This is a genomic window from Acinetobacter sp. YH12098, assembly GCF_013419235.1.
Taxonomy (GTDB): Bacteria; Pseudomonadota; Gammaproteobacteria; order Pseudomonadales; family Moraxellaceae; genus Acinetobacter; species Acinetobacter amyesii.
In genome coordinates, this window is record NZ_VPAO01000015.1 from 1 (window position 1) to 57,671 (window position 57,671).

50 protein-coding genes and 1 other RNA gene (1 of these 51 running past the window's edge) are annotated in these 57,671 nt (G+C 40.9%); 20 read left to right on the forward strand and 31 right to left on the reverse strand.

Annotated features, from left to right (window positions below; all coding sequences use genetic code 11):
• Nucleotides 1–110: 110 nt before the first annotated feature.
• From FTU38_RS06300 to ssrA, 4 genes are all read right to left on the reverse strand, one after another.
• On the reverse strand, nt 111–698 hold the full coding sequence (locus FTU38_RS06300) for an inovirus-type Gp2 protein (RefSeq protein WP_180110793.1): 588 nt from the start codon (nt 696–698) through the stop codon (nt 111–113).
• Nucleotides 699–1,357: 659 nt separating this feature from the next.
• A complete protein-coding gene (locus FTU38_RS06305; RefSeq protein WP_180108948.1) occupies nt 1,358–3,799 on the reverse strand; it encodes a hypothetical protein in 2,442 nt (813 codons plus the stop codon).
• Nucleotides 3,800–4,186: 387 nt separating this feature from the next.
• Nucleotides 4,187–5,323 carry a tyrosine-type recombinase/integrase gene (locus tag FTU38_RS06310; protein WP_180010037.1) on the reverse strand — a complete coding sequence of 379 codons (1,137 nt, stop codon included), beginning with the start codon at nt 5,321–5,323 and terminating at the stop codon, nt 4,187–4,189.
• A 184-nt stretch (nt 5,324–5,507) separates the two neighbouring features.
• Nucleotides 5,508–5,867: a transfer-messenger RNA gene (gene ssrA, locus FTU38_RS06315) on the reverse strand.
• Nucleotides 5,868–5,995: 128 nt separating this feature from the next.
• Between ssrA and glpK the strand changes: the two genes are divergently transcribed.
• Entirely contained in the window at nt 5,996–7,480 is a 1,485-nt protein-coding gene (gene glpK, locus FTU38_RS06320; RefSeq protein ID WP_180010036.1) for a glycerol kinase GlpK, read from the forward strand.
• A gap of 67 nt (nt 7,481–7,547) precedes the next feature.
• Here glpK and FTU38_RS06325 read toward each other — a convergent pair whose 3' ends face one another.
• From FTU38_RS06325 to FTU38_RS06335, 3 genes are all read right to left on the reverse strand, one after another.
• Nucleotides 7,548–9,074 carry a DHA2 family efflux MFS transporter permease subunit gene (locus FTU38_RS06325; protein WP_180110794.1) on the reverse strand — a complete coding sequence of 509 codons (1,527 nt, stop codon included), beginning with the start codon at nt 9,072–9,074 and terminating at the stop codon, nt 7,548–7,550.
• A gap of 6 nt (nt 9,075–9,080) precedes the next feature.
• A complete protein-coding gene (locus FTU38_RS06330; RefSeq protein ID WP_180110795.1) occupies nt 9,081–10,232 on the reverse strand; it encodes an efflux RND transporter periplasmic adaptor subunit in 1,152 nt (383 codons plus the stop codon).
• Nucleotides 10,233–10,494: 262 nt separating this feature from the next.
• Complete coding sequence (locus FTU38_RS06335; RefSeq protein ID WP_180110796.1) at nt 10,495–10,992, reverse strand: thioesterase family protein; 498 nt, start codon at nt 10,990–10,992, stop codon at nt 10,495–10,497.
• 107 nt (nt 10,993–11,099) lie between these two features.
• On the opposite strand from FTU38_RS06335, the gene hemB reads away from it, so the two are divergent.
• Nucleotides 11,100–12,113 (forward strand): porphobilinogen synthase, encoded by a 1,014-nt coding sequence (gene hemB, locus FTU38_RS06340; RefSeq protein ID WP_180110797.1) that lies wholly within the window; start codon nt 11,100–11,102, stop codon nt 12,111–12,113.
• Nucleotides 12,114–12,248: 135 nt separating this feature from the next.
• Nucleotides 12,249–13,373, forward strand: coding sequence for a glycine oxidase ThiO (gene thiO, locus FTU38_RS06345; RefSeq protein ID WP_180110798.1), 1,125 nt, complete (start codon nt 12,249–12,251; stop codon nt 13,371–13,373).
• 21 nt (nt 13,374–13,394) lie between these two features.
• Here the strand turns inward: thiO and FTU38_RS06350 are convergent, their stop codons facing one another.
• The 3 genes from FTU38_RS06350 to FTU38_RS06360 all read right to left on the reverse strand — a co-directional run bounded on the left by FTU38_RS06350 (nt 13,395) and on the right by FTU38_RS06360 (nt 16,186).
• On the reverse strand, nt 13,395–14,330 hold the full coding sequence (locus FTU38_RS06350) for a TIGR01777 family oxidoreductase (RefSeq protein WP_180024017.1): 936 nt from the start codon (nt 14,328–14,330) through the stop codon (nt 13,395–13,397).
• Between the two features lie 66 nt (nt 14,331–14,396).
• Nucleotides 14,397–14,846 (reverse strand): ABZJ_00895 family protein, encoded by a 450-nt coding sequence (locus FTU38_RS06355; protein WP_078193094.1) that lies wholly within the window; start codon nt 14,844–14,846, stop codon nt 14,397–14,399.
• Between the two features lie 395 nt (nt 14,847–15,241).
• Nucleotides 15,242–16,186, reverse strand: a complete 945-nt coding sequence (locus tag FTU38_RS06360) for a GGDEF domain-containing protein (RefSeq protein WP_180110799.1) — start codon at nt 16,184–16,186, stop codon at nt 15,242–15,244.
• A gap of 169 nt (nt 16,187–16,355) precedes the next feature.
• Between FTU38_RS06360 and FTU38_RS06365 the strand changes: the two genes are divergently transcribed.
• From FTU38_RS06365 to FTU38_RS06375, 3 genes are all read left to right on the forward strand, one after another.
• A complete protein-coding gene (locus FTU38_RS06365) occupies nt 16,356–16,733 on the forward strand; it encodes a VOC family protein (protein WP_180004259.1) in 378 nt (125 codons plus the stop codon).
• A 133-nt stretch (nt 16,734–16,866) separates the two neighbouring features.
• Nucleotides 16,867–18,120, forward strand: coding sequence for an exonuclease SbcCD subunit D C-terminal domain-containing protein (locus tag FTU38_RS06370; protein ID WP_168379059.1), 1,254 nt, complete (start codon nt 16,867–16,869; stop codon nt 18,118–18,120).
• Nucleotides 18,121–18,129: 9 nt separating this feature from the next.
• Complete coding sequence (locus tag FTU38_RS06375; protein ID WP_180110800.1) at nt 18,130–21,723, forward strand: AAA family ATPase; 3,594 nt, start codon at nt 18,130–18,132, stop codon at nt 21,721–21,723.
• Between the two features lie 48 nt (nt 21,724–21,771).
• Here the strand turns inward: FTU38_RS06375 and FTU38_RS06380 are convergent, their stop codons facing one another.
• Complete coding sequence (locus FTU38_RS06380; protein WP_168379061.1) at nt 21,772–22,572, reverse strand: thioesterase family protein; 801 nt, start codon at nt 22,570–22,572, stop codon at nt 21,772–21,774.
• 194 nt (nt 22,573–22,766) lie between these two features.
• Nucleotides 22,767–23,453 carry a YggS family pyridoxal phosphate-dependent enzyme gene (locus FTU38_RS06385; RefSeq protein ID WP_168379062.1) on the reverse strand — a complete coding sequence of 229 codons (687 nt, stop codon included), beginning with the start codon at nt 23,451–23,453 and terminating at the stop codon, nt 22,767–22,769.
• 125 nt (nt 23,454–23,578) lie between these two features.
• On the opposite strand from FTU38_RS06385, the gene FTU38_RS06390 reads away from it, so the two are divergent.
• A complete protein-coding gene (locus tag FTU38_RS06390) occupies nt 23,579–24,616 on the forward strand; it encodes a type IV pilus twitching motility protein PilT (RefSeq protein ID WP_078190026.1) in 1,038 nt (345 codons plus the stop codon).
• 27 nt (nt 24,617–24,643) lie between these two features.
• Nucleotides 24,644–25,765: a PilT/PilU family type 4a pilus ATPase gene (locus tag FTU38_RS06395; RefSeq protein ID WP_078193100.1), complete on the forward strand. Its 1,122-nt coding sequence runs from the start codon at nt 24,644–24,646 to the stop codon at nt 25,763–25,765.
• Between the two features lie 78 nt (nt 25,766–25,843).
• Here FTU38_RS06395 and fur read toward each other — a convergent pair whose 3' ends face one another.
• The gene (gene fur / locus FTU38_RS06400) at nt 25,844–26,281 is read right to left on the reverse strand and encodes a ferric iron uptake transcriptional regulator (protein ID WP_078193101.1); all 438 of its coding nucleotides are present in this window, start codon (nt 26,279–26,281) and stop codon (nt 25,844–25,846) included.
• A 112-nt stretch (nt 26,282–26,393) separates the two neighbouring features.
• Here fur and FTU38_RS06405 point away from each other — a divergent pair, with 112 nt between their 5' ends.
• Entirely contained in the window at nt 26,394–26,792 is a 399-nt protein-coding gene (locus tag FTU38_RS06405) for an outer membrane protein assembly factor BamE (RefSeq protein WP_078193102.1), read from the forward strand.
• Between the two features lie 43 nt (nt 26,793–26,835).
• On the opposite strand, the gene FTU38_RS06410 is transcribed toward FTU38_RS06405, so the two are convergent.
• The 9 genes from FTU38_RS06410 to FTU38_RS06450 form a co-directional block, all read right to left on the reverse strand.
• Nucleotides 26,836–27,162 (reverse strand): RnfH family protein, encoded by a 327-nt coding sequence (locus FTU38_RS06410; RefSeq protein WP_111885267.1) that lies wholly within the window; start codon nt 27,160–27,162, stop codon nt 26,836–26,838.
• A complete protein-coding gene (locus FTU38_RS06415) occupies nt 27,162–28,244 on the reverse strand; it encodes a hypothetical protein (protein ID WP_180110801.1) in 1,083 nt (360 codons plus the stop codon). Before FTU38_RS06415 ends, FTU38_RS06410 begins: the two co-directional genes overlap by 1 nt.
• A gap of 142 nt (nt 28,245–28,386) precedes the next feature.
• The gene (locus tag FTU38_RS06420) at nt 28,387–28,842 is read right to left on the reverse strand and encodes a bacteriohemerythrin (protein ID WP_180110802.1); all 456 of its coding nucleotides are present in this window, start codon (nt 28,840–28,842) and stop codon (nt 28,387–28,389) included.
• Nucleotides 28,843–29,105: 263 nt separating this feature from the next.
• A complete protein-coding gene (locus FTU38_RS06425; RefSeq protein ID WP_180110803.1) occupies nt 29,106–29,954 on the reverse strand; it encodes a class II glutamine amidotransferase in 849 nt (282 codons plus the stop codon).
• A gap of 209 nt (nt 29,955–30,163) precedes the next feature.
• On the reverse strand, nt 30,164–31,072 hold the full coding sequence (argB, locus tag FTU38_RS06430) for an acetylglutamate kinase (RefSeq protein ID WP_078190033.1): 909 nt from the start codon (nt 31,070–31,072) through the stop codon (nt 30,164–30,166).
• 10 nt (nt 31,073–31,082) lie between these two features.
• Entirely contained in the window at nt 31,083–32,507 is a 1,425-nt protein-coding gene (locus FTU38_RS06435; protein ID WP_180110804.1) for a phosphomannomutase/phosphoglucomutase, read from the reverse strand.
• Between the two features lie 592 nt (nt 32,508–33,099).
• The gene (gene dut, locus FTU38_RS06440) at nt 33,100–33,552 is read right to left on the reverse strand and encodes a dUTP diphosphatase (RefSeq protein ID WP_180110805.1); all 453 of its coding nucleotides are present in this window, start codon (nt 33,550–33,552) and stop codon (nt 33,100–33,102) included.
• A 64-nt stretch (nt 33,553–33,616) separates the two neighbouring features.
• Nucleotides 33,617–35,656: a UvrD-helicase domain-containing protein gene (locus FTU38_RS06445; RefSeq protein ID WP_180110806.1), complete on the reverse strand. Its 2,040-nt coding sequence runs from the start codon at nt 35,654–35,656 to the stop codon at nt 33,617–33,619.
• A gap of 137 nt (nt 35,657–35,793) precedes the next feature.
• Complete coding sequence (locus FTU38_RS06450) at nt 35,794–36,426, reverse strand: OmpA family protein (protein ID WP_180110807.1); 633 nt, start codon at nt 36,424–36,426, stop codon at nt 35,794–35,796.
• A 247-nt stretch (nt 36,427–36,673) separates the two neighbouring features.
• On the opposite strand from FTU38_RS06450, the gene FTU38_RS06455 reads away from it, so the two are divergent.
• From FTU38_RS06455 to FTU38_RS06480, 6 genes are all read left to right on the forward strand, one after another.
• Complete coding sequence (locus FTU38_RS06455; protein ID WP_180110808.1) at nt 36,674–37,597, forward strand: acyltransferase; 924 nt, start codon at nt 36,674–36,676, stop codon at nt 37,595–37,597.
• A gap of 15 nt (nt 37,598–37,612) precedes the next feature.
• The gene (locus FTU38_RS06460; protein WP_373683471.1) at nt 37,613–38,677 is read left to right on the forward strand and encodes a preprotein translocase subunit SecA; all 1,065 of its coding nucleotides are present in this window, start codon (nt 37,613–37,615) and stop codon (nt 38,675–38,677) included.
• Between the two features lie 125 nt (nt 38,678–38,802).
• Complete coding sequence (gene minC / locus FTU38_RS06465; protein ID WP_078193110.1) at nt 38,803–39,522, forward strand: septum site-determining protein MinC; 720 nt, start codon at nt 38,803–38,805, stop codon at nt 39,520–39,522.
• Between the two features lie 65 nt (nt 39,523–39,587).
• A complete protein-coding gene (gene minD / locus FTU38_RS06470) occupies nt 39,588–40,400 on the forward strand; it encodes a septum site-determining protein MinD (RefSeq protein WP_067670152.1) in 813 nt (270 codons plus the stop codon).
• Nucleotides 40,401–40,402: 2 nt separating this feature from the next.
• Entirely contained in the window at nt 40,403–40,675 is a 273-nt protein-coding gene (minE, locus tag FTU38_RS06475) for a cell division topological specificity factor MinE (RefSeq protein WP_078190039.1), read from the forward strand.
• A 287-nt stretch (nt 40,676–40,962) separates the two neighbouring features.
• A complete protein-coding gene (locus FTU38_RS06480; protein WP_067766167.1) occupies nt 40,963–41,250 on the forward strand; it encodes a PA4642 family protein in 288 nt (95 codons plus the stop codon).
• Between the two features lie 80 nt (nt 41,251–41,330).
• On the opposite strand, the gene FTU38_RS06485 is transcribed toward FTU38_RS06480, so the two are convergent.
• Entirely contained in the window at nt 41,331–42,233 is a 903-nt protein-coding gene (locus FTU38_RS06485; protein ID WP_180110809.1) for an AEC family transporter, read from the reverse strand.
• A gap of 104 nt (nt 42,234–42,337) precedes the next feature.
• Between FTU38_RS06485 and FTU38_RS06490 the strand changes: the two genes are divergently transcribed.
• Entirely contained in the window at nt 42,338–43,234 is an 897-nt protein-coding gene (locus FTU38_RS06490) for a LysR family transcriptional regulator (RefSeq protein WP_180110825.1), read from the forward strand.
• A 43-nt stretch (nt 43,235–43,277) separates the two neighbouring features.
• Here FTU38_RS06490 and FTU38_RS06495 read toward each other — a convergent pair whose 3' ends face one another.
• Nucleotides 43,278–46,391, reverse strand: coding sequence for a DNA translocase FtsK 4TM domain-containing protein (locus FTU38_RS06495; protein ID WP_180073193.1), 3,114 nt, complete (start codon nt 46,389–46,391; stop codon nt 43,278–43,280).
• 253 nt (nt 46,392–46,644) lie between these two features.
• Here FTU38_RS06495 and trxB point away from each other — a divergent pair, with 253 nt between their 5' ends.
• The 3 genes from trxB (at nt 46,645) to FTU38_RS06510 (ending at nt 49,279) form a co-directional block, all read left to right on the forward strand.
• Complete coding sequence (gene trxB / locus FTU38_RS06500; RefSeq protein WP_180024006.1) at nt 46,645–47,598, forward strand: thioredoxin-disulfide reductase; 954 nt, start codon at nt 46,645–46,647, stop codon at nt 47,596–47,598.
• A gap of 110 nt (nt 47,599–47,708) precedes the next feature.
• Nucleotides 47,709–48,467, forward strand: a complete 759-nt coding sequence (aat, locus tag FTU38_RS06505; protein WP_180110810.1) for a leucyl/phenylalanyl-tRNA--protein transferase — start codon at nt 47,709–47,711, stop codon at nt 48,465–48,467.
• The gene (locus FTU38_RS06510) at nt 48,464–49,279 is read left to right on the forward strand and encodes an arginyltransferase (protein ID WP_078190044.1); all 816 of its coding nucleotides are present in this window, start codon (nt 48,464–48,466) and stop codon (nt 49,277–49,279) included. The genes aat and FTU38_RS06510 overlap by 4 nt, the downstream gene beginning before the upstream one ends.
• Nucleotides 49,280–49,364: 85 nt before the next feature.
• Here FTU38_RS06510 and rimI read toward each other — a convergent pair whose 3' ends face one another.
• The 7 genes from rimI to FTU38_RS06545 all read right to left on the reverse strand — a co-directional run bounded on the left by rimI (nt 49,365) and on the right by FTU38_RS06545 (nt 57,231).
• On the reverse strand, nt 49,365–49,823 hold the full coding sequence (rimI, locus tag FTU38_RS06515; RefSeq protein ID WP_180008207.1) for a ribosomal protein S18-alanine N-acetyltransferase: 459 nt from the start codon (nt 49,821–49,823) through the stop codon (nt 49,365–49,367).
• A 117-nt stretch (nt 49,824–49,940) separates the two neighbouring features.
• Entirely contained in the window at nt 49,941–50,822 is an 882-nt protein-coding gene (locus FTU38_RS06520) for a metal-dependent hydrolase (RefSeq protein WP_180063871.1), read from the reverse strand.
• A 218-nt stretch (nt 50,823–51,040) separates the two neighbouring features.
• Nucleotides 51,041–52,231: an elongation factor Tu gene (tuf, locus tag FTU38_RS06525; protein WP_180002848.1), complete on the reverse strand. Its 1,191-nt coding sequence runs from the start codon at nt 52,229–52,231 to the stop codon at nt 51,041–51,043.
• Nucleotides 52,232–52,324: 93 nt separating this feature from the next.
• Nucleotides 52,325–54,460, reverse strand: coding sequence for an elongation factor G (fusA, locus tag FTU38_RS06530; RefSeq protein WP_180004228.1), 2,136 nt, complete (start codon nt 54,458–54,460; stop codon nt 52,325–52,327).
• A gap of 131 nt (nt 54,461–54,591) precedes the next feature.
• Entirely contained in the window at nt 54,592–55,062 is a 471-nt protein-coding gene (rpsG, locus tag FTU38_RS06535) for a 30S ribosomal protein S7 (RefSeq protein WP_005011815.1), read from the reverse strand.
• 178 nt (nt 55,063–55,240) lie between these two features.
• Nucleotides 55,241–55,615: a 30S ribosomal protein S12 gene (rpsL, locus tag FTU38_RS06540; RefSeq protein ID WP_000246374.1), complete on the reverse strand. Its 375-nt coding sequence runs from the start codon at nt 55,613–55,615 to the stop codon at nt 55,241–55,243.
• A gap of 155 nt (nt 55,616–55,770) precedes the next feature.
• Nucleotides 55,771–57,231, reverse strand: coding sequence for an EcsC family protein (locus FTU38_RS06545; RefSeq protein WP_180110811.1), 1,461 nt, complete (start codon nt 57,229–57,231; stop codon nt 55,771–55,773).
• A 273-nt stretch (nt 57,232–57,504) separates the two neighbouring features.
• Between FTU38_RS06545 and FTU38_RS06550 the strand changes: the two genes are divergently transcribed.
• On the forward strand, nt 57,505–57,671 hold the 5' end (the start) of the coding sequence (locus FTU38_RS06550) for a beta-ketoacyl synthase N-terminal-like domain-containing protein (RefSeq protein ID WP_180105703.1). It continues 1,063 nt past the right edge of the window; only the first 167 of its 1,230 coding nucleotides appear in the window; it begins with the start codon at nt 57,505–57,507; its stop codon lies beyond the right edge, outside the window.

The following is a 57,671-nucleotide window of genomic DNA, read 5'->3' on the forward strand; positions in this document are numbered from 1 at the left end:
ATCGTTTGAAGGATAAAAAAAGAATTGGGATTCAGCCCCAGGTTGAAACTTAATACGAGATCAAAGGGGTCAATTTTACTTTGCCATTTGAAAGGTAAAAGGGGTCAATTTTAGAATGCCGTTGACATACGCAAAGAACCGTTATATATCAGCAACAGATGACAATGATACCCTCTGCTTTTGCCACCCTGCTCTAGACGATAGACATACCCGACCTGATCCTTAAAAATAGTATCCTTATCCTGAATGCGGCTGACCAACTTCTTAATATCACGATTGAACTGACTTATACTCGATTGAGCCAAAGCTCTGTATGACAGATCAACTCGTACCAATAGCAGCTTACGATGACGCTGCAACAGCTCATTAAAATAATTTTTTAAACTTCCTTGGTTATCTCGAATCTGATCAATGAATCCATCCAAGAAGCTTTCCTGCTTTTCAGCCAACTCCCGCTGAAAGCATTGAAATACGCTCTTACTTTCAAAGATCTCCTGATCCTCACAAGAAATATTTTCAGGGAGCAGATTGAAATAGGCTTGTACTAAAGGGCTGTATTTACAGTCTGGATTGTGAACAGCTATTGCTTTTCTTTTAAGTGCATCAAAGTCCGACTGGAAATCATTCCAATGGTATTTTCTTCTAGATGCCATAAGCATGAAGTTTTCAATATCAAGTAAGGTTTGTGCTTCGTTCACGAATGTATTTCCTATGTTTGGTGAAAGACATAGGAATCACTGCTCAGTATTTTTTACACATGAACGTAAGCATTGAACTCAATAAAAAAACCTTCATCATTTGGAGTGATGAAGGTTGATTAATAAGATTAAGTATTTAATAAATATAAAATATATATCCTAGCAATTTTAAAAAGGCCCGAGGCAACATCAGAGTTCATGCCTTAAAATTTCTGCTTCTATAGCAAACATTGAAATCCCAACAATTCTTCCTATTTTTATGGAAAGGGATGAAGCGGAAGTTAGGTTCTAATGAAAAGCAATCCTATATAATCCATTATTTGAATTTAGATACTCGTATTGGTTTCATCTGCCGCTTACGTTCTACCTTTACTACTCTCCTTGATCGTTCACTTATATCCGATTTCGCAATAGGTTTTCTTTCATCTTCCTCTCTGGATGTTTTAATAGGCTCACGTACTGATTCAACAACATCACTTAAAATACTCTCATCTACTTTAGAAATATTTTCGCTAAATTCTTCACTATTTTGTTTTAAAGGACCAGAGATAACTCTTTGAATCTCGTTGAAGTCACCTATTGCAGAGCTAGAGTTTACATATCCCTCAGCAACTCTCTTGGAGCTGTCATTATTTTCTACAACCGACGATGCCTGTTTATTAGCCCTTACTCGAGTCTCTCGTCCTTTTTTGTGAAGACTTAACTTCGCTTTTACTTTTTGTTTTTCGCCCCAGAATCAAACTGTCTTTTCTCGGCATAAGTGACAAATCTAGTTCAGCAATTAAAATATGTGGAGCATAGGCATAAAATTTAGCAATGGTCTCAATCATGTATTGCTTGTTTCTTTTTTGATTTGGGTAAATTTCCAAATACTCATCATTCAGTTCACCCGTTAGTTGTATTACTTTCACAGACTTTGCCACAAGGCATACATCACTGAAATCATCAAAAGGATTTACCAGATCATCATTCTTTTTCTGTTTTGAGATGTAGGTCTGAATTTGCTCAGTTTTTTTGACTACATAGTTACTCCAATACTCTGAAATGTCATTTATCAAATCAGCTGAATTCACTTTTAGATTCGTGTCATTTTTGAAAAATAACGTGGCATCAATATAATGTTCATTGCGATATGGCACATAAAGACCAACATGGCCAAGAAGCTTTACTCCTTGAGTATGGCGACGCTTCAAATTATCAACATAATCCCGAAACATTGAATCAAAAACTTTCGCCTTATCCTCGCTTCCTTGTACAAAACCTCCCTCAAATATGAACCTTAATACAATGACATCTTCTTTAAAAACAAGCTCAAGATAATTTTGGATTGATTCTTCTCGCTTTTTAGCCTTTTTAAACTCTACATTTTCTTTTTTTATTAAGTCTTTAAGTACAGATTTCTGATAATTTTTTAGCTCATTTTCCACAGTGGGAAGCGCATCAATTCTTATCACTTCTGGAAAACTTCCATTCATCTCCTTCAAAAAATGATGTACCCGATAGCCAATATTTTTAAATTCAAAACTTTGACTTAAGCTAAACCCCCTCAATAAGTGATTTGCCTTCAAAAAACAGTTCATCATAGTAATAAGGATAAACTGCTGAAAGACTACATTTAGTTTCGAAAACGCTGGTCTAGCATAAAAAGCCTTTCTCTGTTTATCTGAATAGAACAACTCTATTCGTCTTTGATACATTATGCGCGTTAACAACTTCTCAACTCGGATAAAATCATCCAAAAGACTCGTGTAAGCTTTAGGAACCGTTGCTTGTTGATGATATAAAAATTCAATCAAATTAAGTTGATTTATAGCATTAGGTTCTAAGTCATTAATATTGAAATATTTATCAAAATTGGAAACAATTTTTTCATCTATCAAATCATCTAGAAACACCCTAGCCGTATTAAGTTGATCTAATAAGGATTTACGAGTCTTAGGGGGCTTAGGTTGTATGTATATTTTTTCTTGAAAACATCTGAAATCATTAAAAAATACAGAGTATAAATCTACTTGCTCTTTCAGTAGCTCATCACTATCTACATTTAAAAAAAAACTACTGGATAAAAAGTATTTCAGAAACTTATCTCGAAAATTAATTTTCTGTTTTTGGTCAACCAAGTCTCCAACGAAGTGATCTGATGGATAAGTTTTATTGATCATTTTCTCACAATTAGTCACTCTTATTTTTTCAATGCTTCGAGTACCAATATAGCTATGAATCCTTTTAGAATAGTGCTCCACCAACCTCTCTTGAGATTCATAATTTTTAAGTTTGTAAATGACTAAGAATGTTATAGCTACAAAATCGAGACTCAAGACATGTGCATGATTAACAACCAACAATACACCATCATCTTGTGCAAACTCACTATCCATATATCGGCCAAAATCACCTAGAAATTTAGCTGAAAAAATAGATTGATAGTTATGAATCCCATCCTCTAATTGAATGGGCAAACGAACATCAAATACACAAATTCCAAATTTTACTTTCTGTTTTAACAATTGATCGTAACTAGTAAGTAAATTCTCATAAATTCTATTTTGCTCTGCAATTTTTCTATGAAGCCAATCGGACTTTTTAAACTCGTCATTTTCTGTAGTTGAGGCTGACTCTAGAAAAGCACTGTAGCGATCTAAAAAATCAAAAAAAGTTCCAGCATCAAATTTTTCTACGCTCCACATCTTTGAGTCAAAGAAATCTAAATCTTGCAACCCTGCTGGACTTTGTAAAAATTTTTTATAGTTATAAATTCGTGAATCCCAATAATAATGCTTAGCAAAATTTTGAAAGGCATTTGCCATGTCATCAGAAGTATTTAACGCTAGCACTTTATAAAAATTAATAATCTTGATCTTCAGGTCATCATTACCCTGCGCATCTTCATAATCTTTTCGCGTATACGCCGAACGGTCTTCGATTCGTCTAAGAACATGATGTATCTGCTCTAACGCGACAACGGTTTCATTATAAATAGGTTGCTCAGTATATTTTTCACCACCTAAAATTTTTGGTCTCTTATTGGGGAATTTTGCTTTTAGATACGAAAAACACCCATCATAAAATGCATCGGTGTCATCAAGCCATTGCAACTTCATTTTCATCCCCTCAATATTGTCTAGATAATTTTTATTTAAAATTTATTGTTTTATATCTTCTTACTATCTAAAAGGCAATAAAATAAGGTATTTTAGATTTTTAGATACATTTCTATCCCTTAAAAACTTACTTCTTATATAGTTAATATTTTAGTCTTAAATTCTATTTTTTTAACTATTATTTCTTAAAAATTGGATTAGTGCTCGAGTTTAATTCTGTGATGAAAATCTATAAAAATACCCTTTCTACAAGCACTAGCCATATTCAGAAATTAAGTCTAGATATCATTCCCTCAATCAGAAGATAGAAATTTGGCAAAAAAAAGACGTGCTAAGCACGTCTTTTAAGTTTTATTTCCTCACTAAATTATTTTTCAAATCCCATAATTATTTCAACCACTCCTTTACCTTCTCCCCATACCATTCCATGATCTTTACACGCTCATCCCAGTACTGTGCTCGGTTATAAGCAGCACGAATACGGTTCTGTGGTACATGTGCAAGCTGACGTTCAATGGCATCAGAATTAAACAAATTTGACTCATTTAGCACAGTACTAAACAAAGATCTAAACCCATGTGTTGTCATTCTACCTACATAACCAGAACGCTTGATTACGGCCAAAATTGATTCACTGCGCATAGATTCTTTGTTATTTAATCTATGTGGGAATAATAAGTCTTGGTTGTGTGTCAAACGTAGCGCCTGAAGCTCATCAATCATCATATCTGTTAAAGGTACACGATGGGGTAAACCGTTCTTCATACGCTCAGCTGGGATATCCCACTTACGATCCTCTACATCAAACTCATCCCAACGAGCTTGCAGTAACTCACTTACTCGAACACCTGTAAGCATGATCAAAATAATTGCATGATGCGTTTGAGCATCAGCAGGATAGGCTTTAATCCGTCTAAGAAATTCAGGCATTTCACTTTCAGGTAATGACGCTAAATTCTTCACTTTTTTATTCTTAAGCGCATAAACCAAATCACTAGCTGGATTGTCATATCGATAACCGTGGGCTATGGCATATTTCATCACCATACCGCATCGAGATAGCGTACGTTTAGCTACTTCAGTCGAACCTCTAGCTTCAATTTTTTTAATAACCTGCAAAATCTCAGGTGCCTGAATTTGGTTGATTCGTTTATTTGCGAGAGCAATGTAAAGCTCATCTAAAGATGCGCGCACATTACTGATATGCTTTGCTGACCAAGTTTCTCTTTGATTCTCAAACCAATCTTCTGCCACCTCTTTAAAAAATGGCTTGATGTCTTCGTATAAGACTGATTTGGAATGCTTGTATTTCAGCTCAAGGGCAAGCTCTCTTGCTTTCTTTAAACTCATGTCTGGATATAGACCAAGTGATTCTGACTTACGCTCACCATGAACGGTATAGCGTACATTCCAGTATTTTTGCCCTGCAGGTGTCACCAATAATGACAAACCATTTTCATCTGAAAGACGATAACGCTTATCTTGGGGCTGTGCTTTTCTGCATTCAGTATCCGTGAGTTTCATCTGTATATACCCTTTATCTAGACTAAAAATAATTGGGTAAATTTTCCCAATTATTACCCGCAGAAGGCAAAAATTGGGTCACACAGCTTAGGACAGGATCGGACAATACAGCCAATAAAAAAGCCCTTAAACATTGAATTTAAGGGCTTTTTTACATTCAGTCGAACATCTCTGAATTGAATTTTGGTGGAGATGGCGGGAGTTGAACCCGCGTCCGCCAGCACTACGCTCGAGAATACTACATGCTTAGATATCGTCTATTGATTTAGCTCTTTGTGACCCGACGAACAGGGTACAAATCGCGATCCTTTAAGATTTAGTATAAGACCCCAAGGCTTGATCTTATACGGACTTGTGTGCGTTCGCTTCAGTCGGGACCCCTAACCACAAGTATTCAGGGATGCGGACAAGCTGCCCTTAGGCAGCTAGAGCGTAAGTTTCGTCGTTTGCGACTAAAATATGCAAATTTGATTTACGAGAGAAAATGCGCTCTCGACATGCATCTATGAGTTTCATCACCAGCGTCGAAGCCAGAAACATCCCCAAAGTAGCGTCATCATAGCATAACTGCAAAAAATTGCGATGCAATTTCGAAACAATTACACATTGATCTGCGCTTAATTACATAATTGCGTTAATATTTTATTTTTCAAGACCACAAAAGAAAAATATATGAGCTATTTATTGGCACTCGATCAAGGAACGACTTCAAGTCGTGCGATCATTTTTAACGAACATGGACAAGTTCAAGCTACAGCTCAACGGGAAACCCACATTCAAACCCCACATTCGGGTTGGGTGGAGCAAGATGCTCAGGAAATTTGGAGTACCCAAATTGCCGTCGTACAGCAAGCGCTCGCTTCTGCCCGTATCCTCGCCAAAGACATTAAAGCCATTGGCCTGACCAATCAGCGTGAAACCACTGTGGTTTGGGATAAACGCACAGGTCAACCGCTCGCTCCTGCAATTGTCTGGCAAGACCGCCGTGCAACCGAGTGGTGTGGGCAACTAACTCAACAAAACCTCAATGACCTCATTCACAAAAAGACCGGTTTACGTATCGACCCCTATTTTAGTGCTGGGAAATTGGTCTGGTTATTAGAACACACCCAAGGTCTACGTGAACTCGCAGAGCAAGGTCATGTGGCTTTCGGCACGATTGACAGTTGGTTGGTGTGGAACCTGACACAAGGTGCAGAGCATGTGATTGAAGCAAGCAATGCCTCACGAACCATGCTAATGAACTTGCAGCAACAAGCTTGGGATGAAGAACTCTTAGAATTATTTGATATTCCCCTTTCGGTCCTTCCTAAAATCATCAGTTCAGATGAATATATTGCAGATACCGCTACAGGTTTACTTGGCGCAAACATTCCCATTACCGGCATTTTAGGTGATCAGCAATCTGCGCTATTTGGACAGTCATGCTTTGAAGCAGGAACAGCAAAAAACACCTATGGTACAGGCTGTTTCATGCTCTTTAATACCGGCACCGAAGTTCAATATAGCCATAATAAATTACTCTCAACACTTGCATGGCAAGCTCAAGGTCAAACCCATTATGCACTTGAAGGTAGTGTGTTTATGGCTGGCGCAATCGTGCAATGGCTAAGAGACGGTTTAGGGATTATTCAAAAAAGCAGTGATGTTGAAAAACTCGCGTGCCAAGTGGAGCATACCGATGGCGTGGTTTTGGTTCCAGCCTTTACTGGACTAGGTGCTCCGCATTGGGACAGTGATGCCCGCGCCCTCCTATGTGGAATGTCACGTGGTACAAATAAATCCCACATTGCTCGAGCCGCCCTAGAGGCCATTGCCTTTCAAGTGTCGGATGTATTGACCGCCATGCAGTCAGATCTGTCTAGTCCACTTAAAGAACTCCGAGTCGATGGCGGTGCCAGTAGCAATGATATGCTGATGCAATTTCAGGCCGATATTTTAAATGTGCCTGTACTGCGTCCTAAACTTTTAGAATCAACAGCATGGGGCGCTGCCGCAATGGCTGGACTCAAAGCGGGTGTGTTTTCAAATCTTGATGAAATTGCCGCATCATGGCAATTAGAACGTGCTTTTGAACCAAAAATGAATGCTGATCAACGTGAATTTCATTTGGCTCAGTGGCAGTCTGCACTCAAACGGGCGCGCTCGGACCTTTAATTTTTTCCAATCAACGCCGTACGCAAAAAAACCGCTCGAATGAGCGGTTTTTTATACTTGATGATATTTAGTGTGCATGACCACCACCCACACCTGCTTTAGGTCGTGGACAGAGCCAAATGATCAGTGCAGCGAATATAAAGACACCTGCCAAGACTAAGAACACATGATTGGCTGAAAGCGTTAAGGCTTCTTTATCCACCAAACTGGAGATGTAACCCAAAGCAGCTTCTGAACTCATTCCATGATTCACCAAGGTATTTTGTGCCTCAGTAACATGTAAATTACTGACCATTTCACTGCGTGCGACTTTGGTGTGATCATCCCAAATGGTTACTGCAATCGACGCTCCAATTGCCCCTGCCATGGTTCTTAAGAAGTTCATCAATCCTGCTGCAGATGCCATGTCTTGTGGCAGTACCGATGCCAAGGCCATATTGGACAAAGGAATAAAGAAAAATGGAACGGCAAAACCTTGTAATATTTGCGGTAAAGCCAAAGCCATAAAGTCTGCATCCGTGGTCCAAAAGGCGCGCATAAGAGTTACACCGCCCAAGATACTTAAACCAAAACTCGCTAAAGCACGTTGATCGTATTTGGTTGCAAGCTTTGCAACTATTGGCGACATGGTCAAACTACCGACGCCCATCGTTGCAGTGAGATAACCTGCCCACGTTGCGGTATAGCCCAAGTTGATTTGTAACCACTGCGGAATCAGGACAATACTGCCAAAGAAGGCACCAAAACCAAAGGCCAAAGCCAAGACCGAAATGGTAAAACTTCGGTACTTAAACAGCAGTATATTCACCACAGGATGCCGCTCAGTCAGCTCCCAAATCGTGAAAATAATCAACCCGACAAATGCCGTCAGTGCCAGCACCACGATAAATGGATGATTAAACCAATCTCGCTCATGACCCAAGTCCAACATCAATTGCAAGGCACCGATCCACAACACCAACAGCAGTAAGCCACCGCGGTCTATTTTCAATTTCTGCGTTGGAGTTTCAGCCGTTTTCAGTAAGCGCATCGCTGCGATAGCACAACCGATCCCGACAGGAATATTGATAAAGAAAATCCAATGCCAAGATAAATTATCACTGATCGTACCACCCAAAATTGGACCTAAAATGGGACCAACGACGGTAGTCATTGCCCACATCCCCATGGCTTGGGATTGCTTTTCAGGAGGGAAAATGCGCATTAACAACGTTTGGCTCAGTGGCATAATCGGGCCACCAAACAAACCTTGCCCAATTCGGCAAAACACCAACATTTCCAAACTGGTCGATAAACCACACAGTATTGAAAATACCGTAAAGCCAAACAAGCTGATCACAAAAACTCGTACAGAACCAAAGCGCCCAGCGAGCCAACCAGTTAATGGCACACAAATCGCTTCTGCCACGGCATAGGAAGTAATGACCCATGTCCCTTGGGATGCCGATACTGCAAGGCTACCGGTAATATGCGGCACAGATACATTGGCAATGGTCATGTCGAGCACAACCATAAAGTTCGCCAATGCCAAGACCAAGGCAGCGATAATCAGACGACCACCTTTCAGGTCAGTCATTTGCATTTGCTGATTCATAGGCAATTACTTCGATTTCAAGTCAATCGTCGCTTCCATAGACAGCCCCACACGTAGTGGGTGTTCTGCCAACTCTTTTGGATCCAAACGAATCCTCACAGGTAAACGCTGAACCACTTTAATCCAGTTTCCTGTGGCATTTTGTGCTGGAATCAAGGCAAATGCTGAACCTGTGCCACCAGAAAAACCAGTGACTATGCCATTAAATTTAACTTTGTCACCATACAGATCAGATGTCAGTTCAACTTTTTGACCCGCTTGCACCCCTGCCAATTGGCTTTCTTTAAAGTTGGCATCGACATATAACTGAGAGACAGGCACCACCATCATTAATGACGTTCCCGGTGCAATGCGTTGCCCAACTTGAATATTGCGACGTGTCACTACACCATCAAAGGGTGCTTTAATTTGTGTACGTTCTAAGTCCAACTGAGCTTGTTGTAGACGTGCTTGTGTAATTAAAACATCTGGGGTTGAATTTTCATTGCTGTCTTGAATTAATGCATCATTTGCAGCTTTATTACTTTGTGCCGCTTTTTGACTAGATTTGGCTTGAGCGAGTCCTGCTTGTGCCACATCAAAACTGGCTTTAGCGGTATTCACAGCACTCTGCGCTGTGCTTAATTCTTCTTTAGAAATCGCACCTGAAGCAGCCAATTGTTGACGACGTTGTAATTCATCTTGTGCTTTATTCAGATCGGCTTGTGCCTTGGCGACTTGTGCGCTTGCACTATGAATTGCATCATCACTGACAAAGATTTGTGAGTTTAAAGAACTACTATTCGCCGCAGTTTGTTTGTATTGGCGTTTTGCTTTAAGTAATTCTGCCTGTGCCTGAGCTAAGGCAATTTCAGCATCGCGAGCATCAATGCGAACAAGCACATCGCCTTTTTTCACTTGCTGCGTATCACTCACCAAAACCTCTGCCACTTGCCCCGTGACCATCGAGGTAATCGACGCTGTTTCTGCACCGACATAGGCATTATCGGTACTGACGGAATGATTTAGAAATATTGACCAAATCAAATACATCACCAAAGCAATCACGATCAATACAGCCACTATACCAAGGCCTTTTTTTCTGCGTGCTTTTAATTCCTGATCGGTGGGCTGCTCTGTAGATGGGGTTTCTGGCAGGTTACTAACGGTATCTGTCATAGATTTGTCCTAAATCTAGCAGACTTGGTCATGGCATCATGAGCTTTGCAAAGCATGTCAACTTTGCTGTCAGATAATGGTGTCGTGAGAAAGTCTATCTTCTTCAATTTTCCGGCATTTTAAAGCTAAAAAATCATATTCTGAGAATAGAAAATGTAACTCGTCAGTCTTTTTTTCGTCGGCAACAGGATAAAATCATGCCCTGCTGCCAATACTGGACTTTATTTTTTCATCATTTTGAATGTGTTAACTTAAAAATGGCTTAATAGGCATACGATGCAATCGCTGTTGCAATCGCTTTACCTTCATCATTGACCATGGTCATACGCATAGTGCAACCCTTACGGCCTAAACGTAAGGTTTCAGCTCGTGCAAGGAAATACTGTCCACGTCCTGGCGCCAAATAATCCACACGCATATCGACGGTCGCTAAGCGAGATACCTTTTTACTCGTTTCTACTAGATCTTCAGCTGTGGCCTTTTTATACAATTCTGCCATCGCAGAGATACCACCGATACTGTCGAGTAGGGTTGCCGCGACACCACCATGTAAAATTTGGAATGCGACATTTCCAATTAGATTACTGGCCATGTCGACACGTGCTTCGATCTGACCATCAATCACCGTCATTTTCATGGCATTGTGTACAAAAAATGGGGAGCTGTTAAATGCTTGAGCAATGTTATTTAATAAAGTATCGATTTCAATCTTCGAGTTTAGGTCAATATTACCGGTCCAACTCTTATTTACATCTGTCATAGCCTACTCGAATCGCTGTCATTGAATAAAAAAATAATACGGGGTGCGCCAAACCCTCATTATGCGTCTACAATAGTCAAAGTTTAATACTGATCAATGAGATTGTTATGACCTATACGTTCAATCGTCCAGCTTTTCCTGCCACCCGCATGCGTCGCATTCGTAAAAATGACCAGCTTCGTGCCATGGTGCGTGAAACTCAACTGACGACTGATCATCTCATTTATCCAGTATTTGTGTTGCCAGGCCAGAAACAAACTCAAGACATTCCAAGCATGCCAAACGTACAACGTTTATCTGCTGACTTGTTACTAAAAAAGGCAGAACGTTTACTCGAATTGGGTGTTTCAAAATTAGCATTATTCCCTGTTACCCCACAGGAAGATAAAAGCTTAACGGCTGAAGCAGCTTGGCGTGAAGATGGCTTAGTCCAAAGCACCATCCGATTATTAAAAAAAGAACTGCCTGAAATGGTCTTAATCAGTGATGGTGCGCTCGACCCATATACCACACATGGTCAGGATGGCATTATCGATGACACAGGCTATGTGTTAAATGATGAAACTGTTGAATGCTTAATTAAACAAGCACTCAGCCATGCAGAAGCAGGTGTAGATGTGGTTGCACCAAGTGACATGATGGATGGTCGTATCGGCGCAATCCGCCAAGCGCTTGAAGCCAATGGCCATATCTATACCAATATCATGGCCTATTCTGCAAAATATGCGTCTAGCTTTTACGGTCCATTCCGTGATGCGGTAGGTTCTTCAAGCAACCTCAAAGGTGGCAATAAATACAATTACCAAATGGACATCGGTAACCGTGCAGAAGCTCTACATGAAATCGCACTCGATATTCAAGAAGGCGCCGACATGGTGATTGTAAAACCAGGTATGCCGTATTTAGACATCGTCCGTGAAGTTAAAGATAACTTCGGTGTTCCAACCTTTGTCTATCAAGTAAGTGGTGAATACGCCATGTTGGCAGGCGCAATTCAAAACGGTTGGTTGTCTGATAGCGTGATTATCGAGTCGCTTATGAGCTGCCGCCGTGCAGGTGCAGATGGGATCTGGACTTACTTTGCTGAAGATGCAGCACTCATGTTGAAAGACATGAAATAACCTGCAAAGCCTTCCTGAAATGGTGACGTTCAGGAAGGCTTTTTATATCTGTAAAAGTCAAAAACAGTCATGGAAGAAAAACTTCGGCATAGCTGAAGTTTAGATCAAACTTATACATTCATCGGTTAAAAGAACATGAATATTGCCATTATTGGGGCGGGTGTAAGTGGTTTACTCACCGCATTGGAATTGGTTGAACGTGGTTGTACGGTGACGATTTTCGACCAACAACGCACAGGTTCCGCTGCATCATGGGCCGGTGGTGGCATCCTCTCCCCGATGTATCCGTGGCGATATCCCAATGAAGTCAATGCGCTCGCACGTTATGGCAAGCAGAGCTACCAAAAATGGAATGAAAAATTAAAACCTATGACTGGGATTGATTTTGAAATTCATGAAACTGGCATGTTGATTTTTGATGAAGATGATTTTGAAATTGGCTTAGATTATGCCCGTTTGCACCAAGACCCAATGCAACACGCTGATTATTTACAATCCGATCAAATTGAGCAGATTAATCCTCACATTTCAGCACGCTTTGCACATGGCATTTATTTTTCGCAATTAGCCAACATCCGTAATCCACGACTTTTGCAGTCATTAACGGCTTATTTACAGCAGCATCCTAAAGTTCAGATTTATGAACATTGCCCGATCCGCCAATTAAACCGTTCGGACAATCGTATCCAGTCCATCACCACCGCAGATGGTACGCAACATACAGCAGATCAATTCGTTATTGCCACGGGCGCTTGGTCAGCCGCATGGAGTGAACAACTAGACATTGAGATACCCGTACAACCCGTGCAGGGACAAATGCTTCTCTTTAAAACTCCGCAGAACTGGTTGCCGACCATGTGCATGAATAAAGTTATGTACTTAATTCCACGCCAAGACGGTCATGTGGTTTGCGGCTCAAGTATGCGCCAATGTGGCTTTGATACTCAGACCACAGATGCAACCTTGCGGCATATTCAAGAATCCTGCTTTGACATGGTACCAGAGCTTGCCAACTTTCCGATTGTGAAGTCTTGGGCTGGCCTGCGTCCATCTTCCCCTGAAGGGATTCCGTATATTGGGCAGATGCCAAATTTCGACAATCTTTGGGCAAATTTTGGGCATTTTAGAAATGGTTTATGCATGGGACCAGCTTCAGCTCAGCTATTGGCTGAACTGATGACTGGGGAAACGCCTTCATTCAATGCAGACCACTATAGTCCGAGTCGCCTGTTTCAAGATGCATTGTTAAGCGTCGAATAATGGTCAATCCGTCAAATTCAACTAAGCCAATAAATCCTGCAAGGCTTCTTTTAACGTCGGAAATTTAAACTCAAAGCCTTGCTGTAATAATGCGGCTGGCTGAACCAATTGACCATTTAAAATTAATTGCGATTGCTCACCCAATAAAATTTTAAAGATAGTTGCAGGCACATTGAGCCACGGCTTTTTGGCTAATTGACGTGCTGCAATCTGCGCAAACTGAGCCTGCGTCGTTTTTTCCGGCGCAACCAAATTGAAAATATGCGGATCGATTGGCGTGGGTTCAAGCAATGCATGTTTTTTCTCTGCTTGTTTCATTAAAAACAGCATACTTCGGATCACATCTTGTATATGTATCCACACAAAAGGCTGCCGACCGGAACCTATTTTGTTGACCAAATTGAGCTGAATCGGTCGCAGCATTTGCGGTAAGATTCCGCCACCTTCAGCCAAGACCACACCTAGTCGTGTGATAATGGTATTTTGTTCAGGAAATTGGCGTGTGACTTGCTCCCAACTTTGGCATAGCTCTGACATAAAAATGGCTTGTGGTGCAGTATTTTCATCGCACACTTTTGTCCATTGTTCTTCAATATCAATACCATAATAGCCAACAGCCGAACCTGAAATAATGCATTTCGGAAAAATTTTACGTTTACGTAAATATTGATACAGCGCTTCTGTGGTTTTGACCCGACTTTCTAATAATTGCTGTTTACGCGTCTCTGTCCAGCGACCTTTGCCGATACTTTCACCTGCAAGATTAATCACATAATCAATTCTGTCATGAGGAATTTGATCGAGCTGCTGTACCCAAGTTAAATGTGGTGATTTAGAAATACGCCCAGCCTTACGACTGAGCCCAATCACTTTATAATCCGCAGCTAAAAGTGCCTTGATGAGATGTGTGCCAATAAAACCGCTGCCACCCGTCATCAGTACTGTGGGCTGATGCATAATTTGTTCTTATCTATATGAAATAATACTATTATCTATAGAACAAGATCACCAGATGATCAAGCATTATGCACCAAACTTTTGAGCAGCCATCCGCTGTGCTTGCGGACCATAAAACCAATAGGTGATTAAATACAAAGGGATAGCCATCAGTAACAACATGATCACCATTAAACTCATAAACTGAGGATGTTGAACATAGAGCATTAAATTTTGCCAAATTTCAGGATCTTTTCTTGAAAAAATTGCGATACCCAAAAGTACAAAAGCTAAATTATATAACCAAAAAATCAGGCTAAAACCTAAGGTAAATTTTTTACGCTCTGCCTGTGTCGGTGCTCTCTGATTTTTATTTAAAAACCGAAATAACACCACGATCATTGCAATCAGGTAGGGTACGACCGTTAAAATACCACCTACACCCTGTGGCAATAATGCAGCGATCACACCGCAAATACAGGTCATGATTAAACAAATGAAAAAAAACAATAAAAAATAACGTGTTAAAGACACCATGACCCTAACCCAAGAAGAAGTTGACACCTAGTATAAAAAAAAATGCATTTTTTTTCATTTTCATGTCAACCAATCTGTAATCAGCTACGTTATATAGGGTACAAGGTCTGTAGCAACCGATGATTTGGACGGCATCCACTATGTTTCGGTGACCTTTTTAAAAGCAATAAGTTTCATTTTGAATTTAAGTATGAACAGCAGCCATCACTTAAATTTAAAATCGATTTTTGACCGACGATTTCATCATCACTCGAATCGTCGGTCTTTTATTTTGTGCCTTATGTATTCAGCATTTAATTTTTATATTCTACACTCAAAAAAAATCAGCCGATAAAAATATCGACTGATTAAAAACTTGCTGCGACTTTAAAATAAGTCAAAAAAGCAAATCCATGTTATGCAGCACAGTAGCGATTACGCCCCTGTCTTTTGGCTACATAGAGGTTTTTATCAACTTGATCCAGAAATTGCATTGGATTATCCAGATCTGAAGGAATAATGGTTTTTACCCCCATGCTGAGTGTGACGAGTTCCGACACTGCTGAGGCTTTATGCGGTAATCGTGCAGCACGCACGGCATCCATAATTCTATCAGCCATCACTGCTGCTGCGGCTTCATTGGTCTCTGGTAAAATCCAAGCAAATTCCTCGCCACCAAAACGCGCAACTAAATCACGAGGTCTTGTACAACAAGATTCCAAACTTTTAGCAATTTGACGCAGACATGTATCCCCAATCACATGACCATTCAAGTCATTGTATTGTTTAAAATAATCTAAATCGATCAGAATTAAACTCAGCGGCTTTTGCGTGCGTATCGCGTTCAACCATTCCCGTTGATAAAAATCATCAAACAAACGTCGATTGGCAATACCGGTTAAGCCATCTTTATATGAATATTCTTCGAGCTGACGTTGCAATTTTTGTAACTGTTCTTCTTGTTTTTTACGTTCGGAAATATCAAACATAAATCCTACGAGGCAATCTACATCACCATTTGGTTTACGCACGACATGCACAACATCACGTATCCAAAGATATGAACCATCCTCTTTAAGTGCGCGATAATCTGCCTCATGATCTATACCAGCCATCGACTGCGAAACACAATAATTCAGCACAAAATCACGGTCTTCCTCATGCATACGTGATGCCCAGTCCTGAACGGTGCGCCAAGTATTTTGCTTCCAACCGAGCAACTTTTCAATTTGCGGTCCAATATAGCTGAATGTTTTACTGTCCCAATCAATACACCAAGGAATGGCTAATGTAGACTCTAATAAAGTCTTATACACCATACTATTTGCAAGTTTTTCTTCATCAAAAGGATTATTTGGCATGTTGCATCTCCTGCTACCCCAAATGCAGGTAATACACCTGCTGTACAACAATTGATCTATATACAGGATTAGAACAACATTTTATATTCCTAGTTCTTGGTATTTTTTAGCCTAATTTCAAATCTCTGCTATTTGAAATGTGCAATCCATCAAACAAAGAGTAATAATAATGAACCAGCTCTGCTATTTTGAAATTCAAAGCTCCGATCCAAAGCGTGAAGTTGCCTTTTATTCTGCGGTTTTCGGTTGGTCATTTATCCCAGTTGAAGGGCTACCGATTCAATACTTCCGTATTGAAACTCAAGGCATTCATGGTGGCCTCTTAGAGCGCCCTGCTCAGACTCCACCAACGCACTGCGGCACCAATGCATTTACCTGTAGTTTTGAAGTTGAAGATTTCGACCATATCGCTGAGAAAATTTTGGCGCAGGGTGGTCAAATTGCCATGGAAAAATTTGCGATTCCTGGTCAATGTTGGCAAGGCTATTTCTTAGACCCAGACCACAATACCTTTGGCCTCGTACAAGTCGATTCAAATGCACAGTAACAGCTTAGATTGATGACCTTGTAACTGTCGAGAACGACTTAGTTTGACGTATGAATGATTAATCACCCTCGAAAATGTGAACATCTGTGATACTTTAGACCCCAATCAATTTTTTTGATTTTTGGGGGCTTGCATGACTGTTCGTTTTTTTCATACTTCTGATTGGCATTTAGGACAATTCTTCTATAACCACTCACGTGACTACGAACACGAACAGTTTCTTCATTGGTTACTCGAACAAATAGAACAAAAGCAGCCGCATGCCCTGCTGATAGCTGGCGATATTTTTGATGTCATCAACCCAGCTTCCAAAGCGCAAAAACAGCTCTATCAATTTTTAGCCGATGCGCATGTGCGTGCCCCGCACATGCAAACCCTGATGATCGCAGGCAATCATGACTCAGGTTACCGTATTGAACAAGTTGAGCCATTATTAGAAAAATACCATGCCAAAGCTGTTGGCGTGGTCCATAAAAATACTGAAGGTCAGCTCGATTTAGACCGATTACTCGTGCCTATTTATGATGAACACAAAAATATTGTGGCATGGTGTCTAACCTTACCTTTTTTACGGGCTGCCGAGATCACCGGATTCAATGATCAAACCACCAATAGCCAAAACGCTATTACCTATGTGCATCAGCAATTAATTGCGGAAGCCAAAGCACGTAAAACTTCAGATCAAGCCTTAATTTTAATGTCACATGCCCACATGCAAGGCGGTGAAACGTCGGACTCAGAGCGCCCGATTATTATTGGCAATGAAGAAGCGCTTTCGACTGCCCTATTTGATGATGTAATTGACTATGTCGCACTTGGGCATTTGCATAAACCGCAAAAAGTCGCACAGACCCATATCCGTTATAGCGGCTCACCGATTCCCCTGTCATTTAGTGAAATTAATTATAAGCACCAAGTGCTTGAGATCAGTATTGATCCAACTCAAACAGATGAATCACGCTTTCAAATGGGGTCCTTAGCAATTCCGCGCAGTGTGCAATTGCATCGCATCAAAGGCACAATTCCAGAAGTTTTGGCACAATTATCTGCTTTGGCGAGCGGTGAAATTGAAGATATTGATCAGCGTGAATATGTCGAAATTGAATACCATACCGACACCCCGCCTGCACCTAATTTAAGACAGCAGTTTGAAGAGGCTTTAGCGCCGAACCGTTATCGGTTGGTGCGCATCAGCCGCCGTTATTTAAACTCAGATCAAAATAATCAGCAACAAGCCGCAATCAACCTTGATCCACCTACGCCTGAAAAATTATTCCAAAACCTTTGGGAAAAACAAGGCTATGGTGCTGATGACACCGTAATGAAAGATTTTTTAAGTTTGGTCGATGAAGCACAAAAATCACTTGAAGATGATGTGAACGCTTAAGGAATTGCCATGAAAATTTTATCTATACGTATTAAAAACTTGGCATCTTTAGCGGGTGAACATTTTATTGATTTTGAATCTGAGCCTTTAGCCAGTGCAGGCTTAGTAGCAATTATTGGCAAAACTGGTGCAGGTAAATCAACCATTTTAGATGCCATGTGTTTGGCGCTGTTTAATCGTGTGCCACGTTTAAAAGACAGCGATGGTAAACTGATCGATATCGATGGTTCAGAGTTGCCAACCAACTCACCGCAAACCGTATTACGCCGTGGCACAGGTCAAGGCTTTGCCGAGCTCAGCTTTGTTGCCCAAGACCAAAAAGTCTATTCAGCGCGTTGGGAAATTAAACGTGCCCGTGAAAACCCAAATGGCAAATTGCAAAGCGTACAGCGTTCACTGAAATGCTTAACGGATGGCAGTGTCGTTGCAGATAAAACTAAAGCGGTTGAGAGCCAAATTTTACGCATTACTCAACTCAGTTTTGAGCAATTTACTCGTGCTGTTTTACTGGCTCAGTCAGAAGTGACCGCTTTTTTAAAAGCGCGTGATAATGAACGTGGCGAGCTATTGGAATATCTGACCAATTCCAGTATTTTCGGAAAAATTGGTCAATTGGCCTTTGAAAAAACTAAACAAATTGCCAATCAGCGTAAAGAGCTGGAAAATGTTTTAGGACATATTGAAATATTGTCTGATGAAGATCTAATAACAACCACGAATCAATTCAATACGGTTTCTACAGAATATAAAAAGCTGGAAATAGAAAAATCAGCGTTCGAAAAAAATCAACAGTGGTACGAACAAAAGCAAAAATACGAAACTGATGTGCAAGCACGTCAGCAACAACTACAAAATCAGCAACAACAACTTGATGCACTTGCGCCTGAAAAGCTACAACTGCAACAACTTGAACGCTTTTCATCTATACGCCCAAGTGTAATTCAACAAAAAAATATCAAGCTTGAAATTGCACAATTACAGCCGCAATTGACACATGCACAACAGCATTTTTCAGAGATTGAACAACAATTCAATGCTGAAAAAACCATCTTTGAAAAAATAGATACAGAACAAAAACAACAGCATCAATTTGAGATTCAACATCAAGACAAAATTAAACTGGTGCGTGACCGGATTGCTGAACGTCTTGTATTGGTAGATCAATTACGCAAAGCGCAAGGTGATTTTAAAGAGATTGAAAACCAACTTGTTCCGCATATCAACAATGAAAAACAGATGAAGGAACAGCTTGAGCAACTGCAAACCAATATTGCTCAACACACGACACAGCTAGAAAGTTCAAATCACTTTGCCTCACTCGATGATGCACTTTCAGCGCATATCACACAGACTCAACGATTTATTCAAAGTTATGCACAATTTGAAAAAAATTATGGCAATGTGCAACAAGCCAATACACAATTACAGACACAACAAAAACAACTTGAAAAATTAACGCAAACATTTGGGCAAGAAGATGCGCTCAATCAGAAAATTTCATCACTACGTTACGAACGTGACCAGCTTTTACAAAAATTAAATCAGCTCAATGTTGTTCAGCAACAATGGCAAAGCTTCCAAAATATTGATGCTGAAAACAACAATCTCATGACGGTGAAACGTACACTAGCTCAGCAAATTAAACAAAGTCATACGCAGCTAAAAACGGCCGAACTTACCTATCAAACGCAGAAAAATGAGCGTGAAAAACTGCAACACATGTTGCAACAACAGCGCTTACTGAATACGGAAAATATTGAAAAATTGCGTGCAGATTTGGTCGATGGCGAAGCGTGTTTAGTCTGTGGAAGTACCCATCATCCTTATTCAGAAAAAGAAGCTTTTTCTGATGAATTACTGAAACTACAAACGCAACAAGAACAACAAGCACTTGCATTGGAAAAAGTGGCTTTCGAAGCTTGGCAAAAATTACAAACCACCTCCACTCAGCAAACCGCGTTAATGGATGCCAATGCGCAACAGCTAGCGACCTTAAAAATACAACTTGATCAGGCAAAAAATGCGCTTCAACAACAATTAAATATTCTAAATATTTCTTTTGATTTTTCACATCAGCATGAAGCCTTGGCGCAACTGATTCAGACAAGAATCAATGAATCACAACAAGCGCAAAAACAAACTGAAGATGCCTTAATTTCACATGAAAATGCTCAAAAACAAAGTCATGCACTCATAACTTCAATTCAACAAACCACACAGCACTTATCCAGTGTGCAACAAGCTGAAATCAATATTCAGCATATTCTCATTGTGTTGAATGACGTAGAAAAAAAATTATGGGAACAGTCGACTTTAAGCGCGGCTGAACAGATTTATCACACACTACAACAACGTCAAAATTACTTAAAGCAACGCCACGAGTTAAATACTCAATATAATCAAACCTCACAACAGCTTGAGCACTATCAGCAACAAATTAAATTTAGTCAGGAAAAAATTCAAACGGCTCAAAATCTAATTGAAAATTTAACAATTGAGGGCAAAAAAAATAGTGATATTGCGATTCAAACTATTTTTGAGATGACCCAAACACAAGTTGAAAAACCACATGATTGGTTAAATGATTTTGACCAAAACAGACAACTGTTACAGACGAGATTCAATCAGGCTCGTCAAACATTCGATCAAGTACGTCAAGCCTTTGAAACCAGTCAAAGTCGCTTAAAAGAATACCTCACCCAGCAAACACAATTAGTCACTCAAATGAGGCATGTTGAAAATACGCTTCAACAATGGATGAGCCAAAATTCAGAATTTAGTGAAACGCTGTTAGCGCAACTTAGTGCAATTTCATATGAACAAGAACAGCAGCTTAAACAGCGTGTTTTAAATGCAGAACGTGCCTATTCAGATGCTCAAGCAGGTATTCAGGCTATTCAAGAAACGTTGAAACAGCATTTAAAAACACAGCCTGAAATACAAATTTTACAAATCGAGCGTGTCATTGCACTAAATCTTAAAGCCCTTGCAGAACAGCAAGAACTTAGAGATCAACTTAAAAGTAAGTTAGATGTTCATTTTTCTAACCTCAGCAAACAAAAACAATTTGCCGATCAGATTCAACAGATCCAATCTGAAGAACATCGTTGGAATAAAATTTCGAGCTTAATGGGCGATGCAACGGGCAAGAAGTTCCGTGATTTGGCGCAGCAATATAACCTTGATATTTTAATCGAGTATGCTAACCAGCAATTGGCGATACTTTCACAGCGCTATACCTTAAAGCGCCTTGAAAATTCCTTAAGTCTAGCCATTATCGATCATGACATGGATGGCGAAACTCGCTCTGTCTCTTCGCTTTCAGGTGGTGAGTCGTTCTTAACAGCACTCGCTTTATCCTTAGCCATTGCAAGCATGGCATCAGGAACAACGAAAATCGAAAGCCTATTTATTGACGAAGGATTTGGCACGCTAGATGCCTCAAGTCTACACATGGTCATGAATGCTCTAGATCAGTTGCAAAACCAAGGCCGTAAAGTAGTATTGATCTCGCATATTCAAGAAATGCACGAACGAATCCCTGTGCAAATTCAAGTCAATCCTGTCGGAGCAGGTGCAAGCACCATCCAAATCGTATCTTAAAAAAAGCCTGCTTAAAGCAGGCTTTATAATTTTTGATTCTCTAGATCATTACGTCCCGAGTGGACGTAGCGTTAAAATCTGTTCACTACGCCCAAATGGGCCATGGACATCATGCAATACAGAACTACTCAAACCAACACCATCCGCTCCATACTGCTGCACGGTTTCCAGACCTAACCACTGTCCCTGTGGTAAACGGTGCAAATGGATTTGTAGATCCAGATTTGGAAAGCCCCAGCCAAATGGCCAATCCTGACGCGGAACAATACCATTGGCGGTATCAACCATGCCCATTAAACGGACAAAATCAGCAGTCGGCTCACCTTCAACCATGTCATGCTGTGTTCTCAACCAAACAATACCTTTACCAGCTCGTCGCTCATGACTTCGAGCTTCAATCGACTGAATAAACCCGCCCGGCCATTGGTGTATCCCTTCCCAAATGGGCGCATTTTCTGGCCCCCAAACCTGATGATCTTCAACTCCAGAAATATCTATTGAGTTTTGCGTCATCATTCGCCATGTCCTTGCGACAATACAGCTTTTGCCCTGCGCCCGCATTTCAGATTCAATCAACTCAATAGTTTTTCCAGGACGGATCACTTGCGTAATTATTTGAAACTCTCCAGCAGGAATTAAGCCCAAAATATCTAGGCTGATGCGCCCGATTCGCATGCCTTCACGTGGCGAAAATTGATTTAATTCAGCACAAATAATTCCTGTAGCAGGCGCCATGTGCTGTTCATGTGCATTCCATGCACCTTGTGCTAAATCGGTCGAACGGTAATGTGCCGTGACACAGCCTTGCGCATCTACTTCGCGTTGAATCAACTGATAATATGCCGTCATGAACTTCCCTATTTGTCCTAGTGTTGAATTACTTCAAAATCAAAAACATCCTGATTATTTTGTACTCAACTTTAATGGAAAGTTCAAATTAAAAGGCTCACTTTGAACCCATAGGTTTCATCCATTGTGAAAACTTATCTGCTGTGCTTACACTTTATAAGCTTGGTTTTTGAAAGCAGGCTGAATCTTCTGTCCTATTTCGAATAATCACGTGCACCAAACAATGCTGTTCCCACGCGAACCATGGTGGATCCCGCAGCAATCGCATCCACCATATCACCTGACATCCCCATACTTAAGGTATCCCAATCTTCAGGTTTCACATGCTGTGCTTTGACGTGTTCAAAGAGCGCTTTGGCATCAGCAAACGCTTGCGGATTGTTGGGTGCAGGAATCACCATCAGTCCACGTAAGCGTAAATTCGGTAGTGCAGAAATCTGAGCGACCAAATCTGCAACTTCATTCGGCTGACAGCCATCCTTCGTATCTTGCGCATCAATATTGACTTGTAGGCAAATATTCAAAGGTGCTTGGCTTGCGTCTCGCTGACTCGATAAACGCTCCGCAATAATTAAACGGTCTACCCCATGCACCCACGCAAATTTTTCAGCCAAATGTTTGGTTTTATTGCGCTGCACATGGCCTATAAAATGCCACTCAATTTCTAAATCCGCCAAAGCCTCAATTTTTTCAAGTGCTTCTTGCAGATAGTTTTCACCAAATGATCGTTGCCCCGTTGCATACATTTCTCTTAGCATTTCAGCAGGATGCGTCTTAGATACAGCCAATAATTCAACCGACTGCTGTGGTCGACCCGCAAGTTGGCAAGCCTGCTCAATTTGCTGCAAAACTTGATTTCGTGCTTCTTGAAGTATATTCATTGACGAGGTTCTCATTTCATTCATCTTTTTTTGCATTGCCCTTCAACTAAGTGTTGGTTAAGCTGTGGGAAAGCCTTATTATTCTATCAAAATAATTAAGATTTAATTTTTATCTCGGGGATTTTATGGACATTACAGAACTATTGGCCTTTGCTGCCAAAAATAACGCTTCGGATTTACATTTATCTTCTGGTATGCCACCAATGATTCGTGTGGATGGTGAAGTTCGTCGTATCAACCTACCTGCTCTTGAACATAAAGAAGTACACAAATTGGTTTACGACATCATGAACGATAAACAGCGTCGTGATTACGAAGAAAAATTAGAAACTGACTTTTCATTTGAAGTCCCTGGTGTGGCACGTTTCCGTGTGAACGCATTTAACCAAAACCGTGGTGCTGGTGCCGTTTTCCGTACCATTCCTTCAAAAGTATTAACCATTGAAGATCTTGGCATGGGCCAAATCTTTAAAGATATTTGTGAATATCCACGTGGCATCGTACTGGTGACCGGTCCAACGGGTTCGGGTAAATCAACCACGCTTGCTGCGATGGTCGATTACATTAACGACAACCGATATGACCATATTCTAACGGTCGAAGACCCGATAGAATTTGTACACGAATCTAAAAAATGTTTGGTCAACCAACGTGAAGTACACCGTGATACCCACGGCTTTAACGAAGCACTTCGTTCCGCACTGCGTGAAGACCCGGATATTATCTTAGTCGGTGAGATGCGTGACCTTGAAACCATTCGTTTGGCACTGACAGCCGCTGAAACAGGTCACTTGGTCTTCGGTACTCTACATACCACCTCTGCGGCAAAAACCATTGACCGTGTGATTGACGTATTCCCTGCTGAAGAAAAAGACATGGTTCGTGCCATGTTATCTGAATCACTTCAAGCCGTAATTTCACAAACCCTACTCAAGAAAAATGGCGGTGGCCGTGTAGCTGCGCATGAAATCATGATCGGTATTCCTGCGATCCGTAACTTGATTCGTGAAAACAAAGTTGCGCAAATGTATTCAGCGATTCAAACGGGTGCCAACTACGGTATGACCACACTCGATCAAAGCTTAAAAAACCTTGTCGCAAAAGGCATTATTAGTACGCAAACTGCACGGACTGCAGCAAAACAACCCGAATCTTTCTTGTAATTTTTTTATTTTTTTGGGGCGATCGTTATGGATTTTAACGGCTTACTTGATTATATGGTGGAGAAAAAAGCATCGGATTTGTTCATTACAGCCGATGTTGAACCCTCGATTAAAATCAATGGGCAAATTTTGCCAATTGGCTCGACTAAGTTACCGGGTCCGACTGTCGGTCAAATCTTACATTCGATAATGTCTGAAAAACAGCGTAAGGAATTTGCCGATACGCGTGAATGTAACTTTGCCATTAGTAATACCAGCAAATCTGCTCGTTTTCGTGTCAGCGCATTTCAACAACGTGACCAGCCAGGTATGGTGCTGCGTCGTATCGAAACCGTCATTCCAACGATGGATGAGTTGAAATTACCGCCGATTTTAAAAGAATTGGCGATGACTAAGCGTGGCATTATCATTTTCGTAGGTGCAACAGGTACAGGTAAATCAACCTCTTTGGCATCTTTGATTGGCTATCGTAATGAAAATAGCAAAGGTCATATCATTACGATTGAAGACCCGATTGAATTTGTGCATCAACACCGAGGTTGTATCATTACCCAACGTGAAGTGGGTATTGATACCGATTCTTTCGAAGTTGCCTTAAAGAATACGCTACGTCAGGCACCTGACGTGATTCTGATTGGTGAGATTCGTTCACGTGAAACCATGGACTATGCGATTGCCTTTGCTGAAACGGGTCACTTGGTTTTTGCTACTCTGCATGCCAACAACGCCAACCAGGCCATCGACCGTATCATTCACTTCTTTGAAGCGGATCGTCATAGTCAACTGTTCATGGACTTGTCTTTGAACTTAAAAGCAATGGTTGCGCAGCAATTGATTCCAACCATTGATGGTAATTCACGTCGTGCTGCCATTGAGATTTTGATCAACTCACCTTTAATTTCAGATTTAATCCGTAAGGGTGAAGTGCACGAAATTAAAGACCTGATGAAGCGTTCTCGTGAACTGGGTATGCAAACCTTTGACCAAGCTTTATATGACCTTTATAAAGCCAAGCAAATTAGCTACAAAGATGCGCTCAAACATGCCGATTCACCGAATGACCTGCGTCTACAGATTAAATTGTCTGAAGAAGGCGGCGAGCATTTACTGCGTGCAAATTCAAATATTACCTTTGATGGTCAACATTAATTTTGCTTAAACGCTTTCGGAAATAAAAAACAGACTTCATATGAAGTCTGTTTTTTATTCATTCTCATCCGCATTGGATTATTTTTTACGATATGCTTCTTGGCATTCAGGCGCATCACAATAGCCATAAAGATTTAATGAGTGACCTGTAAGTTGGAAACCAAATTTTTCTGCCACTTGATGTTGCTCATGCTCAATCACATCATTAGTAAATTCCACCACTTTATTGCAGTTTTGACACACAATATGGTCATGGTGATCTTCTTGCATAATCTCAAAAACAGAATGATTGTTTTCAAAATGATGGCGTTGAATAATACCTGCAGCTTCAAACTGTGTTAACACGCGATACACAGTTGCTAAACCCACATCTTCACCCTGTTCAAGTAAAGTCTTATAAATATCTTCTGCGCTTAAGTGATGTTGTCTTGAATTTTCAAGCAATTCCAATATTTTAATTCGTGGAAGTGTAACTTTAAGTCCAGCTTTACGTAAATCTTGATTTGAAATAGGCATGAAAAAAGGTCTCTCAACAAAATTAAAGTTGGAATATGCAACAAAGTTTAGATGCAGTATGATCTATCCTTGGATCAAATGCATCATAATTAATTTGGGATAGTTTAGCAAAATGCAAAAAATCATGCTGACGTTATTCGTCACTTCATTGCTCGTAGGCTGTTCAACCTTGGGCGTTTATAAAGTTGATATTCCACAAGGTACACCTTTAACTCAAGCACAAGCGGCTAAAATTCAAGTGGGAATGAGCCACCAACAAGTTCGCTTTTTGCTAGGTAGTCCAACTGTTGCCGATCCAATGAATCCGTTACGTTGGGACTACATTTATAAGTATACCCCAGGAACATATGCTAAAAAAGCCAAGATTCCTGCTGCACATGGTCAACACTTAAAAATCTTCTTTGACCAAAACGGTATCGTTCAAAAAATTGAAGGCTTAGAAACCATTCCAGAGTCACAACCAGGCTTACCAGGTTCTAAAGAAGCGATTTTAACTGCGCCACCACTATAGTCGCTTTAAGATAAAAATAAACCCCTAAATTTAGGGGTTTTTTTTATAAGTACAATTGTTTGAAACGATTGCCTCGACAATAACGGCCAACGGGATTTTTCTTGGCGCGATTACGACGAATATCTTTCGGATTAATGGTTAATGCACGATAGATTTCGACGCGATCACCTGCTTCAAGTAACTGAGATGAATCGCTTACACGCGCCCCGAAGATTCCTAGTGTTAATTCTTCGGGTAAATCCACTTGTTTTCGAATGCCACTTTGCACAATAGCATCTTCAACCGTCATACCGGGATTAAAGCTCAGCGGAATTAATATCTGCTGTTCCACGCTCGCATAAGCGACCCATACTTGTAACTGAGCTGTCATTAGAATAACTGCCCAATCACAGCCACCAATGCCAATATTATTGACAAGGGCACTACGATACGTACGGCAATACGCCAAATATTATAAAAGGTTTCATGACTGAAGTTCATTGACTTACGTAGATGACTAATCTTCATAATCCAACCTGCGAAAATCGCATAAATCAGACAAATAATTAAGCCCCAAATCAACAAGGCAATATTAAATACTGGAACAACAGTGCTCAGTGCCCATACAAAAACCGCAACCAATAAAATCGCCCATTGCACCATTACGGCCAATTGGCGTTGTTGTAATTGTTCACGTGCCATTTGAATCAGCAATGCTGAAGCAGCAACCAAACCCACAACCAATGCTAAAGCAGGTACTTGTGTTTTTGCTGCGAAAAAAGCAAAAGCAATCACTGCCAAGAGTTGAGCGATCCAAATTGGAAATACCGTTTTGCTTGCAATCTCTTGTTGCTTCACGGCTGGCAAACTTGACTGCCAGTACAAGCCCATCCCCAAACCACTTGCTACGAGCGCCAAAACAGTTGCATTGCCCCACTCACTAAATTCGAGTGTAGTCATTTTCCATTCTGGCAATGCCGTTCCCATAACATTCGCTAAGACTACTGCAGCAATCACACCAATAGCGGTCAAAATCACTAAAAATTGGCGTGGTACAAACGACAATGCAAATGCAATGACCGCAAGGACAGCCAAAATAATGCTATAGGCAAAGCCATTAGCTGTAAAAATTGCCACATATTGCGACGCGGCTGAAAGCATGGCACCTGCTAAAAATGGAATAAATACTACGGCAAGCCAACCGACTATACGCCATTTGGGTGAAGCATCCGCATCACGTGTTAGCGAAGACAGTGCTTGAACTGCTGTAATTTTTGAACGTTTTGCTAAAGCAATTTCCAAATAACATAGCGGTAAAGCTAAAATAAGCATTGTACCTAGCCACAACAGCCAGAAATCTAGCTGACGTTCAATTTGAATACCTGTTACCGGTGCTAAAGTTGCAATAATGATAAAAGATAAACAGAACGCCATCAGTGGCGATAACCATTTCGACATCGCATTGTCCTGCATGACAAATTCCTTTGAAAATTCTAGCGCTATTTTGCCTTGCTGTGCCTTGAAAATCAAAAACAAAAAGCAAATCACCTTAAAGATGATTTGCTGCGCAAATGATATTATTAGAATTTAATTGTTTTTATTTCATTTTTTGAGGTTATGAAAAGAAACGTGCAAACCAATATTTGCCTTTTTTCTTTTCTTTTTCTTTGATGATACCCATCATATTTTCTTTAACCGCACCGACATAATCAGCATCATCGTGCTGAATATGGTTAATCAGCCATTTTGAAAGCACTTCATGTAATTCATTTTCAATCGCATGCCCCATTTCAAAACGGTCACGATAAGATTCAATTTTTTTAATAAATAAATCATGTACGCGTTTATGTGGCACACGATATTTATAACCCGCTTCTTCTTGTAAAGATTCTTCGAAGGTAAAATGTGATTGCGTGTAATCAATAATGTTTTCCAGAATTTGTTTCACACGATCACGATCTGTATTTGCGTCAATGCCATCAATTTCATTGATGTAGTCAAGAATCCGTTTGTGTTGATCGTCAATCACATCGATACCAGTATTGTATTCTGGAACCCATTTCATTTTCATTACGACCACCTATAAATATGAAGGACTTATCACGTAAATTTCATCATATAATTAAAGGACTTAAATAAAAATGAAGTAAAAAGGTTGGTTTTAATTGAAATACTGCCATTTATAATGTAATCAATTGTTTTTATTATGTTAATTTATTTAATCCCGAGCATAAAGCTAAGATATTTTTTAATCAATTCAATATCTTAGAAAACACCCTTAATTCAATAAAGTGTAAGATATTCATTTTTATAATGAATATCTTTCATTCAAAATTAATACTGATCTGCACGTGTGACACGTTTTAAAGATGGGTCCAGCCGCTCACGTTCTAAACGTTCAACAACCGTCTTTGCAGCACGTATTGGACGACCATGTTGAAATAAAATCATTTCACCCGGCTCAAATACTGTCCAAACTTCATTTTGCGTTAAGGGTTCAGTGGTAATCACGGCAACACGGTCTTCAGGCGTAGTGACTTCACTAAAATCGACTTCAACATCAATATCAATCAACTGTGCAGGCTGAAATGGAAACTCTCGAACCAGCCAATGCAGCTTGGTAATCGCATAACTAAATAGCGCCTGCCCATTCGACAAACAAAAATTAAAGGTGCCATGTTCTGCAATTTTAGGAGAAATTTCTAATAACAGATCAAACACCTGATCGAGTGTAGGTTCGGTATAACCAAAACGTTTCACCATTTGCTCGAGCAAATAGCAAAAGGCCAATTCACTGTCGGTATTGCCGACGGGGCTGAAGCGCCCTGTGAGCTCAGGCTGAAAGCCATGCAGGTCGCCATTATGCGCAAAAATCCACTGTCTGCCCCACAATTCACGACTAAATGGATGTGAGTTTTCAAGATTAATTTTGCCTTGCGTCGCTTTACGAATGTGTGCAATCACATTGCGAGATTTAATCGGATAGTTTCGGATCAGCTCAGCAATCGGAGACTCTACAGCAGATTGATTGTCGACAAATAAACGACATGCTTTATCTTCAAAAAAAGCGATACCAAAGCCATCACAATGATCTGAGGTAATTCCTGCTCGCTGCGAAAATCCCCGAAACGAAAAAGTAATATCGGTAGGAGTCGCACAATTCATTCCGAGCAGCTGGCACATATCGATCATTTCTGCAGTAAATCTATGATTTCTCTATTGTGCATGACAGTTTTAGTTGTTGTAAATCTAAAATCGGCGCCATTATAAGAGTTTTTATAATCCAACAGGGCAAATACATTATTTGATCTTTTCAAATCTCACTTAGCCAACTGATAAATAATAAAAAAGCCTCAAAAGAGGCTTTTTTATATCAAAAAATGCTAAGTATCTTAAGCTTTTTTCACATTGGTTCGATTGGTGATTAATGTACCCACACCATGATCCGTAAAGATTTCAAGTAATGTTGCATGAGGTACACGACCATCAACAATATGTGCGCTGATTACGCCGCCTTTGACTGCATCTAATGCACAGCCAACTTTCGGAATCATGCCGCCATAGATCACGCCAGTTTCAATCAAACGATCGACTTCTTGGGTGGTTAACCCAGTCAGCAGATTTTTATTTTCGTCTAAAACACCCGTGATATTGGTCAATAAAATTAGCTTTTCCGCACCCAATGCTTCAGCCACTTTACCTGCAACCAAGTCAGCATTGATGTTATAGGTGTTGCCGTCTTCGTCTACACCTAATGGTGCAATCACAGGAATAAAATCGCTTTGGGTAAACATCTCAAGTACGTCAGTTTTCACACCAACCACTTCGCCAACGAGACCTAAATCAATCTGTTTTACTGAACCGTCTTCGGCAGTTTTTTCCATTAGCAATTTTTGCGCACGGATCAAATTACCATCTTTACCCGTTAAACCAATGGCACGACCACCGTGTTTATTGATTAAGTTCACAATCGACTTATTCACGCTGCCGCCCAAAACCATCTCAACAACTTCCATGGTTGCAGGGTCTGTCACGCGCATACCGTCAATACGATCTGATTCACGTCCTAATTGTTTAAGGAATGAATCCACTTGTGGACCACCGCCATGTACCACAATCGGGTTTAGACCAACCGTTTTCAGCAATACGATATCACGTGCAAATGAGCTCTCAAGCTCAGGATCGGTCATGGCATTACCACCATACTTCACTACCAGCGTCTTACCCGCAAAACGTTGAATATACGGCAAAGCTTCCGTCAGGATTTGTGCTTTGTCGATGCCAGTATGTTGATGTGGCATTTGCCTCTCCTTATTGAGCATCTGGAATGTCATGAGCAATGTCTGGATAGTGCTCAACTAACATGTAAACAAACAGATCTCGTATTTCTTTTAAGCGTGCTGATGAGTTGGCATCAAAGCGTAAAGTGAAATACTCACCTGTATTCGATGCTCGAATGATGCCAAATCCATCATCAAAATCAAGGCGTATTCCATCAATTTTACTGATTTGTGCCGGAATTCGCGCAGAATTAGCTTCAACCTGCTTTAAAACTTCCGCTGGATCATGTTGATGCGTACTAACATATAAATCTTCGGTACTAAAGCGCTCCGGATATTTCGCCAAAGCTTCTGACAATGTCAGCCCCTGAGTTTGAATATATTCTAAGACCCTTAAGGCAGCATATAGACCATCGTCATAACCGCCGCCGCGACCGTCATTAAAAACATAATGCCCTGCGTATTCACCACCAAAAACCGCTTTGCCTTTAGATTGGGAAATATACTTTCGCAAGAAACTACTGCCCGTTCGAATCATGACAGGCTGCGCATCTAAATCACACACGGTATCCCGAATCATTGTTGAACATTTCACATCAAATACCACCTCTGCATGTGGTTTTTGAGTCAAACAAATTTCAGCAAATAAACACAATAATCGATCTGCAGAAACCACTTTGCCAGTTTCATCAATCAGTACTAAACGATCACCATCACCATCTAAAGCAATGCCAATATCGGCTTTTTGTAGCTGTATGGCTTGGCGGAGATGGGTTAAATGTTTGAGCTGTGATGGATCTGGAGCATGATCAGGGAAATGTCCATCAGCTTGGCAACGTAATGCCAAAACTTCACAGCCTAATTTATTTAATAATAAGGCTGCACAATGCCCAGCTGAACCATGCATGCCATCGATCACAACTTTAAGTGGTTGCTGTAAATGAATGTCATCTAAAATAAATTTCTGATAGGCCAAACAATATTCAGGCTTGATTTCGTGTGGCTCATGTTCAGTCATCAAATGCACACGTTCCGATGAAAAACAATTTCGTGCTTCGACTGCAACGTGTTGAATCATCTCTGGACAAGGTGGCTCACCTTTGATAATCCACTTGATACCATTATCTGATTTTGGATTATGACTCGCCGTCACCATAATGCCATTGCCTTGAAATTGTCCCGCAATAAAATACAACATCGGGCTTGAGCAGCAGCCAATAATTTCCGCTTCAAGGCCAGCCTCATGGCAGACTTTTTGAATTATTTTTGCATAGGTTGGACTGGTTAAACGCGCATCATAGCCAATAGCAAGTCTCTTTTGCCCTACATCTAAATATTGTTTGACTAAGCCACAAGCAATTGACTGAACTAAATCAGCATTTAAGAGCGATATTTTCCCGCGAATGTCATATGCACGAAAAATATGTTGCGGAAAGTGATTAAACAGTGAACCCATACTATGTTCTTCTAATTACATCTTTATTAATTAAAAAATCTTAAATTCTATTGAGAATTTAAGATTTTAATTAAAGGATAAAATCCTGAAAAAAAGTGTAGCTTTTTTATAACAATTTTAGTTAATAATCAATTAATAATATTTAAATACTGATCAAAAACTTAAAAATTAATCCCAAAACTTCTATTTTCCACAAATTATTTTTATATATAAATCATTAATTTACAATTTAAAAAATATCAAACCACCCGTTCATCTATATTTATTTTACTTTTCAAATATTTTTAAATCCCTATTCCACTCTGTACAAATATAGTAAATTGATTAAATTTAAATCAACAAAGAAGGTGCAATTTATTCTTCTCTATTAAAATATAATCCGAGTAATTTCATCAGAATTAATTTTTTTCGAGATAAGCCTATAAACGATATTGATAAAAGCCTAAACACTCTAAATATAGATTTGATTTTGAATAAATTAAAAATTTAAATAAAATGATATAAATAAAAACCATCACGAGGATGGTTTTTATTAGCTACTTGATTGTAGGCATTTACTTGTCAACACACTGGATCAAAAGTCTCGCACTGATTAGTTTTTACCTGTATGACCAAAACCGCCTGCACCACGTTCAGTGGCTTCAAACTCATCTACAATATCAAACTGAGCTTGTACAACTGGCACTAAAACATATTGTGCTAAACGCTCACCCGGCTCTAGGCTAAATGTAGTTTGGCTACGGTTCCAAACAGATACCATCAATTCACCTTGGTAGTCTGAATCAATCAAACCGACCAAGTTACCCAACACGATTCCGTGTTTATGACCTAAGCCTGAACGCGGCAAAATTAAACCTGCAAAGTTAGTGTCTTCGATATAAATCGATAGGCCTGTTTTTACCAGAACAGTTTGACCCGGTTCAATTACGGTGGTTTCTTCTACACATGCACGGAGATCAAGACCTGCCGAACCTGCTGTGGCATAAGTTGGCATTGGCCATTCCGTACCTAAACGTGTGTCGAGAACTTTAACTTGAACTTTCATGGTTCATTCCTGTTTCAATAAAACGAATTTCAAAAAATAAATAAAATATTCTACGCATTAAGCTTTAACGCTTAATCAGCGCGCGTAAATTTTCTAAATAATGCTGTGCTTGCTGTTTAGGATCGATATCCCCTGCCAGCTTTTTCTTGCGCCCTAACCACTCCAATTCATCTTGTGGCAGTTCGTCCAAGAAACGGCTTGGTGTCATTTGTCGCATTTGACCACCGGCTTTACGCTGCTCTGCAAGAGTCATGGTTAAACCTTGACGTGCACGAGTAATCCCCACATACATCAGTCGACGTTCTTCCTCAACCGTGTCGGCAGCAATGGAGTTTTTATGCGGTAGAATTTCTTCTTCCAGACCAATCAAATAAACGAATGGAAATTCCAGACCTTTCGACGCATGAAGTGTTAACAAATTGACTTTATCGGTGTCTTCTTCTTCTTGTTGCTGTTCTAACATATCGAGCAGCACCATTTTACGAATCACACTTTCAATGTTCTTTTCATCTACATCTTCAGCGCGGTTTATCAAACTTTGAATACTGCTATATAGCACTTCAATATTATCCAGTTTGGTTTTTTCCTGCGCAGGTGTAGCTGCAGATTCTTTAACATAGTCGATATAACCTGCTTCAATCATCATGCGACGAATGATCGGAACAGGTTCATCATCTTCTACTAATTCACGAGTAAAGGTCGAAATAAAGTCCGCAAATTCGGCCAATTGGGTTGTGGCTTTTTTCGGAATCGCCATGCTTAAGCGCTGGTCACCTGCTGCACTGAGCAAAGACAAATTACTTTCCTGCGCAAATAAGCCAAGCTTTTCCAAAGTCACCGGACCAATCGCACGTTTTGGCGTATTGATAATTCGTAAAAATGCACTGTCATCTTCAGGGTTGATGATCAAACGTAAGTAGCTCATCAAGTCCTTAATTTCAGCACGAGCGAAGAAAGACTGACCACCCGATAATTTATACGGGATCTGCATTTGGCGTAGCTGTGTCTCTAGAGCACGCGCTTGGAAATTACCACGGTATAAAATGGCGTAGTCTTTCCAATTTTTACCGTTCATCAGCTTGTGCGTAATCAAGTCTTTTACGACGCGTTCTGCTTCATCATCGTCATTACGACAAGTAATCACGCGGATCACTTCACCATGGCCTTTATCTGACCAAAGCTTTTTATCGAAAATATGTGGGTTATTGCCAATAACTGTATTCGCGGCTTTTAAGATCCGACTGGTCGAGCGATAGTTTTGCTCAAGCTTAATCACTTTCAGATTACGGAAATCTTCCTTCAATAAAGCCATATTCTCAGGCTTAGCACCACGCCATGCATAAATCGATTGGTCATCATCACCTACCGCGGTGAACTGTCCCATGACACCCACGAGTAATTTCACCAAAATATATTGCGCGGTGTTGGTATCTTGATATTCGTCGACCAATAAATAGCGGATTCGATTCTGCCAACGATCACGCACTTCTGCATTTTCTTGTAATAAGCGCGTCGGCATGACAATCAAATCATCAAAATCCACAGCATTGTAGGCACGTAAATTACGCTCATACAGTTGATACAGATGTGCAAACTGAACGTCTTCTGCTGTTTCACAGGTGGTATGCGCTTGCTCAGGTGGAATCAGATCGTTTTTCCAATCTGAAATCATTTTCATGGCTTTGGCAATCAGCTCTTTACTTTCTGCACCGGATAAATTGTCGCGATGCATTAAGTCCATCAAAATGCGTTTGCAGTCATCTGCATCTAAAATTGAAAAGTTATTTTTCAGTGGTGTATTTTTTAATTCCAAACGGAGCATGTTTAGCCCGAAGTTATGGAATGTAGAAACCGACAACCCTTTTGCCTCTTCACGGCTCATCAGCTTCGTCACACGCTCTTTCATTTCACGCGCAGCTTTGTTGGTAAAGGTCATCGCGGTGATACGGTGCGCAGGAATACCACAATGCTTCACCAAATAGGCAATTTTACGGGTAATCACCGATGTTTTGCCTGAACCTGCCCCTGCAAGTACTAACAAGGGTCCTTGAGTGTATTTCATTGCTTCAAGTTGCTTGTCGTTCAACTGACTTGCCAGTGACATAGTCTTTCCTCTTATTAATTCGAGGATGATTATAGTCATCTGAAACGATCTTGCCTAATGCAAAATGTATTTTATCGGTCATTAAAAATGCCATAAAAAAAGCCACCCGAGGGTGGCCTTTCGTTTCGAACTAAAACTTATTTAGTTTCGTAAACTGAGATTTCTACGCGACGGTTTTGTTCACGACCTGCAGCAGTTGAGTTATCCGCTACTGGAGAAGTTGAACCGTAACCACGTGCAGTAATACGAGTTGAAGAAATACCTTGAGACGCTAGGTAGTTTTTCACTGAGTTTGCACGGTTTTGAGAAAGTGGGTTGTTGATCGCATCAGAACCTGTGTTATCTGTGTGACCGTGTACAACGATTGCAAGTTTGTTTGCAGTACCGTCTTCACGCAATACTTTAGCAACGTCATTCAACGCAGATTGGAACCGAGATTGAATAGTTGAAGAGTTAGTTGCGAAAGTTACTGATGGCATAACAAGGTTGATCGAACCATCTGGATTACGACCTACGTCAACACCAGTACCAGCCAATTCTTGTTTAAGACGTTGTTCTTTCTTATCAAGAAGAAGACCAGCACCCGCGCCAACTACAGCACCAATTGCTGCTGCTTGACCCATTTTGTCTTTATCAGCATTAGAATAAGCAATACCAGCGCCTAAAAGAGCACCTAAACCAGTACCGATTGCTGCTTTGTCATATTCCATGTTTTGACAACCAGTAAGTGCCATTGCCCCAACTACTGCCGAAATTACTAGTGCACGCATTGCATGCCTCCTTCTTTGTGTTTTGTTGTATGGTTGAAATGATGAAGTAAAACAAATGGCTGAACCATTGATTTTTTGTTAATAATAAAACGTTTAGTTACAATTTGTAATATGAATACGAGATTTATTTGTTAATTCCATCACAATTTCTTCACAGTTCAGCAGATGCCCTTTTTTATTTAATCAACTCGAACTATATTTACTAGAATCAATCATTATTTGGACAATTTCCGCTAGGACTTTTTATATGTCATCTCAAACAAATAAGCAACCGACACTAAAAAAAATTAGCAAAGGACTTACCGTCGGTTCTGTTATGACAGGCAGTACTTTTTTCCATGGTCCTCCTGTTTTAGCCCTTGGTCTGACCAAACTCTTTAAAAAATCAAAAAAGGTTGATGAAACCAACATTAAAATCACCAACAGTTGGCTCACCGTCAATAATTGGCTGATTGACCATGTTCTGCCCAATACCGAATGGGACATTACCATCGATGAAGACCTCGATTTAAATTTGCAGGGTCGTTATCTCATGACCTGTAATCATCAAAGTTGGGTCGATACGACAGTCAACCAATATTTTGGTTTAACCCGTATGCCTCTGACGCGTTTCTTTACCAAATGGGAACTCATTTTCATTCCATTTGTGGGACAAGCTTTTAAAATTTTAGGCTTCCCAATGATGAAACGTCATAGCAAAGAACAAATCGCGAAAAATCCTGAACTTAAATATCGAGATATGGAAGAAGCGCGTAAATCTTGTGAACAGTTATTGAGCCAGCCTTTTACCCTGCTGAACTATTTGGAAGGCACTCGCTTTACCCCTGAAAAGCATGCGCAGCAGCAGTCACCGTATCAAAACCTTCTTAAGCCAAAAGCGGGTGGTTTAGCACTGGCACTCAATATTTTAGGGGATCAAGTTGATGCTCTCGTAGATATGACCATCGTCTATCCAAATGGTGCACCAGGTTATGGCGAATTTTGGCTAGGTGAAGTTCCACGTATCGCCGTGGATTTACGTAAAATTGAAATTCCAACGTGGGTGCATGGCGGCAACTATGAAGATGATGCAGAATTCCGTGAAAAATTTCAGCATTGGGTGGATGAGCTGTGGACGGAGAAAGACCAACTCATTACTCGTATGAAAGCTAAATACTCAGTTACTGAATAATTAAGAAGAAGTTTTATGTCGCAGAACAGCATGCCGCAAAACAAGAAATCTAAATATCATCATGTCAATCCAAACAGTTGGTCATTCAAACTGTTTTTGATTTATGACATATTCATGGTGTTTATTATTGTTTTTAACTTGTTCTGCCTGTGCATGAACTTTTTCCTCATGAGCAATCTTGGCAGTTGGTTCTTTAACAGTATCCACCTGCCCGATGTGCTGAGTTTTTACCGTGAACATTTACATCCATGGGTGATTACTACCGAAGCGTGGTTCATTATCTTTTTGATTGTAGAATTGTTGGTGCGCTGGGCGATTGCCATCATCAACAAGCACCATCAGCGCTGGTTCTTCTTCCCGTTTATACATTGGTACGAAATTTTAGCTATTGTGCCGCATTTACGTTTCCTGCGTTTATTTCGTGCGGGCATTATTGCTTATCGACTGTATGAAATGGGCTATCAAATCGTGCCTTCTGCATGGCAGAAAAAGGCATTGTTCTACTATCGAGTCGTGATGGAAGAACTGTCAGATCGTGTGGTACTTACCGTGTTAGATGGTGTTAAGCATGAGCTCAATACCAGTACAACCCATAAAGACCTAATTAGTAATCTTGTGCAGCATCACCGTGAGATGTTCACCCAAGTTTTAGCTGAGATTTTGCAAGAAAATTTAAGCAAAGAGCTACGTACTGAACGTGAATTGATCGCCAAAAATGTCGGACAAATCGTCAGTCAGGCCATTGAAGATACCCCCGAGCTCACGCAGCTATTGCGCTTAGTGCCAATCGTTGGCAGCCGCATTGAACAGCAGATTCAAAGTATCGGGCAACGTTTGGGTGAAAATATTACCCAAGGTTTAATTTCCCCATTGGCTTATCCCAATACATCTACGGCTCAAAAACCCAATCTATATTTAGACATTTCACAGCGTGTTAGCCGTATTGAAATCGAAAATAATGTCCAGCTGGATGAGTTGGTTCGCTCTGCGGTTTTTGAAAGTCTAGAGGCTATTCGTAAGCAAGTGAAAGTAAAACAGTGGCAGCAGATTATGCAGGAACAGGACCAAGCTACAGAATAAACACTTAGTCAAAAATAATTGCGAACTCCGCTAGAGTATTCATGCAAATTGTTCTAGGATTTGCTCTATTTACAACATAACTACTTCGGCACAAAAGTAATAGTTAGAAGTCTCAAGGATTCAATATGGCTGATATACGGATAAAAGGCAAAATGGTCAATGCGATTCGCATTCACCTCGATACCAATGATCATGATGCGATCCGCCAGCAACTTACTCCAATGTTCCAAAAGGCTTTTCCACCCGGAACATTAGCCGTGATTGAAAGTACGGTTGATCAAGAACTAATTGCACTGATTCAACTACTTATTAGTATTGAAATTCAACCGATTGGTGTCACTGAAGGTCCGCTATCGGACCAAGCACGTGCTATCCAATTTCCCGTAGTTCCTGCGGATCGCAAACTACAACAAGTTAAACCGACACGCGAACAAGTGGTTGAAGAACCCGCACCTGCAGAAGAAAAAACCGAAGATAAAATTGCTGCAGTCGAAGTACCGACCATTCGTCATGCTACGTCGTATCACAATGAAATCTTACGTACAGGTCAATGTTTAGTCCAAGACCATGGCGATATCATTATTAATGCTGGTATTAATAGCGGTTCAGAAGTAATTGCTTCAGGAAATATACATATTTATGGTAGTGCTCGTGGTAGAGTCATTGCCGGAGCTGGTGGGAACACGGCTGCACGTATTTTCTGCCATTCATTAGAAGCTGAATTGGTTTCAATTGCAGGGACTTACTGTGTCGCTGATGACATTCCACCTCATGTGGTCAAACAGCCAGTACATATTTATTTGAATGACCAGCAAGAGCTAGTATTTGAAGCTTTGCAATTTTAATGTATAAATAATCACCAAACCCCTAATTAAAAAAGGGGATTTAAACCATAACAGGAGTGGATTCGGTGGCGAAAATTGTTGTCGTAACATCAGGTAAAGGTGGCGTAGGTAAAACAACTACAAGCGCATCTTTTGCAACAGGTTTAGCCCTTCGCGGCCACAAAACTGTTGTGATCGACTTTGATGTGGGTTTACGTAACCTAGACTTGATCATGGGCTGTGAACGCCGCGTTGTATATGACTTTGTAAACGTATTGAATAACGAAGCTCGATTACAACAAGCGCTTATTCGCGATAAAGATATTGAAAATCTCTACATTTTACCAGCATCTCAAACACGTGATAAAGACGCGTTAACAGATGAAGGTGTAGCACGTGTAATGGACGAACTTTCTCAAGAGTTTGATTACATTATTTGTGATTCACCTGCGGGTATCGAACGTGGTGCAATTTTAGCAATGTATCATGCTGATGAAGCGATCATTGTAACGAACCCAGAAATTTCTTCGGTACGTGACTCTGACCGTATTATTGGTATGCTTGACAGCAAAACCAAAAAAGTAGAACAAAACGAAGGTCGTATCCGTAAGCATCTCTGTATTACACGTTTCAATCCAGAACGTGCGGATAAGCAAGAGATGTTGACGATTGATGACATTTCAAAAGATATTTTACGCGTACCGACTTTAGGTGTTATTCCTGAATGTAAAAGCGTTCTACAAGCATCGAACGAAGGTAAACCAGTGATTCTGTTTACAGAAGAAGCGGCTGGCCAAGCGTATGATGACCTTGTTGCACGTTTCCTTGGTGAAGAGCGCCCTTACCGTCACATTACGGTAAAACCTAAGGGCTGGTTAGCACGTCTATTTGGAGCGTAATCATGGCAGGATTCTGGAGCAAACTTTTTAGCAGCGACGAGAAACCGTCAAGCGCACAAACGGCAAAAGACCGTTTAAAAGTCATCGTGGCATCTGAAAATGGTTTAGGTAAACGTCTTAGCCAAGACAAGATTGACATGATGAAAAAAGAAATCATGCAAGTGGTAAACCGCTATGTTCGTGGTGTAGATGAGCAACACATTCAAATGTCTGTTCGTTCTGAAGCGAATATTGAAATGCTTGAAATGAATATCAATTTGCCTGAAGAACGTTAATCTGAATTCTGATTAGCCAAGTAAATTGAATCAAGGCAAAATGTGAGGCTGGATCAGTAAAGCGCTGCTTTACCCAGCCGCAAGACGAGAAGCTTTGCTTCGAGTGGGTTGGATTAGTTTTATTCCTGTGTTAGATCAAAAGCTTTGCTTCGAGTAAACGGGATAAAAAAAATAACTTTTGATCCAACCATAAAATGAGTCGCTTAACTTAGAGATGGCGAATAAAACCATTTTACTTGCGTACTCATTTTTGCCTTTTTGTATTTTAAACCAGCAAGGAGATTGCGATGGCATTATCTCAGCCAGCAACATTCAACGAAGAATGGTCAGATGAGCGTGTATTTGCCTACCTTACTCAGCTTCCTCCTGAAGGAGTGAATGGCGACTTTCACGTGCTTTACCATGCTTTCAAACATATGCGTCCAAATGACTATGAGCGTCTTTTGACTCAATTCGTTGCCGATGGCCGTGATGTGAACGCAACTAATCCTGAAGGTCAGCGTATTCATGACGTGATTGCTCAATACCCACGTCAGAGCGCAGGTTTCCTCGAAGTATTGGCAAAATTTGCTTAATTTCGAGTACCCAAAAAAGCTCGCATCATGCGGGCTTTTTTTATCTGATTTAAAATCAGCGTTATTGTATTTCAGCATGATTAATGCACGATCAACATGAGCAATGGGAACATCAAGCCAAAACCAATGGTTTGTACACTAATAATCGCCGCCATCAGTTGTGAATCACCTTGATAATAGCGTGTCAAAATATAAGACGATGATGCTGTCGGCAAAGCAAAAAAGACCACTAAAATCATCCGCTCAAAATCAGTCAAACCCATCCACGTACTCAATAGATAAGCAATACATGGCATTAACATGAGACGCCCTATCGTATTTAAACTTAAACGACGTAGATCGGCGCGCATTTGCTGAAACTGTAATGCTGCCCCAACAGAAAGTAGTCCGAGCGGTAAACTCATGGCTGCCAAGATTTTTAATAGTTCAGGTAAGCCTTCAAACAGACTCAAGCCTGATAAATTAAACAATACCCCTGCAACACAGCCTAAAATTAAGGGATTTTTTGCGATGGACTGACAGGTCTGCCCCAATTGCTTCACACTTAAATTTGAAAACGCCAAGACTGAAATAATATTCACTAAGGGGACGGCAACGGCAATTAACATGGCAAACATCTGCATGCCTGTGGAGCCAAATAAAGCACCCATGAGCGACAAACCAATATAGGTATTAAAACGAATATGACTTTGGATATACACGCCAAAACGCTGCACGGGGATATGCATAAACTGCTTGATCCCCCACAACACGATGCTGATCAAGCAGGTGCCCGCAACCAGTACTGTCAACATTCGTGAAACAGTGTTCATATCCAATTGCACGGCTGATACATTCAAAAATAGCAGCACAGGAAATAAAACGTAGTAATTGAGTTTTTCTGAATTTGCCCAAAATTCATTCTGAACAAACTGTGTATATTTAAGCACATAGCCCATCGCGATTAATGCAACGAGGGGAAACAATGCGACGACGATATTCATGCTGTACGCCTTGAAATAAAGTAGCTATTTCATCTTTAACCATTTATGTAGCACAATATAATCCTCATCTAGACTCATAACAAAATGAGTAATTACTCATGGCAATGACATTTTCTCAGCTTGAAATTTTTATTAAAGTCGCAGAACAACAAAGCCTTACTCTCGCTGCTCGACAGCTGGGAATTACTCAGTCAGCTGTCTCTCATACCCTAAAGTGTTTAGAGCAACATTGGAATGTCAGCTTATTTAGCCGTGAACAAGGCGAAATTAGCCTGACTCATATTGGTCAGCAGTTATTACTGCATGCCAAAGAAATCATCAATACGGCACAAATCATGCAACAAGAAGTGCATGCCGCACATGGTATTCAACAAGGAACGTTGAGAATTGGCTCTTTTGGTTCTTCTAGTTCGATTCATCTGCTTCCAGAGCTATTAAAGGCATATAGAGAGCGCTATCCGCACATTGAGATCTATGTCGAAGAAGGTACCGATGCAGAAGTGTCTCGTTGGATTTCTGAACGTCAGATTGATGTGGGTTTTGCCGTACTCCCTAAGCCGCAGCTGTTCACCTTCCCCTTAATTCAAGACATTTTCATTGCCTTGATTCCAGATAGTTATTCAGTTTCCAAACACAGTCATTTAAATATCCAAGACCTGCAAAATTACCCCTTTATTATGACCCGTGCGGGCAGCCAGTCCCATGTCGAAAAACTGCTTAAACAACACCACATACAACCTAAAATCACCTATCAAATGTCGCAACTGTTAACCATTTTAAATATGGTAAATTTACAGGAAGGGATTGCTATCGTTGCAGATATGGCGATGCCTGCTGAGCTGTTGACATTGCATCCACATGTGGTCAAACGTCCACTCTTTCCAAATACCCAACGGCAAATTGGACTCGCCGTAAAAAATCAAAAACTCATGAGCCCTGCCTGCAAAGCCTTTATCGAATTGGCCCAGTCCATGTTCTACCAAGATGAGTTCTCAATCTAAAAATAAAAAAAAACCTGCCGAAGCAGGTTTTTTGTTTTAGGACTTAGACCAAGATATCTCGTTTGCCATTTGGCCCCATCCCACTGACGATGCCATTTTCTTCCATCTGATCAATAATCCGTGCTGCACGGTTATAGCCGAGACTGAATTTACGCTGTAAAGATGAGGTCGATGCTTTACGTGTTTCCAAAACGAAACTAACACATTGATCATACAGCGCATCACGGTCTGATCCACCATCACCATCTTCAAAACCGCGAGATGTCGGCTCTTCATCATAAGGCGTGAGGATTTCATCGACATAATTCGGTTCACCGCGCTCACGCCATGCATCACAAATACGGTTCACTTCATCGTCTGAAATAAACGCGCCATGTACCCGTTCAGGTTCAATTTTCCCCGGTCCGAGGAATAACATATCACCATGGCCCAGTAAGTCTTCCGCACCACCAGCGTCTAAGATAGTACGTGAATCCAGTTTACTGTTCACACGTAGCGCAGCACGCGTTGGAATATTGGCTTTGATCAAACCTGTCACTACATCTACGGTTGGACGCTGAGTCGCCAACAGCAAATGAATCCCTGCTGCACGTGATTTTTGTGCAAGACGGGTAATCATTTCTTCAGCTTTTTTACCCACTTGCATGATCATGTCGGCAAATTCGTCGGCAACAATTACGATCAACGGCATAGGCTGTAAACGTGGCGCACGACTTTGCGTTGCTGAGTCATCTGGCTTCCAAGTTGGATCAATGAGATCTTCACCATTAGCCATTGCTTCTTCAATTTTGCGGTTAAAGTCAGTCAGCTTACGTACTTTCATCAAAGACATCAGCTTATAACGACGCTCCATTTCATTCACACACCAGTTCAATGCACTCACCGCATCTTTCATGTCAGTTACAACAGGCGTTAACAAATGTGGAATATCGTTATAGTTGGCAAGTTCCAACTGTTTCGGGTCAATCATAATGAGACGCAGTTGCTCAGGTGTGTATTTCAACAACATCGACAACAACATGGCATTGACTGCGACTGACTTACCAGAACCCGTAGTACCTGCCACCAACATATGCGGCGCTTTCGCCAAATCGGCCAAGACAGGATTACCTGAAATATCTTTACCCATCGCCATACTAAGTAAGGCATTTGGATCACGGTAAGCAGGAGTTTCTAACAGCTCAATAAGACGAACCATTTCACGTGAACTATTTGGGACTTCAATCCCGATATACGGTTTACCCGGAATGACTTCCACCACACGTACAGAGGCCATAGACATCGAACGTGCCAAGTCACGTGAAATATTGGTCACTTTCGACGCTTTCACACCAGGTGCTAAATCAAGTTCAAAACGTGTTACGACTGGTCCCGGCTGTGCCTCTACAACTTTGGCTTTGACATTAAACTCTTGCAGTTTAATTTCTAAAAGTTCAGACAAGCGAGACAATTGCTCTGCAGTGAAATTGACTTTCTTGTTCGGATCAACCGGATCTAAGATTTCCAAGCCCGGCAAAGTCGGTAAATCCAAGCGTTTTTGTGCCACTTGCATCGCACGTGACATTGGACGACCAGAGGCATCGGTTAAAGGAGCATCAAAGTCAAAATCATCTTCGAGATCTAAATCGATGTCTTCAGGTTTGCCCGCCGTTTCTTGCCACACTTCACGGAAAGCATCTTTATTCGAGCTGATTAAGGCTTTTTCATCATCAGATACAAAAGTCTGCGGCTGCGTATTGATTTCAGCACGAACCAAAGGCGTAGATTGCGCGTAACTACTGGTTGTACGAACCGGCTGCGCCTGTTCTATCGCTCGCTCTGCTTCTTCAACCAGCAAATCATCAAGATCATTAAATTCGGTTTCAGCACTGATATTTTTCGGTGTGGTCAGCGGTGTAATCTGTGCAGCAGCTACACCTAAACCTGCAACTGTGGCAGCAGCACCTGTAGCAAATTCATTTGAATGCGTTGTTGGACTTTCATTTTGCGCTGTATTAAATGGGCTATGCACATCCGTCGCTGTTTTACTATTCGGGACAGCCGCTAACAGCTCATCGAAGATTTCATCATCATCCCAATCCACTGATTTTTTAGCAGGTTGCACCGCTTCTGTCGGAGAATTCGAATGCACATCTGCTGTTTTGTTGAAATATTCAGTTTGATTGGCAGGCTGCTCTTCTTCCGCAGCTTTGAGTAAAGCATCAATATCTTGTTTATGCCTTTGGTCATCATTTGAATGCAAGGCACGCCAAACCTCTCCTGTCGCAACAACACGTTGTTGATCTTGCTCAAACTGACGCACTTTCGCCAAAGTATGTTCAAAATCATCATCGGATGGTGTAGCAGTCTCCATCGAATCTACCGTAGATAAATGCTGTACATTGCCTTCTTTTTCTGCCCATTCTTTATCAGCAATATCATCAAATAAACGCTCAGCAACACGATCGCGTACTACAGGGTCAACCTCTACAGCATGATGCTCATGGGCGGGTGTAACTGGTGCAACCACTTTTGATGCATGCGCAGCAGCACTCTCTTTTTTAGTCGTTGGTACTGTACGGTCAAATGCGGTGTCGCCTTCAGGCACATTGCGATAGAACAAATCTTGCAGATAAGCTGGTGTCGATTTCATGGTTGCCCATGTCTTATTCCACTTGATGCCAAAGGCCAAAGTGAACAACATGATCCAAAATGCAATAAGAAATATTGCTGCACCATAGACCGTTAAAATTTGTTCAAGACTTTGACCCAGTTCATAACCAATAATCCCGCCCGATGCATTTTCTAAAGTATCTTCAGGGACATTCCAAAATAGGAAAAGTAAACTTGAAGTTGCCAGTAAAATAAAGAACTGAGCGGCATAACGAAATGGACGGTTTAAAAAACTACGTGGCCACCACACTTGAATTGCTTCGAGAAATAAATAGACAGGTATCAGCAGACTTGCCCAACCTAAAAATCCATAGAGTAAATCAGCGATCCATGCACCTGCGACGCCGCTGGCATTTGAAACTTGCTGAGTATCACTGGATAAATGCATCCATCCCGGATCAAATGGCGTATATGTGACTGTTGCAAGGAACAGATATATCCCAAATGAAACAAGGAATAAAGTCATTATTAAGCGCTGTGCATATGCACCCGACACCGCTGTCATATACGTTCCTGTAACCAATTCTTCATGAATGTTTTTGTCATTACCCACAACAAAAATGGGCTGAATCTAAACCTGTTATTATGCACCTGTTCAATAAAAAAGATGCAAGATAATTTAAGTATAGTTGTTAACTTTATTCTATATAGCTCAAAACGATTTCGATGATCAATAATATCGACTTTAATCTCACACAATCGTTTCAAACTTTGACGTATAATTCCACAAATTATCATATAAAAAAAGGATTCTACGGATGAGCGCTCGTCACTCACGTCTAATTATTTTAGGTTCTGGTCCTGCAGGTTATAGCGCTGCGGTATACGCTGCCCGTGCGAACCTGAAACCGACACTCATCGCAGGTATTCAATTAGGCGGTCAATTGACTACAACGACAGAAGTAGACAACTGGCCAGGTGGTGCAGAAGGTTTAACAGGCCCTGCCCTAATGGAACAAATGCAAGCTCATGCTGAACGTTTTGGTACAGAAATTGTGTATGACCATATCAACGAAGTGGACCTCAATGTTCGTCCGTTCGTGCTTAAAGGCGATATGGAAGAGTTTACTTGTGATGCATTGATTATTTGTACAGGTGCAACTGCACAATATTTAGGTCTTGAATCAGAAGCTGCTTTCATGGGTCAAGGCGTAAGCGCATGTGCAACATGTGATGGCTTCTTTTATAAAAATCAAAAAGTCATGGTTGTCGGCGGTGGTAATACTGCTGTGGAAGAAGCGCTGTATCTTTCAAACATTGCTTCTCATGTCACTCTTGTACACCGTCGTGACACTTTACGTTCAGAGAAAATCCTTCAAGATCATCTTTTTGCAAAAGAAAAAGAAGGTAAAATCAGTATTATCTGGAATCACCAAGTGGATGAAGTTATTGGCGATAACACCGGTGTGACTTCTGTACGTATTAAATCTACGCAAGATGATTCAACTCAAAACGTTGATGTCACTGGTATGTTCGTGGCGATTGGTCACAAACCAAATAGCGGTATTTTTGAAGGTCAATTGAACTTACGTGATGGCTACATCCAAGTTCAAAGTGGCACCGCAGGCAACGCAACACAAACGTCTATTCCAGGCGTATTTGCTGCGGGTGATATTGCCGATAGTATCTACCGTCAAGCGATTACTTCTGCAGGTTCAGGCTGTATGGCTGCACTCGATGCTGAAAAATACCTTGATGCACTCGGCGAATAATCTTTTGCTTAAGTCATTTGCTTAGCTAAATAGTTTTAAAAATTAGTCGACCTGATGGTCGGCTTTTTTATGTATGATAAAAATCCGTATACCTCAATAAGAAGCTTGGCATGCCGATACTCCCTCCTTCTGAATTTACTTTCCCCGATCCTGTTGAATGCGATCCCGAAGGTGAAGGCTTAATTTGCATCGGTGCTGACCTCTCTCCTTCCACATTGTTTGAAGCCTATAGCCATGGTCTTTTCCCGTGGTTTAGTGAAGGTGATCCGATTTGTTGGTGGTGTCCTGAACCCCGCTGCATTATTCGACCGCAGGACTATCGTCCGAGCAAATCCTTATTACGCACAATGAAAAAAATGGACTATAAGATCACCATTAATCGTGCGTTTGAAACTGTGATTCTCTCATGTTCACTGCCACGTAGTTATGCCAATGAAACATGGATTTCAGAAGATATCATTCAGGGATATTCTGCGCTATTTGAAGCAGGCTATGCTTATAGCATTGAAGTTTGGGAAAATGAGACTGTTGTCGGAGGCCTCTATGGCGTCAATATTGGCCATGGCTGCTTTGGTGAGTCTATGTTCAGTACACGAACAGATGTCTCTAAAATGGCATTTTACACCTTAATGCTTATTGGGGAAGAGAATCAGTTGCCATGGATTGATTGCCAATTAGTCAACGATCATCTCTTAAGTTTAGGTGCGAGTACACTTTCTCGCCAACAATACCTTAATTCGTTACAAGATGTTGTTAAACAACCATCAATCGATTGGAAAAAGTATCAGGACAGTGTATTTTCAAGTAAAACAATAGCGCAATGGGCGAGTCTCAGCGCGCATGACAATAAAAGAGGGATATTACGATGAATTCCTATCAACCAAAGTCCCTGTTGAACGAATTACAGTACTACATCACGCCTCCGCATGATTGTAGCTACTTAGAAAATAAATCTGCTCGAATGGTCTTTTTGGACCCGGTCCATCGTATTGATGTGGTCACATTATCTGAACTTTCCCGCATGGGTTTTCGTCGTAGTGGTGATTTTGTCTATCGCCCTGAATGTCATCTTTGTCGCCAATGTTTGTCCTCTCGCGTTCCTGTTCATGAATTTCAAATGAACAGCGTGCAAAAAAAAGCGTGGAAACGGAATCAAGATTTAACGGTGAAAATTAGCCGCCCTCAAGATGCCGATGCAAAGCATTATGCGCTGTACGAACGCTACATTAATGAGCGGCATGCTGATGGTGATATGTACCCACCTAGCCAAGATCAATTTGAAAAATTTTTAATTAATAGCTGCACTGACAGCTTCTTTTTAGAGCTATGGTTGGATGAGCAACTGATCAGTGTATCTACCTGTGATCCACTCGATGATGGTATTTCAGCGGTATATACCTTTTTTGATCCTGATGAAAGCCGTCGCTCACTAGGTACTTTTGCCATTCTGAAACAAATCGAGCACGCACAAAAGCTTGGACTGCAATATGTCTACTTGGGCTATTGGGTGCCAGATTCGCAAAAAATGAATTATAAATCTCAGTACATTCCACTGGAACTTCTGCTTGATGGACAATGGCGTCGACTCAACCGACCACTGACTCAAGAAGAAATCAGCCAACTGGGGGATTCCCTGATGACCACCCTACCTTCCGGTTGGAACAATCCTATTATTAAATAAACGGGATCAAACAAAAGATATTCAATAAAAAAGCATCCGTTTATTCACGAATGCTTACTTTAAATCTGATTACGCTTCACCGCTTTTATTTAAATAAAGCTGCAAAATCATCACTACAAGCCTTCACCATAATAATGGCGTGCTCACGAGTTCCATCGGCATTTGGATAATAATTCTTTCGCAAATCGATTTGGTGAAAATCAGCTTTTTCATATAAACGGATTGCAGGTTGATTACCTTCACGAACTTCCAAGAAGATTTGAATGGGATTATTTTTGAGTAAGGCTATAGATTCATCGAGTAATTGAAAACCTAATCCTTTGCCTTGCTGGCTCGGATCGATCGCCATTAACAATAAATTTGCTTCATCTAAAACGGGTTGTAAAATGCAAAATCCAACAACTTTTCCTTGTCGCTCAATCACCGTACTTTGATAGGCAGCAATCGATTCTTGAAATTGTTTTAAGGTCCAAGGATGGCTTTGTACGCGGCGCTCGATATCGTAAACCTGCTGTACATCAGCGTCTTGCATCAAACGAATCATCTTCGTTTATCTTTCTATAGCTAGGGTATGCGCATTATAAAAAGTTTGCTTCTAAAGTTGAATAAAAAAAAGAGCGATTTACATCGCCCTTCTCAAAAAGTCACCACAGCGCTGTGATTAGAGACCCAAATATGCTTTCCACGTTTTTAACAAACCTGAAGTATCTAAATCATTCGGGTGAAAACCTGGTTTAAAATACATCAGCATTTCTTTACCCATACCAGTGATGATGCCTTTTGAAGGGCTATAACCATAGGTATAAATATCTTTTAATGCTTCAAAATTAAGCTTGTTATCTTCTTTTAATAAACGAGCAACAAAGTAGCTTTGTACGAAGAATAAAGTCACCATTGCGCCAATCAATGAACCTGTACGGAGTGCGTAGGCCTTAATTCCCTGACCAAAGACACCTTCAAAAACATCATAAGCCACGGCTTTATGTTCATTTTCTTCAATCGCATGCCACAACCACATATTTTTCATGGTTTCATCTGTCATTAAGGCTTGAATATGTGGGTTAACCAATAACTGTGAAGCGATGGTTGCAGTGAAATGCTCAAGTGCCGTAGTTGCGGTTAGATCCACCATTTCTTGAGTGATACCAACAGGTTTACCAATACGTGCAAAGACTTTGCGCACGCCTTGGATAACTCGACCCGTTGCCTTATCAAGCGTTTCGACATCATGACCGTATTTTTGTGCAGAAGCATTGAAGCCTTCATGCTCTTGCGTATGCATGGCTTCCTGACCAATAAAAGCACTAATTTCTTTTTGCAGGGCTTCATTATTTGCGATTGCTGGGTGTTTACGTACGGCACGCACACTATCAATAAAGAACATTTCACCAGCTGGAAATAAAGCAGATAATGCGGTCATAAAATGTGTCAAACCAGCTGAGCCGTTCATCCAATACTCTGGTACTGCATCAAATTCAAAATTCATGCGACGTACAGGGAAACTTGCACCTGCTCGATTAGTAATCTTTACTTTAGCGTTCATGCCTAACTCCTTTTTGAGTTATTAAATACTCAAACTTTTTATTGGTTTTCTTGAGTTCATATTACGGTTTTATTTAATTGTTATTATTTCAGTTAAGGACAGTGAATTATCACTAAAGGACAGCTTTAAAAAAATATTGTCAGACAATTTCCCTATCACATTGAATAAGCATAAAAAAAAGCGCCTCAAAGAGGCGCTTTTTTACACACATTTAGTGATTATGCAGTTACTTTAGAAACTACACCCGCACCAACTGTACGACCACCTTCACGGATCGCGAAGCGTAAGCCAGCGTCCATTGCGATTGGGTGGATTAATTCTACTGACATTTCTACGTTGTCACCAGGCATAACCATTTCTACGCCTTCTTTAAGCGCGATCGCACCAGTTACGTCAGTTGTACGGAAGTAGAACTGTGGACGGTAACCGTTAAGGAATGGAGTATGACGGCCACCTTCGTCTTTAGAAAGTACGTATACTTCTGCGTCGAATTTAGTATGCGGTTTGATTGTACCTGGTTTAGCAAGTACTTGACCACGTTGAACATCTTCACGTTTAGTACCACGTAGAAGAACACCACAGTTCTCGCCCGCACGACCTTCGTCAAGAAGTTTACGGAACATTTCTACGCCAGTTACAGTTGTTTTAACTGTATCTTTAATACCAACGATTTCAACTTCTTCGCCTACTTTCACGATACCAGTTTCAACACGGCCAGTTACTACTGTACCACGACCTGAAATTGAGAATACGTCTTCGATTGGCATAAGGAATGCTTGGTCGATAGCACGTTCTGGTTCTGGGATGTAAGAGTCAAGAGCTTCAACAAGAGCAACTACAGCATCTTCGCCGTATTGACCAGCTTCACCATTAAGCGCTGCAAGAGCAGAACCACGGATTACTGGAGTGTCGTCGCCTGGGAAGTCATAAGTAGAAAGAAGTTCACGAACTTCCATTTCTACTAATTCAAGAAGCTCTTCGTCGTCAACAAGGTCGCATTTGTTTAGGAATACAACGATGTAAGGTACACCTACCTGACGAGAAAGAAGGATGTGTTCACGAGTTTGTGGCATTGGACCATCAGTCGCAGCACATACAAGGATCGCACCATCCATTTGCGCAGCACCAGTAATCATGTTTTTAACATAATCGGCGTGACCTGGGCAGTCTACGTGAGCGTAGTGACGGATTGGAGAATCGTATTCTACGTGTGAAGTATTAATTGTAATACCACGTGCTTTTTCTTCTGGTGCAGAGTCGATTGCAGCGTAATCTTTCGCTTCACCACCGAATTTTTTTGCACATACAGTTGCAATTGCAGCTGTTAAAGTAGTTTTACCGTGGTCGACGTGACCAATTGTACCCACGTTAACGTGTGGCTTATTACGTTCGAACTTAGCCTTAGCCATGAGATCTTCCTTTTTAAACTACTCATGCAGGGATACTGCATGAGCATTTGGTTTTTAACTATGAATTAGTTTGGGCTTATAGTAATCGAAAGATTACTCGTCGTCACCTTTTTTACCGCCAGATTGGAACTTAGCGATGATGCCTTCAGCCACGTTACGTGGTGTTTCAGCGTATTTAGCGAATTCCATAGAATAAGTTGCACGACCTTGAGACATAGAACGCATATGAGTTGCGTAACCAAACATCTCAGAAAGTGGAACTTCTGCACGGATAGCTTTAGTACCACCAGGTAAATCGTCCATACCTTGAACAAGACCACGACGACGGTTTAAGTCACCCATGATATCGCCCATGTAGTCTTCTGGAGTTTCTACTTCAACTTTCATGATAGGTTCAAGCAAGATAGGATCTGCTTTCATGAAACCGTCACGGAATGCGTAAGAACCAGCCATTTTGAACGATAATTCGTCAGAGTCGACGTCATGGTAAGAACCATCGAACAATGTCGCTTTGATGCCAACAACTGGATAACCAGCTAGGACACCATTCTTCATACGTTCTTGGATACCTTTGTCAACCGCACCGAAGAATTCTTTAGGTACTACACCACCTACAACTTCTTCAGCGAACTCGTAATCTTTGCCAGCATCTTCAGCAAGTGGTTCTAAACGTACGTATACGTGACCAAACTTACCTTTACCACCAGTTTGACGTACGAACTTACCTTCTTGTTCAACTGATTTTTTGATCGTTTCACGGTAAGCTACCATTGGTTTACCAATGTTCGCTTCAACGTTGAATTCACGCTTCATACGGTCAACAATAATGTCAAGGTGAAGCTCACCCATACCAGCAATAATTGTTTGACCAGATTCTTCGTCAGTACGTACGCGGAATGAAGGGTCTTCTTTCGCCAAACGACCTAAAGCAACAGACATTTTTTCTTGGTCAGCTTTAGTTTTAGGCTCAACCGCAAGCGCAATTACTGGCTCTGGGAATTCCATACGCTCTAGTGTAATTACATTGTTTTCATCACATAATGTATCACCAGTCGTAGTATCTTTAAGACCTACACATGCTGCGATATCACCCGCACGAATTTCTTCAATATCGTGACGGTCATTTGCGTGCATCTGTACGATACGGCCAACACGTTCGCGCTTCATTTTAACTGGGTTATAGCAAGGGCTACCTGCTTTAAGCACACCAGAGTAAACACGTACGAATGTTAAGTTACCTACAAATTTGTCGTTCATGATTTTGAACGCAAGCGCAGAGAACGGAGCATCGTCAGACGCTTCACGAGAACCTTCAGTTTCGTCTTTGTCGTCAAGGATACCTTTAATCGCCTCGACATCAGTCGGCGCAGGTAAGAATTCAATTACAGCATCCAACATACGTTGAACACCTTTGTTTTTGAACGCTGAACCACATAGCATTGGTTGAATTTCATTCAACAATGTACGTGCACGTAAACCTGAAACGATTTCTTCTTTAGTTAACTCACCTTCTTCAAGGTACTTGTCCATGAGTTCTTCTGATGCTTCCGCAGCAGCTTCAACCATGTTAGTACGCCATTCGTTAGCTAGTTCAACTAATTCAGCAGGGATTTCGCCATATTCAAACTTCATACCTTGAGACGCTTCGTCCCAGATAATCGCTTTCATTTCGATTAGGTCAACAACACCCTGGAAGTTTTCTTCTGCACCGATTGGAACAACGATTGGCACTGGATTACCGCCAAGACGTGTTTTAACTTGTTCAACAGCACGGAAGAAGTTCGCACCAGTACGGTCCATTTTGTTCACGAATGCAATACGTGGAACTTTATATTTATTTGCTTGACGCCATACAGTTTCAGACTGAGGTTGTACACCACCTACAGCACAGTAAACCATGCATGCACCGTCAAGAACACGCATAGAACGTTCAACTTCAATAGTGAAGTCTACGTGTCCTGGGGTATCAATTACGTTAATACGGTGCTGTTCGAATTGGTTACCCATCCCTTTCCAGAAGCATGTTACTGCCGCTGAGGTAATAGTAATACCACGTTCTTGCTCTTGTTCCATCCAGTCTGTAGTTGCAGAACCTTCGTGAGTTTCACCAAGTTTGTGACTCTCACCTGTGTAGAACAAAATACGTTCTGAAGTGGTAGTTTTACCAGCATCAATGTGCGCAGAGATACCAATGTTACGATAACGAGAAATTGGGGTTTGACGAGCCATGATTTCTAGCATTCCTAAATTTTGTTGTTTAAAACAGGACGCTTTAAGCTGCATAGCAACTTAAAGCGATTCGATGACAAAACAGTGACAACTGATTTGTCACCCTCCTGAATAGGGGCTGTTTTATCCGCTTAGAAACGGTAATGAGAGAAGGCTTTGTTGGCTTCAGCCATACGATGCACATCTTCACGTTTTTTGATCGCTGCGCCTTTACCTTCAGCTGCATCAAGCAACTCACCAGCAAGACGTAAAGCCATAGTTTTTTCAGAACGCTTAGCAGCAGCATCTACTAACCAACGCATAGCCAAGGCAGTACGACGGGATGGGCGTACTTCCATAGGCACTTGGTATGTAGCACCACCAACACGGCGTGCTTTTACTTCGACCATAGGACGAACTTTTTCAAGAGTAGTCTCGAAAAATTCAACTGGGTCTACTTTAGATTTTTCTTGAACGCGGTCTAAAGCACCGTAAACGATACTTTCAGCAATAGATTTTTTACCATCTTGCATTACGTGGTTCATGAATTTAGCGATTGTTTGGCTGCTGAACTTAGGATCCGGAAGGATTTCACGGGCAGCAACTACGCGACGTCTTGGCATTTTAATACACCTAATAAATATGACACTTCAGGTTACTCCAGCAGGTGCACAAAGTGTCATGTGCTTTCGCTGGCCTTACTATACGTCGCTTGGAATTTTCACAAAAAATGCAGAAATCAGACAAGCGAGACGATAAAGGATTGCAGTTCCAACGAACTAAGAAGTTAATCTTTTCAGATTATTTCTTAGGACGTTTAGCACCGTATTTAGAACGAGACTGGTTACGATCTTTAACACCAGCACAGTCTAAAGAACCACGAACGGTATGGTAACGTACACCCGGTAAATCTTTAACACGACCACCACGGATAAGAACAACACTGTGCTCTTGTAGGTTATGGCCTTCACCACCGATGTAGCTAGAAACTTCGAAACCTGAAGTTAAGCGAACACGGCAAACTTTACGCATTGCTGAGTTAGGTTTTTTAGGTGTAGTTGTGTAAACACGTGTACAAACACCACGACGTTGTGGACAAGCCTTCAACGCAGGAACTTTAGATTTTTCAACTAAAGTTGTACGACCCTTACGGATCAACTGATTTGTTGTTGCCATTTGGCAATTCTCCCGTTAATAAAAAGCCCCAAAAAATACTACTTTTTGAGGGCATGCAATTGTAAGCGAAGACTTAAAATTGGTCAACAATATACGATCATCGAAAACATTTATTCATCGTGAGTTGCGCAAATTTTCACCCACAAATAAATAGTTTATTTTTCAGAAGAATCTGCTGATTTTTTTGTAACTTTATCTACGGCTGCTGTTTTGGCTTTACGCGGCTTAGCTTTGGGTGCAGCTTTCGCCACAGGGACATCATCATCCTGTACAGCTTCCAACACATCAAACTCATCCGTTTCAGCTAAAGCAGGTTTTTGCGCAGCCACGGGTGCATGAGGCTCAACAACTTTTTCTGCGAGTACCTCCAAACCTTCTGAGACTTTTTGTTCCTGCGCTACCGCCACTTCGGCTGCATCAGCGGTTTTAGCTTGTGCTTTTTTAGTGACTTTTACTGCGCGGATACTCTCGTGACCTGCAACATCTATGGTCTGATCCAATACTGGTTCAGCCAAATCGATATCTTTCGCCTTAATACCTTCTAGTAATTTAGGTGTTGCTTGAGCAAGCAACTCAAGAGAGCGCTCATAGGCATGCAAAGGCGACAAGGTGATATCTTGATGTTGCAAAATATATTGGCGAGCATTAGAAAAGACTTGCTGTGCCTTCTGATTCACTTCATCCACCAAACGGCGACTATACACCACACTTACACCAGCACTCGCCACAGGAGATAACCGTGATAGCTGGTTTAACAGTGAAACTTTTGGCATTTGATTGAGCCATGCCCACTTGAACTGACCATTTTCATCCAGTACATATTTCTTCAATGCAGCTGCATCGGTGTCTGAACCCACCAATTGCTGCAACTGATGCAAATCACTATTTTGCAGTGTGCTACTCAGGGCTTTAATCGCCATAAGCAAAGTTTGTTTTTCTGCAATTAAACTCAGGTCGACCTGTTTAAAAATAAACTGAACGATATCTTGATCACTTTCTTTACTTAAGTCGAAACCATAAGAACGTCCAACTTGATAAATCACTCGTAAAGTCATAATCAGTGAAGCAGGGATATCAATACTTGAACCGATAACACCTGTCGCACCTGTTAAAGCCCCTTGAATTGAAGCAATCCATTTATTTTGCTCGCCTAAGGCCTGACTAATGCGGCGTGAACGATCGACATCTTGTGTCAACTCTTCTAAATCACGTACGCCAGCTTCATCAAGCACTGCATCTACAGATGAAATATCCGAACTAAAATGATTCAATCGATCAAAAAGATAGTCAGAAATCTTGTCGCTAAATTGAGGGGCAACAAAATTAGCTACATTATTTACGGTATTAAAATGTCGACCGAATAATTGTCTAGAAACATTTGGAACGTGTTCACGCAGAATTTGCTGCGGATTATCATATTTTTTCACATCAAATACGCTCATCTGACGTGACTGACCTTCCAAGGTTTGACCATTCTTTTGTGGCTGAATGACCTTAGTTACAGATTCGGGTGCAACATGATTGATAATAGACACCCCTGTAGAACTGAGCTTTTTAGCCACTCCAAAGGCGTTTGAGAGCAGACCAGCCGTTGGTTTATTATTCGTTTTCGCCATTCCCTACCCCATTCAGACTATTCTTGAAATTCTTGATAAATACTAGGTGTAGTCAAACTTTATCACAACTTGAATATGTATCTTTAAGTTAAGTTTTTTGCTGCATCGTTGCAAATTAGCTCAGTCAAAAATAGGCATAGGATTTGCCATAAGAATTCAAAAAGCTTTCTGCTATCATTATTCCAATCAAATTATATGAGTTCGTCTATTTAGAAAGTTTCCTTCGTATACTTTCAATAGCTTGCTCACACACTACCTATAAAGGATCTGTAGATGAAACGTGTTGTAATCACTGGTATGGGCATCAACTCATGCATTGGTAATACATTAGAAGATGTCACTCATTCTTTGCAAAACGGGATTTCTGGAACACGTTTCAACCCAAGTTATGCTGAACTTAATTTCAAAAGTCATGTCAGTGCGGCTGCAGAACAAAACTT

Coding starts and splice junctions, on each gene's coding strand:
- FTU38_RS06305 (WP_180108948.1), bottom strand. CDS start 3,799: ATGAAGTTGCAATGGCTTGATGACACCGATGCATTTTATGATGGGTGT.
- FTU38_RS06310 (WP_180010037.1), bottom strand. CDS start 5,323: ATGAAACTCACGGATACTGAATGCAGAAAAGCACAGCCCCAAGATAAG.
- glpK (WP_180010036.1), top strand. CDS start 5,996: ATGAGCTATTTATTGGCACTCGATCAAGGAACGACTTCAAGTCGTGCG.
- FTU38_RS06325 (WP_180110794.1), bottom strand. CDS start 9,074: ATGAATCAGCAAATGCAAATGACTGACCTGAAAGGTGGTCGTCTGATT.
- FTU38_RS06330 (WP_180110795.1), bottom strand. CDS start 10,232: ATGACAGATACCGTTAGTAACCTGCCAGAAACCCCATCTACAGAGCAG.
- FTU38_RS06335 (WP_180110796.1), bottom strand. CDS start 10,992: ATGACAGATGTAAATAAGAGTTGGACCGGTAATATTGACCTAAACTCG.
- hemB (WP_180110797.1), top strand. CDS start 11,100: ATGACCTATACGTTCAATCGTCCAGCTTTTCCTGCCACCCGCATGCGT.
- thiO (WP_180110798.1), top strand. CDS start 12,249: ATGAATATTGCCATTATTGGGGCGGGTGTAAGTGGTTTACTCACCGCA.
- FTU38_RS06350 (WP_180024017.1), bottom strand. CDS start 14,330: ATGCATCAGCCCACAGTACTGATGACGGGTGGCAGCGGTTTTATTGGC.
- FTU38_RS06355 (WP_078193094.1), bottom strand. CDS start 14,846: ATGGTGTCTTTAACACGTTATTTTTTATTGTTTTTTTTCATTTGTTTA.
- FTU38_RS06360 (WP_180110799.1), bottom strand. CDS start 16,186: ATGCCAAATAATCCTTTTGATGAAGAAAAACTTGCAAATAGTATGGTG.
- FTU38_RS06365 (WP_180004259.1), top strand. CDS start 16,356: ATGAACCAGCTCTGCTATTTTGAAATTCAAAGCTCCGATCCAAAGCGT.
- FTU38_RS06370 (WP_168379059.1), top strand. CDS start 16,867: ATGACTGTTCGTTTTTTTCATACTTCTGATTGGCATTTAGGACAATTC.
- FTU38_RS06375 (WP_180110800.1), top strand. CDS start 18,130: ATGAAAATTTTATCTATACGTATTAAAAACTTGGCATCTTTAGCGGGT.
- FTU38_RS06380 (WP_168379061.1), bottom strand. CDS start 22,572: ATGACGGCATATTATCAGTTGATTCAACGCGAAGTAGATGCGCAAGGC.
- FTU38_RS06385 (WP_168379062.1), bottom strand. CDS start 23,453: ATGAATATACTTCAAGAAGCACGAAATCAAGTTTTGCAGCAAATTGAG.
- FTU38_RS06390 (WP_078190026.1), top strand. CDS start 23,579: ATGGACATTACAGAACTATTGGCCTTTGCTGCCAAAAATAACGCTTCG.
- FTU38_RS06395 (WP_078193100.1), top strand. CDS start 24,644: ATGGATTTTAACGGCTTACTTGATTATATGGTGGAGAAAAAAGCATCG.
- fur (WP_078193101.1), bottom strand. CDS start 26,281: ATGCCTATTTCAAATCAAGATTTACGTAAAGCTGGACTTAAAGTTACA.
- FTU38_RS06405 (WP_078193102.1), top strand. CDS start 26,394: ATGCAAAAAATCATGCTGACGTTATTCGTCACTTCATTGCTCGTAGGC.
- FTU38_RS06410 (WP_111885267.1), bottom strand. CDS start 27,162: ATGACAGCTCAGTTACAAGTATGGGTCGCTTATGCGAGCGTGGAACAG.
- FTU38_RS06415 (WP_180110801.1), bottom strand. CDS start 28,244: ATGCAGGACAATGCGATGTCGAAATGGTTATCGCCACTGATGGCGTTC.
- FTU38_RS06420 (WP_180110802.1), bottom strand. CDS start 28,842: ATGAAAATGAAATGGGTTCCAGAATACAATACTGGTATCGATGTGATT.
- FTU38_RS06425 (WP_180110803.1), bottom strand. CDS start 29,954: ATGTGCCAGCTGCTCGGAATGAATTGTGCGACTCCTACCGATATTACT.
- argB (WP_078190033.1), bottom strand. CDS start 31,072: ATGCCACATCAACATACTGGCATCGACAAAGCACAAATCCTGACGGAA.
- FTU38_RS06435 (WP_180110804.1), bottom strand. CDS start 32,507: ATGGGTTCACTGTTTAATCACTTTCCGCAACATATTTTTCGTGCATAT.
- dut (WP_180110805.1), bottom strand. CDS start 33,552: ATGAAAGTTCAAGTTAAAGTTCTCGACACACGTTTAGGTACGGAATGG.
- FTU38_RS06445 (WP_180110806.1), bottom strand. CDS start 35,656: ATGTCACTGGCAAGTCAGTTGAACGACAAGCAACTTGAAGCAATGAAA.
- FTU38_RS06450 (WP_180110807.1), bottom strand. CDS start 36,426: ATGCGTGCACTAGTAATTTCGGCAGTAGTTGGGGCAATGGCACTTACT.
- FTU38_RS06455 (WP_180110808.1), top strand. CDS start 36,674: ATGTCATCTCAAACAAATAAGCAACCGACACTAAAAAAAATTAGCAAA.
- FTU38_RS06460 (WP_373683471.1), top strand. CDS start 37,613: ATGTCGCAGAACAGCATGCCGCAAAACAAGAAATCTAAATATCATCAT.
- minC (WP_078193110.1), top strand. CDS start 38,803: ATGGCTGATATACGGATAAAAGGCAAAATGGTCAATGCGATTCGCATT.
- minE (WP_078190039.1), top strand. CDS start 40,403: ATGGCAGGATTCTGGAGCAAACTTTTTAGCAGCGACGAGAAACCGTCA.
- FTU38_RS06480 (WP_067766167.1), top strand. CDS start 40,963: ATGGCATTATCTCAGCCAGCAACATTCAACGAAGAATGGTCAGATGAG.
- FTU38_RS06485 (WP_180110809.1), bottom strand. CDS start 42,233: ATGAATATCGTCGTCGCATTGTTTCCCCTCGTTGCATTAATCGCGATG.
- FTU38_RS06490 (WP_180110825.1), top strand. CDS start 42,338: ATGACATTTTCTCAGCTTGAAATTTTTATTAAAGTCGCAGAACAACAA.
- FTU38_RS06495 (WP_180073193.1), bottom strand. CDS start 46,391: ATGACAGCGGTGTCGGGTGCATATGCACAGCGCTTAATAATGACTTTA.
- trxB (WP_180024006.1), top strand. CDS start 46,645: ATGAGCGCTCGTCACTCACGTCTAATTATTTTAGGTTCTGGTCCTGCA.
- aat (WP_180110810.1), top strand. CDS start 47,709: ATGCCGATACTCCCTCCTTCTGAATTTACTTTCCCCGATCCTGTTGAA.
- FTU38_RS06510 (WP_078190044.1), top strand. CDS start 48,464: ATGAATTCCTATCAACCAAAGTCCCTGTTGAACGAATTACAGTACTAC.
- rimI (WP_180008207.1), bottom strand. CDS start 49,823: ATGATTCGTTTGATGCAAGACGCTGATGTACAGCAGGTTTACGATATC.
- FTU38_RS06520 (WP_180063871.1), bottom strand. CDS start 50,822: ATGAACGCTAAAGTAAAGATTACTAATCGAGCAGGTGCAAGTTTCCCT.
- tuf (WP_180002848.1), bottom strand. CDS start 52,231: ATGGCTAAGGCTAAGTTCGAACGTAATAAGCCACACGTTAACGTGGGT.
- fusA (WP_180004228.1), bottom strand. CDS start 54,460: ATGGCTCGTCAAACCCCAATTTCTCGTTATCGTAACATTGGTATCTCT.
- rpsG (WP_005011815.1), bottom strand. CDS start 55,062: ATGCCAAGACGTCGCGTAGTTGCTGCCCGTGAAATCCTTCCGGATCCT.
- rpsL (WP_000246374.1), bottom strand. CDS start 55,615: ATGGCAACAACAAATCAGTTGATCCGTAAGGGTCGTACAACTTTAGTT.
- FTU38_RS06545 (WP_180110811.1), bottom strand. CDS start 57,231: ATGGCGAAAACGAATAATAAACCAACGGCTGGTCTGCTCTCAAACGCC.